The sequence below is a fragment of the Micromonospora sp. NPDC047812 genome (genome assembly GCF_040704175.1).
Classification (GTDB): domain Bacteria; phylum Actinomycetota; class Actinomycetes; order Mycobacteriales; family Micromonosporaceae; genus Micromonospora.
This window is the reverse complement of the sequence record NZ_JBEYRY010000005.1, coordinates 344,196-401,866: the sequence shown is the minus strand read 5'-3', so window position 1 is coordinate 401,866 and position 57,671 is coordinate 344,196. Positions and strand designations below refer to the sequence as shown.

Below are 57,671 nucleotides of genomic sequence, written 5' to 3'. Positions count from 1 at the left end.
CAGCCGAGCGCCTCCGCCCAGAAACCGCCCAGCGCGGAGTCGTCCCGAGCCTTCATGTTGATCTGAACGAGCCGCGTTGCCACGCCGGCAATGCTAGAGCAGCACGGCCCGGCCGCAGGCCCTCAGGTGCTCACGGTCGGCGTCCTCGCACGCCCGCCTGCGCGGGAGGGCCGGGAGTGCTGACGCACACCCCCAAGGCATCCTAGGACACTGTTTTCACGAGGCCAGGAGTGCCGGACCGTGACCCGTGCCCGCCCGCGACCAGGAGGTCCGCTGAGCCGATGGACGTACGCCTCAGGGACGGCGGTGGGCGTTGAGCCGGGCGGCCTGGCGCGTCAGGTGGTCGCGTTCGGCGAGGTTGGGCGCCTTCCGGGCCGCCTCGGCGTACAACCGTGCCGCCGTCACCAGGTCGCCGCCGCGCTCGTGCAGGTACGCCGCCGCCGCCGCGTGGCGGGGCAGCGAGTCGTCCAGCGCCGCGAGCGCCGCCAGGCCGGCGCGCGGTCCGTCGGCCTCGCCGACGGCCACCGCGCGGTTGAGCCGGACGACCGGGCTGCCGGTCAGGCGCGCGAGTTCGTCGTACCATTCGACGATCTGCACCCAGTCGGTCTCCCCGGCGGTGGGCGCGTCGGCGTGGAGCGCCGCGATGGCGGCCTGGGCCTGGAACTCGCCCAGCCGGTCGCGGGCGAGGGCCGCCTGGAGGATCTCGACGCCCTCGGCGATCGACGTGGTGTCCCACCGGCCACGGTCCTGCTCGGCGAGCGGCACCAGACTGCCGTCGGGCGCGGTCCGGGCGGCGCGCCGGGCGTGGTGCAGCAGCATGAGGGCGAGCAGTCCCGCCACCTCGGGGTGGTCGATCGCGGCCGCGAGCTGCCGGGTGAGCCGGATGGCCTCGGCGGCGAGGTCGACATCGCCGAAGTAGCCCTCGTTGAAGACCAGGTAGAGGACGCGCAGTACGGTCGCGACGTCGCCGGGCTGGTTGAACCGCACGCCGGAGACGGTGCGCTTGGCCCGGCTGATGCGTTGCGCCATGGTCGCCTCGGGCACCAGGTAGGCCTGGGCGATCTGGCGGGTGGTCAGCCCGCCGACGGCACGCAGCGTCAGCGCGACCGCCGACGACGGCGTCAGCGACGGGTGGGCGCACAGGAAGTAGAGCTGGAGCGTGTCGTCCACCGCGGGCGCGGGCCCGGGCGCCGGTTCCTCGTCGACGAGGTCCTCGCGCCGACGGCGGGCGGCGTCCGCCCGGGTCGCGTCGAGGAACCGGCGCCAGGCCACGGTGACCAGCCAGCCCTTCGGGTCCCGCGGCGGGTCGGCCGGCCAGGTGCGGACCGCCTCGACCAGCGCGTCCTGTACGGCGTCCTCGGCCGCCGCGAAGTCGGCTCCGCGGCGGCCGAGGACCCCGAGCACGCGGGGTGTGAGGCTCCGGAGCAGGGCCTCGTCCATCAGGTCACTCCGTGATGGTGGGCGGCGCGGTCAGGAACGGGCGCAGCTCCAGCCACTCGTGGATCGGCTTCCCGCCCGCCCCGGGGGCGGCCGACAGCTCCCCGGCCAACTCGACGGCGCGCTCGTAGCTGTCGACGTCGATCACCATCCAGCCGGCGATGAGGTCCTTGGTCTCGGCGAACGGGCCGTCGGTGACGGGCGGGCGCCCCTCACCGTCGTACCGGACGAACGTCCCCTCGGGGGCGAGCGCCTGACCGTCGACGAACTCGCCGGTCCTCTCGAGCCGGGTCGCGAAGTCCTGCATGTACTGCATGTGCGCCGAGATCTCCTCCGGCGTCCACTGCTCCATGGGTACGTCGTTGACCGCGGCCGGGGCGCCCCGGTAGTGCTTGAGCAGCAGGTACTTGGCCATCGTGTGTCCTCTCGGTGCTGGTGCGAACCCATTCTGGTCGCGTTCACCACGGGGACGGAGCCGGTCGCGGATTCTCGACATCGCCGACCGAGTCTTCCCGGTCTCGTACCCGAGCTGGGTGAGCGCCGCTGGCACCGGCCATGCCGCCGGGGCAACCGGGGCAGGCCGTGAACAATTCGCACATTATCGCGAGCCAGCGCACTGCGATCTGGTATCCGCTATGACGGGCGTCAACGGCTGATGCGCCTCCGATGAGGCGGTCGACGTCGACAGACATTGACGTCGATATGGTGAATGTCACAGCGTGTTCCGGGTCTCGTCGTCCCTGGGCTAGATTCCGGGGAATTCGCAGCCCCGCACTGCGAGAACTGCTCGACGCGCCACGGGGAGGTGTCGCCGGTGCGCCGTGTCCCGACTCGGGATCGCCCAGGTACGCACTCTCACGGGTGCGCGACCAAGACGCCGGCCGACCAGCGCGAACCGCATTCCCGTCGGTGCCCCCGCCGCCCGTACCGCGCCGGCAGCGTGATTTCCTGCGCCCCGCTTTCCGACCTGCGGGTCGGTGCTCGACCCGGCGGACCGGCCCGGGCGTCGATCCTGTTCACCCGTGGGCAGGCGGCGGTCGAGCCGGAAGACGCGGAATCACCCTGGAGAGGTACCGACCGACATGGCTGGAACCGAGAGCCCGCACCGGACCGACGTGGCGATCATCGGCATGGCCTGCCGATTTCCCGGCGCCGCCGACATAGCGGAGTTCGCCCGGCTCGCCTTCGCGGGCGAGATCGCGACCACCACGCTCGACACGGCGGGCCAGGCCGAACGCGGTGTCGCCGAGTCACTGCGTAGGCATCCCGAGTACGTGCCGACCGCCGGTCTGCTGGACGGGATCGATCAGTTCGACGCCGCGTACTTCGGCATCGCCCCCGCCGACGCGGCGTCCATGGATCCGCAACACCGGGTGTTCCTGCAAGAGGCGGTACGGGCGTTGGACGATGCCGGGTGGTCCGGCGCCGACACCCGGTCCGTCGGGGTCTTCGCCGGGGCGGGCGAGAACCGCTACGCCGCCCGACGCCCCGTCGGCGCCGCCGAGCCCCGACTGCCCTGGGACGTGCCCGCCGCGCTGCCCCTGCTCGTCTCCTACCACCTCGACCTGCGCGGCCCCAGCGTCTACGTCAGCTCCATGTGCTCCACCTCGCTGGCCTCGGTGCACGTGGCCCGGCGCGCCCTGCAAGCCGGCGACTGCGACCTGGCCGTCGCCGGCGCCGTCTCCATCGCCTTACCGGACAGCCACGGCTACCTCCGTCGCAACGGGGGTGTCATGTCCTCCTCCGGGCGGTGCCGGCCCTTCGACGCGGCCGCCGACGGCACGGTGCCCGGCAGCGGGGCCGGCGTGGTCGTCCTCAAGCGCCTCGCCGACGCCCGGCGTGACGGCGACAGGGTCTACGCCGTGGTCCGCGGTTCAGCGCTCAACAACGACGGTGGCGACCGGCTCAGCTTCGCCGCGCCCAGCGTGCGGGGGCAGCGTGACGTCATCCTCGCCGCGCTGGCTGACGCGGCGGTCGACGCCGCGTCGGTCTCCTACGTGGAGGCCCACGGCACCGGCACCCCGCTGGGCGATCCGGTCGAGATGGCTGCGCTGGCCGAGGCGCGGGCCAGCCTCGGCGCAACGGGTCCGTGCGCTGTCGGAGGCGTGAAGTCGGCCATCGGGCACCTCGACGAGGCGGCCGGCGCCGCCGGGCTCATCCGGGCCGTCCTCGCGGTGCGCGACGGGGTCGTCCCCCCGACTCCCGGCCACCGCGACCTCAACCCGGCCATCCGGCTCGAAGACACCGGGCTGTACGTGAGTGGCACCGCCCATCCCTGGCCAGCGGTGCCCGGCCCGCGCCGGGCGGCGGTCACCTCGCTCGGCGTCGGCGGCACCAACGCACATGTCGTCATCGAGGAGGCAGCGGAGTTCGGCGAACAGACCCGCGTCGACGAGGACGGTGTCTGGGTACTGCCCGTGTCGGCGCACACCGAGGCCGCCTTCACCGCGCTCCGGACCGCCGTCGCCACGTCGGATGCCACCCCAGCGGCGTTGGCGGCCACCCTCGCCCGCCGCAGGACGTTCCCGCAGTTCCGGCAAGCGGCCGTGCTGGCCACCAAGGACGAGGTCGCGACCGCCTTCGGTGCGGTTCGGCCCGCGCCGCCCGCCAAGGGCATCGTGTTCGCCCTGCCCGACACGCTGGACCCGGCCGACACGGTGCTCGAGCGTCTCGGGGCCGCCCCGTCGGCTGCCCCCGCCGTACTGCGGCTGATCGAGGCGCTCGCGCGCCTCGGTGTGCGGGCGGACGCCCTGACCGGGGCCGGGGCGGGAGCGTTCCACGCCCTCGCCGCGGCCGGCTCGGTGTCCCCGGCGGTAGCGGCCGAGTGCGCCCGCCTGCACGTCGACGGCATGCGCGTGGTCGCCGAGGGCGGCGACCTCACCCGCTGCGACGACATCGCCGAGGCGATCGCGGCAGCTCTCGCCGCCGCCGCTCCGGCGCCGCTGCGCTGCGACGTCGTGCTGCGTCACAGCGGGATCGTGCTCCATGCGGGGAGCACGCCGTCACCCGACGACCTGGCCGAGGAGGCCCGCTGCGGGTTCATGGGGCTGCTCGATGAGCCCGACGGTCCGGCGGCGCTGCCGCTGGCCGACGCGCTTGCCAGCTGGGAGTGCCTGCTGCGGATGCTCGCGTCCTGTTGGGAGGCCGGCGCCGACGTCGACTGGGCCGCACTGCGGCCGCTGCCGGCGGGGACGCGTGCCCACCTGCCGGTGGCGTTCGACCCGCGCAGGCACTGGCTGCTCGACCGGAGCGCCCCGGCGCCGGCGGAGCCCGTGCCCGGGACGACCGGCGCGGCGCAGGTGGACATGGCCGGTGTCGACGTCGCCGCCGAACTGGCGGAGATCTGGTGCGAGGTGCTCGGCGTCGACCGGGTCTCGCCCGATGACCGGTTCTTCGAGCTCGGCGGCCACTCGATCCTCGCCGCCCGGATGCTCGCCCGCATCCTCGACCGCCTCCATGTCCGGTGCACCCTCGTGGATCTGCTCGAGCCCGAGACCCTGGCCGAGGTGACCGAGCGGGTGGCCGCCCGGGTGCGGCTGTCGTCGCTGTACAGCCAGATGCGCTCCGACAACGCCCAGGACGACGCCGAGACGGTCGAGCTGTGACCGCGGACCACGCCGACCTCCCGACCGACGAGGAGGACCTGTCGGCGGTCGCTGTGGTCGGCATGGCCTGCCGCGTACCCGGTGCCGACTCGGTCGAGGAGTTCTGGCGTCTTCTGTGCGACGGTGCCGACCCGGTCGAGGACGTCCCCACCGACGAGGTCGTGGACGGTGGTCCCGGCCACGTGGCGCGTCGCAAGCGGTTCGCCGATCCGGCGCTGTTCGACGGCGAGTACTTCGGGATGACACCGGCCGAGTGCGCGGCCACCGACCCGCAGCAGCGCTTCCTGCTGGAGACCTCGGTACGCGCGCTCGAGGATGCCGCGATCGACCCCGCACGCTTCAGGGGCGACATCGGCGTCTTCGTCGGCATGAACCACTCCGACTACCTGCTGCACCACGTGTCGCCGGAGGGGTCTTCCGTACGGCGTCTGGGTTGGCACCGGGTCCTCATGGGCAACGACCGGGGGTTCGCCGCGACGCAGGTGTCCTACCGACTGGGCCTGACCGGGCCGAGCATCGCCGTCGACTGCGCGTGCTCGTCCGGCCTGGCGGCCATCCATCAGGCATGCCGGGCGCTGGTCGACTACGAGGCGGACGCCGCGATCGCGGGCGGGGTGAGCATCAGGCCCACGGACTCCGGCTACACGTACGTCGAGGGCGGCATCGCTTCGCCCGACGGGGTGTGCCGGCCGTTCTCCGCCGACGCGAACGGCACCGTCTTCGGCAGCGGCATCGTGCTGTTCGTGCTCAGGCGGCTCGAGGATGCCCTGTCGGAGGGCGACCGGGTGCTCGCCGTGATCCGCGGCAGTGGGATCAACAACGACGGTGGCGCCAAGACCGGTTACACCGCGCCCAGCGTCGCCGGGCAGGCGGCACTGATCCGCCGGGTGCACTCCCTCGCCGGGATCGACGCGGGCGAGATCGGTTACGTGGAGGCGCACGGCACCGGGACGGCCCTGGGCGACCCGATCGAGATCGCCGGCCTGACCGAGGCGTTCCGCGGCAGCACCGCCGGCACCGGGACCTGCCTGGTCGGTTCGGTGAAGTCGAACATCGGCCACCTCGACTCCGCCTCGGGGGCGGCCGGCCTGGCCAAGGCGCTCCTGGCCGTCCGTCACGGGTTCATCCCGGCATCGCTGCACGCGGAGCGGACCAACCCGCACATCGACTTCGCCACCACCCCGTTCCGCGTCTGCGCGGTCGGCACCCCGTGGCCCGCCGCGCGCCGCATCGCGGCGGTGAGCTCGTTCGGGGTCGGAGGCACCAACGTCCACCTGCTGGTGGAGTCCCCACCGGCCCAGGCCGCGGTGCCACCGGCCACCGCCGCGCCGATCGTGCTGCCCTTCACCGCGCGCCGGAGCGAGGATCTGGACACGGTCGAGGCGCAGCTGCGTGCCACGCTCGCCGGGGCCGACGCCGAGGCGGCTCGCGACATCGCCCACACACTGCGTCGCGGCCACCTGCGGCACGGTCTGCGCCGCGTGCTCGTCCGGCACCCGGGCGGCGAGCTGGAGTCCTTCGGCGCCGCGACGGGGACGCGCGGAGCGGCGGCGCGGGTGCGCAGCGCTCACGCGGACGGTGCGGCGTTGGACGCCCTGCTCGAGCGGCTGTCCGTGGCGGCACAGGTGCGTGACCTGGCCGCGCTCGGCACGCCCGCCGCAGTCGCCCTGGCGTTCGCGCACGTCTGGCGGCAGCACGACCTCGCGATCAGCGCCGTCGTGTCCGACCGGGACACCACGGCGGCTGCGGCGGTGCTGGCCGGGGCGCTGACGTACCCGGACGGCATCGAGGTCGTCAGCCGTCTGGCCCGCGGTGCCACACCTGCCGCCGCCGCAGCGGGCCTGACCGTCCGCCCCTGCGCCGTCGCCTGGTACGACGCCGACGGCAACCAGTTCCACGCCGAGGGCCAGACCCCCGACCTCGTCGCACTGCTGGCCGGTGCCCCGCCGGCCCCCGGGCGTCGCACCCTGCCGCCGCGGGTGGACGCGGTGGTCGATCTCGTGCCCGGCCCCGGTGCCGACCCGCTACCGGAAGCGCTCTTCCCGTACGCCGCGTCCGTGAGCGCGGCCGAGCCGGGTCCCGACGGCCTGCGGGTCGCCATGGCCGCCGCCTGGGTGGCCGGTGTCCTCGACGAACCCGGCCCGGCCGAGCCCGGCGCGGTCGTCACCGTGCCCGGGCATCCGTTCCGCCGCGAGCGGCACTGGATCCCGGCGCCCGGAGCCGACGGCGCAGTGCCCCCGGCCGCGGCGCCGACGCCCGACACCGGTGGCCCGGTCCACCCGGCGGCAGCCACGGACCCACTCGACATCGCCCTGACGGTCTTCGCCGACGTGCTCGGCCGGCCCGGCACCGGGGCCGACGACTCCCTGTTCGCCATCGGCGGTGACTCCCTCGCCGCGCTGCGGGTGGTCGCGCGCACCCGGTCGCTCGCGGGCGTGGACGTCCGCGTCGGCTCGTTCATGGCCGCCCCCACCCCCCGTACGCTGGCAGCGCTCGTCGACACCGCCGCCTCCGTGTCCGAGGCGGCCGAGGCGGACACGCCCGCCGCCCCGGGGCCGGTTCCGCTGACCGCCCTGCAGCGGCGGTTCCACTTCCTGTCCCAGCTGCCCGGCGCCGCCGAGGCCTACCACGTGCCGATCCTGGCCGACCTGCGCGGTCCACTGGACATCGAGGCCCTGCGCGCCGCCGTCGGCGACGTGGTGCGCCGGCACGAGAGCCTGCGCCTGTCCGTGACGGACACTCCGGACGGGCCCGTGCAGCAGGTGGTGCCCGCCGGCCCGGTGCCGGTGCCGGTCGTCGACTGCGGCAGCGAGCAGGAGTTGCAGGCCGAGATCACGGCGCTGCTCGACGCGCCCATCGCGCTGGACGGGTCGCCCCTGACCGCCCGCGTCCTGCGGATGGACCCGCAGCGGCACGTACTGGCCGTGGCCGTGCACCACATGTTCGCCGACGCCCGCTCCACCGGCATCTTCCTGCACGACCTGTACGCGTACTACCAGCAACGCACCGGTGGCGCGCCGGCCGGTCTGGCGCCGATCGACGGGGTCTTCCTCGAGTACGTGCGGGCCGAGAACCGCTGGCTCGACTCGGCCGAGGCCGCCCGCCAGCTCGCCTACTGGACCCGGGAGCTGCGCGGCGCGCCCGAGGCGCTGGAGTTGCCCGCGGACCGCCCTCGCAGCGCCGAACCGTCGTTCCGGGGCGGCCGGCGCGGGTTCGCGCTCGCCGGTGCCGACGACGGACTGCGCCGGCTGGCCGGCGAGGAGGGCGCCACCCCCTTCGCGGTCATGTTGGCCGCGTTCGGGTTGTTCCTCAGCCGGGTCGGCGCGGTGCGCGAGGTCGTGGTGGGGGTGCCCGTCTCGGGCCGGCACCGGCCACGCACCGAGCACCTCATCGGCAACTTCGTCAACACCCTGCCGCTGCGGCTGCGAGTGGAGCCGGACGACGACTTCCGCTCGCTGGTACGTCGCACGGCCCGTGCCCAGCGCGACGGCCTGGACAACCAGGACATCCCGTTCGAGGTGCTGGTCAGGTCGGTGCGGGGCGCCCGCGAGATGTCCGCCGCGCCGTTGTGCCAGGTGCTGTTCAACATGCTCGACACCGCCTCGTCGCGGCCCGACGGTCCCGCCGGGCTCACCGTGGAGGCGGTGCCGTTCGACACCGGCGGCAGCCCGATGGAGCTCCAGCTGGACTGGTGGCTGACGGACGACGGCGTCAACGCCCGCCTGCTGCACTCCGACATCTTCGCGGAGCAGACCGTCGCCCGCTGGGTGCAGATGCTGCGCACCATCGTCCGGGAGGCACTGGCCAAGCCCGACACCCGGTTGCGCGACCTGCCCGTCGAGCCGCCGTCCGCGCGCGCCTGGTCGGCCGCGGCCCTCACCGGGCCCCGCACCGAGGTGCCCGCGGGGCCCGTCCACGCGTGGTTCCTCGACGCCGCGGCGCGACACCCCGACAGCCTGGCGGTGACCGACGGGACGAGGTCGTTGACATATCGCGACCTGGCCGAGATCTCCGGCGGCATCGCCCAGGAGCTGCACCGGCGCGGGGTCGACCGGGGCGACGTGGTCGCGATCGCGATGCGCCGCGAGGTGCCGGCGGTCTGCGCACTGCTCGGCGTGCTGCGCGCGGGTGCGACCCCGGCCCCGGTCGACCTCAACCACCCGCCCCGGCGGACCTCGGCGATCCTGGCCGACTGCGGTGCGAGCGTGGTGTGCGTCGACTCCGGGGACACCCTCGACATCACGGCGGGCCTGAACCGGTACGACCTGTGCGAACCGGCCGCGGTCGGGCGCTGGGCCGGACGGCTGCCCGGTGACGACGTGTCGGGCGACGTCGGCGCCTACCTGACCTACACGAGCGGCACCACCGGACGGCCGAAGGGAATCCACTTCCCGCACGTGGCGCTGGCCAACCTGGTCAACTGGGAGACCGGCGGCCTGACCCGGCCCGTGCGTTTCCTCCAACTGGCGTCCTTCGGTTTCGACGCGGCGTTCCACGAGACCTTCGCCGCGCTCTGCGCCGGAGGTTCCCTGCACATCGCGACCGACGAGGTCAAGCACGACCATGACCTGCTGCTGCGCTTCATCGCCGAACAGCGGGTGAGCAAGGCGATCCTGCCGGTGTCGCTGCTGCACGCGCTGGCGGCCCGCCCCGCGGCCGACCGGGCCCTGCTGGCGTCACTGCGCGAGATCGCCTCGACCGGGGAGCAGTTGCGCGTCGGCGAGTCCCTCGTCGCGTTCTTCACGGGGCTGCCCGACTGCGCGCTGATCAACAACTACGGTCCGGCCGAGACCCACGTGGTCACGTCGTACCGTTTCGGCGCGACGCCCGAGGACTGGCCGCGGTACGCGCCGATCGGCCGCCCGATCGACAACGTGGTGCTGCGCGTCGTCGACGAGAACGGCGTGGACGTGCCGCGCGGCAGCGTCGGCGACCTGGTCATCGCCGGGCCGTGTGTGGCTACCGGCTACACCGGCGACGCCGGCCCGGCCGGGCACCGGTTCGGCCACGAGGGGCCGGGCGGGGCACGCAGCTACCGCAGCGGCGACCGGTCCCGACTACTTGCCTCCGGAGACCTGCTGTTCCTGGGCCGGGCCGACCAGCAGGTCAAGATCCGCGGTTTCCGGGTGGAGCCGGGTGAGCTGGAGGTGGTGCTCCGGCGGTCGCCGGAGGTGGCGGACGTCGCCATCGTCGCGCACGGCGACGAGGGCGACCGTGCGCTGCACGCGTACCTGGTCCTCGACGGGCCGCCCGAACCGACTGTCTCCCGCCTGCGCGAGCGGCTCCGCGAGGAACTGCCGTCGTACATGGTCCCGGCGTCTTTCACGGTCGTGCCCGCGCTGCCGGTCAACGCCAACGGCAAGGTGGACGTGGCCCGGCTGCCCCGACCGGCGGCACGGGTCGGCGTGCCGGCCGATCCCCCTGGCACCGGTCCCGGGCAGCGCGTCCTCGCGCTGTTCCGCGAGGCCCTGGAACGGCCGGGGCTCGGCGCCGACGAGGACTTCTTCGAGGCCGGCGGCCATTCGCTGCTGGCGACCACGCTGGTCCACCGCGTGCGCACGGAGTTCCGCATCGCGCTGAGCGTGCCGGAGTTCTTCCGCGCCAGCACCCCGGCCGCCGTCGCGAAGCTGGTCGAGGCGCGCAGCGGGGGCGAGCGGACCCCGCCGACCGGCGTCGAGCTGCCCGCCCCCGTACTGCCGCAGGCGCCCCCGCCCGGACTGGCGTGGCTGCTGACGACGCCGCACCCGACGCACCAGAAGACCTTCGTCTACCAGGCGGACGGCCCGGTGGACCCGGTACGCCTGCGGCGGGCGCTGGACGCCGTGGTGCGCCGGCAGACGGCGCTGCGATTGCGCCGGGTGGGTCAGCGGCTCGTGCTCGCCACCGATCCGGTCGAACTGCGCCAGGTGGACGGTCCCGACGACCCTCGGGCCCTCCACGACCTGCTCCAGGCCGACCCGCTGGACCTGAGCAGCAGCCACCCGGTCCGGCTGGTGCTGGCGCGGGCGTCGCAGGGGCGCAGCCTGCTCGGGCTCACCCTGCACAAGGCCGTGCTGGATGGGCGTGGCCTGGGCGTGTTCCTGGACGAGCTGGTCATGGCGTACGACGCGCCGACCGCGCTGGGCCCCGAGGACGACGGTTTCCTGCGTCATCTGACCTGGCGCAACGGGCCGCACGCGCCGGTCGCCCGGGCCCGGGAGGTGCTGGTCCGGGGCGGCTGGACGTCGCCGCCGGGCGGATCGCTCCCGGCAGCCGCGACGGCGGCGGTCACGCGGTCCCGATGGGCGCCCAGCGCGGCGTTGCAGTCGGCGATCCGCCATGTCTGCGGCGAGCTGCGGATCACGCCGTTCACCGTCCACCTGGCCGCGTTCGCCGCCGCGCAGGCCCGCCTGGACGGCGGCGAGGCCGCGCTCGCCGTGCCCATGGACGGCAGGACGGGTCCTGAACTCGACGCCACCGTCGGTGGCTTCGCCAGCATCGTGCCGCTGCGCGTCGCGCCGCAGTCGCAGGTGCCCGCCGGCGAGCTGTTGGCCGACGTCCGCACCCGCGTCGAGGAGTTGTTCGAACTGCGGGCGCTGCCGTTGGCCGACGCGGCCGACGCCACGACGCCGGGCGGCCACCTCGGACCGCCGGTGGTGTTCAACTACGCCCGCGCCGGGCGTGGTCCTGCCCGCCTCGGCGCGGCCACCCTGGTCCCGGTCGGTCCGGACCTGCTCGACCCCGAACTGCGCCTGCACTTCGCGGTGTACGACTCGGCGGAGTCGTTCCAGGTCGTCGCCCGGCAGGCCGGCGGCCCCGCCGTGCTCGACGCCTACCGCGAGGCGCTGTACGCGATCGTGTTCGACCCCCGCACCCCACTGCCGCAAGGAACCCGCTCATGAAGTTCAGCCTCTTCTTCTTCGCCAGCGGTGACGACGCCGCCGAGCAGCTCCGTCTGCTGCTGGAGGCGGCGAGGTTCGCCGACTCGCACGGATTCGAGGCGGTCTGGACGCCGGAGCGGCACTTCCACGAGTTCGGCGCGCCGTTCGCCAACCCGGCGGTCACCGGCGCCGCCGTCGCCGCGGCCACCCGGTCCGTTCACGTTCGCGCGGGCAGCGTGGTCCTGCCGCTGCACGACCCGCTCCGGGTCGCCGAGGAATGGTCCATGGTGGACCAGCTCTCCGGGGGTCGGGCCGGGCTCGCGTTCGCGTCCGGTTGGAACCCGCGCGACTTCGTGCTCGCGCCGCAGCGCTTCGCGGACCGCCGGGAGAACATGCGCGCCGCCATCGCCGAGTTCACCCGGCTGTGGGCCGGCGGGTCGGTCCCGCGTACCGACCCGGCCGGGCAGGTCGTCGAGGTCCGCAGCTACCCGCGGCCGGTGCAGCCGCTGCCGCCGTTGTGGCTGACCGCCGCCGGATCGCCGTCGACCTTCTCGCTCGCCGGCGAGTTCGGCGTCGGCGTGCTGACCCACCTGCTGGGCCAGTCGTTCGACCGCCTGGAGGCCAACCTCGCCGAGTACGGCGACGCCATGGAGCAGCACGGCCACGACGCCGGCAACGAGCGGGTGGCGCTCATGGTGCACACCTTCCTCGCGCCATCGGTCGAGGAGGCGGTCGCCGTGTCACGGTCGCCCATGACGGCGTACATGCGCACCTCGATGGACCTGTTCGCGGTCAACCGGCCGGGGTCGCCCGCCGTCGACGAGTTGTCCCCGGCCGAGCTGGACGAACTGCTGGAGCACGCCTTTCAGCAGTTCGTCGGCGAGCGCTGCCTGATCGGCTCGGTCGACAGCTGCGTGCCGCTGGTCGAGCGAGCCGCCGACCTGGGTGTGGACGAGCTCGCGTGCCTCATCGACTTCGGCGTCGGCGCGGACGAGGTGCTGCGAGCTCTGCACCACCTGGCCGAGCTCAAGAACCGCTGCGCCGAGCTGTGACCGGTCGGCTAGGCCGGGGCGCGGAGGTGGACCGCCGCCGCGTCGAGCTGCGCGCTGGTGCCCGCGGGCACCGTAGGGATGCCCGGGGCGATCGCGCGGCCGAGGTTGGTCAGTACGCGGCCTGCGCCGACCTCGACGAACGTGCTGACCTCCTGCTCGGCGAGCGCGCGGACGACCTCGTGCCAGCGCACGGGCGCGCAGAGCTGACGTCGCAGTGCCGCGGCGGCCGCCGGCCCGTCCATCAACGGCTGTGCGGTGACCGTGGAGACGACCGGGATCCTCGGCGTGGCGAAGGCGACCTCGGCCAGGGCCGACGCGAACTCCTGCTCGATGTCACGCATGAGGCTGCAGTGGAACGGCGCCGAGACCTTGAGCGCGACCACGTCGGCACCGAGTTCACGGGCGGCGGCGCTCGCCGCCGCGACCCCGGTCGTGGTGCCGGAGACGACCGTCTGGCGTTCGGAGTTGTAGTTGGCCACCTCGACGGTGCCGTCGCCCGTGCGCGCCACCCGGGCGCAGATCTCCTCGACGCGGGCGGCATCGATGCCGAGCACCGCGGCCATCCCGCCGGGGGCCGCCTGCCCGACCCTGGACATCATCTGCCCACGGCGGTGCACCAGCCGCAGCGCGTCGGTCCATTCCAGCACTCCCGCGGCGACCAGCGCGGTGAACTCGCCGAGGCTGTGTCCAGCCGCGACGGACGGCTCCAGGCCACGCTCGCGCAGCAGTTCGAGGGCGATCAGGCTGGTGAGCAGGATGGCCGGCTGGGCCACCGCCGTGTCGCGCAACTCGTCGGCCGAACCCTGCAGGCACAGTCGGCGCAGCGGCATGCCCAGCAGATCGTCGGCGATGTCGAGGTAGGGCGTGCGCGATCGAGCGTCATCAGCGGCGAGTTGGGCGGCCATCGCGGGCCTCTGCGAACCCTGACCAGGAAATAGCGCGGCGAACCGATATGCGAGCATGTCTCCAGCTTGGGTCGCCGGCCGGACTGTAGTCAATTGATCAGCGACAATAGCCGAAGACCGGAGGACTCCGTGACCGAGCATGAACCGGCAGACCAGCGCGGCGACGCGAGAAAGATCGTCGCAGTGGCCGCGCCGCTGTACCTTTCGATGATCGCGGCGTCCGTCAGCGCGCTGGTGAACACGGCCGCACTGGGCCGGTTCGGCACGGTGGCCCTCGCGGCGTTCGCGCTGACCGGCGCCGTCTACTTCCCGGCGACCGCCGCGGTCACCGGAGCGGTGCGCGGCGTCATGCCGTTCGTGTCGGCGTCGGCCGACGACCGTGACAGCGTGATCAGGGTGGTCCGCGACGGCACCTGGCTCGCCGTCACGATCGGCCTGCTCGGCGCGGCCGCCGTGTCCGGGGCGGGCCTGCTGGCGCGTTCCAGTGGCGTACCGGACGAGACGATCGCCGAGTTGGGCTACTTCCCGCTGCTGATGGCCGGGTCCGTGCTGCTGGGCTCGATCGCCGCCATGGCCTCCTCGAGCCTCGTCGGCCTGGGACACAGCAAGATCGTGATGCGGGCCGGTCTGGTCGCGGCCGCGTGCACGGCCGTGCTGTCGTTGCTGCTGGTCAACGGGATCGGGCCGCTGCCGGCTCTCGGACTGGTGGGTTCGGGCCTGGCCATGCTGGTGGCGAACCTGGCCACCTGTGTGATGACCATGCTCGGCCTGCGCGCCAAGCTCGACATCCCGTTGTCGGGCCTCGCCGTGGCCAGGCTGCACCCTGGCCGGGTGCTCGAGTTGGCCAAGGTCGGCATCCCCATGGCCGGCACCGTGCTGGTCAAGTTCGGCGTCCTCGGCGTGCTCGCGTTCGCCGCCGCCCGGATCAGCACGACCGCCGCCGCCGCGCACAGCATCGCCACGGCGCTGGTCGGTCTGACCTTCACCGCTGCCGTCGCGGTCGGTCAGGCGGGCATCCCGCTCGTCAGCAGCCGGGCCGCGACCGCCGACATCCCGGGGGTTCGCCGCAGCGTGCGGGCCGGACTGCTGGTCGCCGCCACCGTGGTCGGGACACTGTGCGCGCTGCTGGTCGTCCTGCGTCCCGTATTCCTCCCGCTGTTCACCGTGGACCCCGAAGTCCGCGAGGTGATGGTCGGTCTGCTGCCGGTCGTGGCCCTGGCCATCCTCGGCGACGGCCTCCAGGCCGTCCTCGGCTTCGGTCTCACCGGCCTCAAGCGCACCGTGCCGAGCTTCCTCGTGTTCTCCGTCCTCTACGGCGTGCTCGCCCTGATCGCCCTGCCGGTCGCCTCCGCCACGGGCATCATCGGGCTCTGGACCGCGCTCGTGGTGATCAACGTGCTGGTCGGGATCGGCCAGGGCACCGCGTTCCTGCGCGTCAGCGGCGGGCTGCGGAAGCCGGCGCCCGTGTGACGGGCCCGTCGCGCTCCACCGTGTCCGCAGCGGTCGCGCGAGCGGCCCGCTGCGGACACGGACGACGCACCCGATCGCCTCGGCGGACGGCGACGGGTGCGTCGTCCGCCGATCCGCGCGACGGCGGGCCAGGCATGCTGCCGGGCCCGCCAAGGCCCGGCGGCCCCGGGTCACGCCGCGGGAAGCCGGCCCGATCCGCCGGCGGCCGGCGACTTCAGGCGCTCGCCGCGACGAGGGTGAGGCGGTCGTCCGGGCCCGCGGTGATCGGCGTGGTGTCCCGCGCCACCAGGAACTCCGGCCGCGTCGGGGCTGCCGGCGCGTTGTCGACCCTGTTGTACGTGATGAGCAGCAACGCGCGTCGGTCGGGCGAGTCGTTGTTGGACGACGAGTGCAGGATGCTGGGGTGGAACGCGTTGATCGTCCCGGCCGGACCGGTCATGCGCAGGCCGCCCTTGGTCGCCATCAGCTCGGCCGCGCGCTCGTCGCTCACCGTGTAGGTCAGCGTCGTCGACACGTGCTCACGCCAGTGCTTGCCCCGTTGCGCCTCCGCCCGGGGCAGCTCGTAGATGCCCTCGTTGTGCGACCCCGGCACGACCAGCAGCGGCCCGTTGCCGTCGTGCACGTCGTCCAGTGAGATGGCGATGTTCACGGCCGCGGGCCGGGGCATGCCGTCCTCGAGGTGCCAGAACGAGAAGTCCTGGTGCCACGGCCAGGCCGCCCCCTCCTCCGCCTGCTTGAGGTTGACCTTGAACTGGTAGACGTACACCTCGCCGCCGACCAGCGTCTCAGCCAGGCGCACCAGCTCCGGCGTCCGCACCAGAGCCGCGCACAGGTCGTCGAATGCGTGGCAGCCGTGGACCGCGCGCACCGTGGCGCCGTCGTCCTCGTGGACGACCTCGGGTCGCGCCGACGCGCACAGCTCGTCGATGCGTTGGCGGACAGCCGCGACGGAGGCGGCGCTCAGCCGCGCTGCCGGCGAGCACCAGCCATGCTCCTCGTAGCGGGAGCGCAGTGCGGCAAGGTCGGTCGGGGAGAACATCATCTCTTTGCGACTCCGCTGGACGTGGGGGACGGTCATCGGTGGGACGGGGAGGCCGGTCGACCGCCGTGCTCGCGCACGAGCGCCAGCCGGTCGACCTTCCCGCTCGGCGTACGGGGGAACTCCGCCGGGAGGTGGACGAACCGCGACGGCAGCATGTAGTCGGGCACCCGGGCCGTGATCGCCCGGCGGAGCGTGTCGAGGTGGAGCTGCTCACCCGAGGCGGTGCGGTAGAAGGCGGTGAGGCGGGTGTCGCCCACCCCGAGGGTCTCCGCGGTCACCACCGCCCCGACGACGCCGGGCACTTGGCGTACCACGGCTTCGACCTCGCCCAGCTCGACGCGGTAGCCGCGGATCTTCACCATGCCGTCGCGCCGGCCCAGGAACTCGATCCGCCCGTCGTGGAGGAACCGGGCGACGTCGCCGGTCCGGTACAGCCGCCCGATCCCGGGCAGCGGGCTGTCGACGAAGCGCTCCCGGGTCAGCTCGGGCTTGCGCCAGTAGCCGTCGGCCAGCGGCAGCCCGGAGACGCACAGCTCACCGGCGACACCGACCGGCTGGGGTCGCAGCCGGTCGTCGAGGATGGTGACGCGGGCGCTGTTGATCGGATAGCCGATCGCCGGCAGCAGTGGCCACGTGGCCGGATCGCCGTCGATCCGCAGCGACGTCACGCTGTGCGTCTCGCTCGGGCCGTACTGGTTGAACAGTGTCGCGTCGTCGAGTGCGGCGAAGAACTGCCGAATCGCCGGCGTGACGTGGATTTGCTCGCCCGCGCAAACGAACTCCCGAAGGGGCGGCGGCTCCAGCCCGAGTGCGGTCACGTACTGGGCGATGCTCTGCAACGCCGCGAACGGCAGGAACATCCGCCGTACGGTGTGCTTCCCGATCACCGCCAGCAGCAGGTCGTAGTCGGCCCGTTCCTCGGCGTCGACGAGCACCAGCGTGCCGCCCGTCGACCACGTGCTGAAGATCTCCAGGAACGACGCGTCGAAGCTGAGCGCCGAGTACTGCAGGGTCCGGTCGCCGGGGCCACAGGCGGAGTCACCGCACTGCCAGGCGACCAGTCCGGCCAGCGGGCCGTGCGGCATCGCCACGCCCTTGGGCAGGCCGGTGGAGCCGGAGGTGTAGATCAGGTAGGCGAGGTCGGCCTCGGTCGCGACGGGCAGCGCGGACCCGGCTCCGTCCGGCAGGTCGTACCATCGATCCGGTTCGAGGACGGTGACGCCGTCGGGCATCGGCACCGCGTCGACCAGCCACGGCTGGGCGAGCAGGCACGCCACGTCGCTGTCGCCCAACATGTACGCCAGGCGCTCGCCCGGATAGGTCGGGTCCAGCGGCACGTAGGCGGCGCCCGACTTGAGCACCGCCAGCACCGCGACGACCATGTCGACGGACCGCTCCAGGAGAATCCCGATCGGGCGCACCGGTCCCCCGTCGCGCTGCCGATGCAGCACCTGGGCCAGCCGGTCGGCGGCGTCACCCACCTCGGCGTAGGTGACCTGCCGGTCCCGCCAGATGGCCGCGATCGCGTCGGGGGTGCGCTGCCGCTGTGCCTCGAACGCCTCGTGTGCCAGCGGTGGCCGGGTGGTGGGCGCCGGGGCCTGCGCGAAGACCCGCGTGACGAGGTCCAACTCGTCAGGGGCCAGCAGGTCGAGGTCGCCGATCGACCGATCCGGCTCGGAGAGCGCGCTCGCCAGCAGCGTCCGGAACCGGTCGACCAGGCGCCGCGCGGTCGCCGGGTGGTAGAGGTCGGTGGAATAGTCGAGCATGCCCAGCACCGGGCCGTCGGATCCACTCAGCCGTAGCAGCAGGTCGAACTTGCTCGTGCCGGTGTGCACCTCCAACGGCTCGACCCGCAGACCGGGCAGCCGCAGCTGGGTCGACTCGCCGTCGTCGATCCCGATGACCGTCTGGAACAGTGGGAAGCGATCCGGTTCGCCGGCGGTGACGGTCTGGCGGACGATCGTCGAGAGCGGTACGCCGCGATGCCGCTGCGCCGCCAGGCTCTCCTGCTTGACCGCCGCCACCAGGTCGGCGAACGACATCTCCGGCGTCACCGTGAGCCGCAGCGGCAGCAGATCCGCCAGGCAGCCCACGACCCGGTCCAGTTCGGCGGCACCGCGGCGGGCCACCGGTGTGCCGACGACGAGGTCCTGCTGCCCGCCGTGGCGGTGCAGCAGGGCGGCGTACGCGGCTGTCAGCACGGTGAACGCGGTGGTGCGCCGGGCGCGCGCGACGGCCCGCACGGCCTGCGCGGTCGCGCCGTCGAGCACGAACTCGACCCGGTCCCCTGCGTGTCCGATCTCGGCCGGGCGCCGCCAGTCGGCCGGGACCGTCGTGAACTGTGGCGGCGACTGCAATCGGTCACGCCAGTAGGCCACGGCTGCGGCGTCGGCTTCCTGCGCCCGTTGCCGCCGTGCGTACTCCCCCATGGTCAGCGCGGGCGCCGGCGGCAGCGTCGGGTCGGCGTACCAGCGGGCGATGTCGTCGGCCATGACCTCGAGCGACCAACCGTCCATGGCGATGTGGTGCAGCAGGAGGGCGAGCACGTGGTCCTCGCCCCCGAGCCGGAGCAGGAAGGCCCGCATGGGGGTCTGGTCCAGGTCCAGATCGAGTTCGGCCAGCTCACGCAGCCGCCGCTCGACCGCCTCCGGCGGACAGTCTTCGCTCTCGAGCGCCGCTCCCGTGTCCTCGATGATCTGAGCGGGCTGCCCCTCGTGCAGCCCGTACCGGGTGCGCAACCCGGGGTGTGCGGCTGTCAGGCGGTCGACCGCCAGTGCGAGCGCGCCGGTGTCGAGCGGGCCGTGGATGCGGTGCGTCCACAGCACGGTGTAGCGGGACCTGCCCTCCGCGAAGGCGTCGCTGAGCCAGATCGCCTCCTGCTCGTGGGTCATGGGGTGGACGGTCAACGCGTGCTCCGGGTTCGGGTCGTCGGGGTACGGGCCGCGTTCGCCAGTGCATCGCGGTCGAGCTTGCCGTTGGGGGTCAGTGGGAACCGGTCCAGGGCCCGCACGATCGTCGGGACGAGCGACCGGGGCAGTCGGTTCAGCAGGTCGCGGCGCAACGCCGCGGGTCCGCCCGGATCGTCGCCGGGCACGTAGAACAGCGCCAGGGCCTGGTCGACGACGGTCACCGTGCAGTCCCGTACGCCAGGTGACTGTCGGGCCGCCGCCTCGACCTCCGCGGGTTCGATGCGATGACCGCCGACCTTCAACTGGCGGTCGCGCCGGCCCCGGAAGCGCAGGAGCCCGGCCGGATCGATCAGGCCGTAGTCGCCGGTGCGGTACGCCCGCACCGTCTCGCCGCCGATCTCCACCGGCACGAACGCGCGGGCGGTCAGCTCCGGCTCGCCCAGGTAGCAGGTGGCCAGGCCGTCGCCTGCGACACAGATCTCGCCGGTCTCCCCGGGCGGGCAGGGCCGGCCCTGCCCGTCGAGCACCAGTACGGTCGTCGCCGGCACGGGTGAGCCCAGCGGGATGTCCCCACCGTCGGCGCAGTCTTCGAGCCGCACCCGGTGGGTGGTGGTGTGCATGCAGCTCTCGGTCGGACCGTACCCGTTGAGCAGCTCGGTCCGTGGGTGGCGGCGCAGGAACCGGGCCGCGTGCGGCGCGGGCAGGCGCTCCCCGCCCACCAGCACCGTTCCCAGCCCGGCGAAGCTGTCGAGGTCCTCGTCGACGAAGAGCGCGAACAGCGAGGTCGTCAGGCGCAGCGTGGTCGCGCCGTGCCGCTCGACCATCCGGCGCAGTTCTCCGGGGGTGAGGTAGTCGCCGTCGACGAGCAGCGACGTGCCGCCGGTCATCAGCTGGCCGAACAGCTCGTAGCTGTACATGTCCCACCACGGCGGCGCCCCCTGGGGCATCGCGTGGCCGGGGCCGAAACCGGGCGGCGGGGTGGCACGGAACATCCGCGTCAACGCCCGGTGCGGCAGCACCACGCCCTTGGGCCGGCCGGTGGTGCCCGAGGTGAAGACGACCGTCGCCGCCGCCTCCCCGTCGATCGCCGCGGTGGGCGGGTGTGCCGTGCCGCCCGGTCCAGGGGCCGGGTCGGTCGCCGTCAGCGGCAGGACGGTGCGGCCGCCCCAGTCCTGACCCGGATCGGTGGTGAGCACCGGGGCGGACCCGACAAGATCGGTGATGGCGAGCCGGCGCGGCGTCGGCCACCGCGGGTCGATAGTCGTGTACGCCGCGCCGCACCACAGTACGCCGAGTTGGGCGGCGACCAGCTCCGGGCAGCGGTGTGCGCAGAGCGGGACGATCGCACCCGCTCCGATCCCGTGTGCGCCGAGGCGTGCGGCCACGGCGAGCGCGCGCCGGTGCAGCTCGGCGTACTCGACCGGCGACCCCTGGTGCACGAGGGCGGTGGCGTGCGGAAACCGCTCGGCCGCCCGGGCAACAGCCTGGTGGACCAGTGCCTGCCCCGCACCGTCAGCCGGCGTCACCGGCGGACCTCGCCGACACGAGGGCGATGAAGTCGCCGAACACGTCGTTGTCCAGCAGGTCGACCGGGGTCAGCGCGACTCCGGTCGCACTCTCGATCCGCGCGCAGATCCGCAGCGCCTGCAGCGACGTGCCGTCGTGGTCGTAGAAGCTGTCCGCGGGATCGACCTCGTCCAGGCCGAGGACGTCGGCGATGACGTCCGCGACGACCTGTGCGGTGGACCGCGTCACCGGGCGGCCTCCGCACTGATCGCCGCGGCGAGCGCGACGACCGTACGGTTGCGCAGGATCAGCCGCATCGGCAGGCGGTTGCCGACGCGGTCGGTGAGTTCGACCATCACCTGCACGGCGGTCAGCGAGTTGCCTCCGGCGATCTCGAAGAAGGGGTCCTCGTCGCCGAAGTCGGCGTGGCCCAGCACCTTCTCCCACACCCCACGCACCTCGTCGACGAGGTGCTGCGGCGGATTCTGGGTGGCATTGGACATCGTCACTCCGTTCTCCACAGGCCGGTGGTCAGTCGCGGCGGGCGGCGCGGTCGAGGCGCTCCGTCAGCGCGGCGGCGAGTGCCGCGACGGTCGGGTACTTGAACAGGTCGGTGACCGGCACCTCAACCGCGAATTCCCGTCGGATCTCGCGGTGCGCCTGGATGAGCGTCATCGAGCTGGCGCCCAGCGCGAACAGGGGCACGTCGCGCGGCAGGCGCTCTGGCGCGGCGCCGAGCGCTCGGGCCCAGAGGTCGGCGAGTTTCCGCTCGACCACGCCGCGCGGCTGTGCGTCGGCGGCGACCGGGAGACCCACCTCCGGCACGGGCAGGCGGCGGGGATCGGCCTTGCCGGTGTTCCCGGTCGGGATCCGGTCGATCGCGACCAGGTAGGCGGGGACCAGTTCGGCGGGCAGTTCCCCGGCGAGGTGCGCGCGCAGCCGCGCCGCATCGAGACCGTCGAGGGTGACGGCGTACGCCACGAGCGCGTCGGGACGTCGGGGATGGACCGCGACGAGGGCGTCGACGATCCCGGGAAAGCGCAGCACGACGCGCCGCACGCCCTCCAGCTCGACGCGCAGTCCGCGGACCTTGACCTGGCCGTCCTCACGGCCCAGGAAGGCGATGTCGCCGTCACCGCACAACCGGGCCAGGTCGCCCGTGCGGTACAGGCGGCCCCGGCCCTGGCGGCTGACGGTGTCGGGCACGAACACCTTCGCGGTCAGCTCGTCGCGGTTGACGTAGCCCAGCGCCAGTCCGACGCCCCCGATGTGGAGTTCGCCGGGGAATCCCGGCGGCAGCAGCTGTCCGCCCTGGCCGAGGACGTAGGCCCGCATCCCGGCCACGGGCCGACCGATGGGCGGGTCCGCGTCGGGCTCCGACGGCCCGTCGGCGAGGACATGGAATGTCGCGTCGATGGTGGTTTCGCTTGGCCCGTAGAGATTCACCACGCGGGCGCCGGTGGCGGCGGCCGCCGCAGCGGCCGTCTCACGGGTCAGCCGCTCCCCGCCGCAGAAGAGCCAGCGCAGGCGCGGACACTCCCAGTCGGAGCGTTCCGCGAGCATCGCGCCGAGCAGGGTCGGCACGAACTGCGCCACGCTCACGTCGTGGGTGCGCAGTTCGGTGTGCATCAGGGCCGGGTCGCGGTGGGCATGGGCGGGAGCGACGACGACAGCGGCGCCGATGACCAGCGGAGTCAGGTATTCCCAGACGGAGGCGTCGAACACCGGTGAGGTCTTGAAGTAGAACCGGTCGGTGCGGTCGAGGCCGAACTCGTGCTGCTTGAAACGCAGGTGGTTGAGGATGGCGCGGTGCGGGACGATCGCCGTCTTCGGCAGTCCCGTGGTGCCCGAGGTGGTGATCAGGTACGCCGGAGCGGCGGGGTCGGCGGCGACGTGGGTGAGCGGCGCCGCCGACCCGGCCGGCGGAGGCGCCTGCGCTGCGACGACCACCGGCAGCCCGGCCGGGGCGTCGGCGGTCGCCGTGACGACTGCGGCGCCGGCCGCGGCGTCACTCAGCAGGAAGGAGCGCCGGCCGGCCGGTTGTTCCATGTCCACGGGCAGGAAGGCGTGGCCGCACCGCAGGACCGCGAGCACGGCCGCGACGAACGCCGAGGAGCGCGCCATGCACAGCGCCACCACCGAGCCGGGCGGTAGGGACAGCGCGCCGATCTCCGCGGCCAGGAGGTTGGACCACCGGTCCAGCTCGGCGTAGCTCACGGTGCGATCGCCGGCGACGAGCGCGGGCGCGTCGGGCCGGTCGGCTGCGCACGCGCGGAACGCCTCGACGATGCCGGGACCGTCGTGGGCCGGCGGCCCCACGGACCAGTCGGTGAGGATGCGCTCCTCGGTCCCGGGGCCCGCCAGCCGCACCGTGAGCGGGGTGCCGGCGTCGGCGAGGAGCTGGGCCAGCACTGTCTCAAACCCGCGGGCGATGGCGTCGGCCTCGGTGGCCTGGAACAGGTTCGTGCAGTAGTCGAGCCGCCCGGTGAGCACTCCCCCGCGCAGGTTGATGGACAGCAACAGCTCGGCCTTGCTGCCCCGGGTGGCGAACTCGACCGGCTCGCTGACGACGCCGGGCAGGGTGAGGAGGGGGAAGGACGCGTCGTTGAAGGAGAGCACCGCCGGCAGCGGAGGACGGCCCGGCTGGATCATGCGTCCGCCCGGCCCCGCCGTGGCCAGTGCGACGCCCTGGTGCTCCACCCCGTCCATGACACGGTCCTGCACCAGGCGCGCGTACTCGGCGAGGCTGGGGGTGGCCAGGCTGGGCGCGCGAAGCCGAAGCATGTCGGAGAACAGGCCGACGACGTGCCGGTACCGTGGCCGTCGCCAGTCGACGCCGGGAAAGGCGACCACGACGTCATCGCTGCGGGTGTAGTGCTGCAACACCAGCGCGTACGCGGCCATGCAGGCAGAGAACGGCGTCACCTCGATGCGGGCGGCCCGGGCGTCCAGGTCGGCGGGCAGCCGCACCGCGATCGACGCGACGCGGGGCTCGACGGCGGCCGACCCGACGGTGCTCGGGGCGATGCCGCAGCCCGGGTCGACCCCGTCCAGGGACTCCTGCCAGAACCGCTGCGCGGCCAGGCCGGCCGGGGAGGCGGCGAAGTCCTGCTGCCACCGCACGTAGGAGAAGTAGTCGGGGCCGTCGGTCTCCGGCTCGGCGACGCCCGCATACGCACGCGACAACTGGTCCAGGAACACGGGCAACGACGGCGCGTCCACCGCGAGGTGGTCGAAGACGATCAGCAGCAGTGCCGCCGCCTCGTGCTGACGCAGCAGGTGGGCCCGCAGCCGTACGGAGTCCTCGGCCACGAACGGCACCGCGCACAGTGCCGTCAGGTGCGCGTCGAGGTCGTCCGCCACCACGTCCGTGGTCCGCAGCAGCGACGCGGGTGCCGGCTGGAGCACCTGGTAGGTGACGGACTGCTCCTCCTGGAGTTGGACGCGCAGTTGTGGCTGACGCCGGACCACCTCCGTGAGGGCCCGGTCCAGGCGCCCTTCGTCCAGGGCACCTGTCAGCCGGTACGCCACAGCGACGTTGTAACCCGCGCCGTCCGAGCCGAACTGCTGTGCGACATGCACGGCGCGCTGCTGGACGCTGAGCGGCACGCGGGCGTGGTCCGGCCGCGATGGCTTCACATGCTCCCCCCGTCATGAGCGGCTCGGATGCGCCCCTCGCCAGCGGTCGTCCGGCCCTACCGTCCCATCCATGCCGAAGTGAGTGGCCCGCCCGAGCGGCGGCCGTGCGAATTATTGGGCGATTGAAGCGCGTCTTTCAATACAGTGTGAGTTGTTTCACACCGGTTGATCGTCCGCGATTCCACCTATAGCTTGACCGGAAGCGATTCACGTCAAAGTCACATGCCGAATGACGGAATCGTCGACTGCCCGGCGCGGCAAATCCGCAGCGGCATCGCGCTCTGCCGGAGGGCGTGCGTCGAATTTTGCGAAGTCAATTAAATAGCATGCGTATTACCGGTGACGCCTGCGCTACCACGGCCGGTCTTGTTGCGCGCACAACAGGCAAAGGAGACCGAACCTGATGGCACTGATCGACCTGCTGTCCGAACTCGCGGGCCTGGGCGTGCGCCTTTCCGCGCAGGGTGACAAGCTGCGGATAACCGGCCCGCGCGAGCGGCTCACCGAGCCGCTGCGAGCCCGCCTCGCCGCGCACCGCGACGAGGTGCTGCAGTTCGTTCGCGAGCAGGAGCACGAAGAGCGGCGCCGCAGCGTGCGCATCGTCCCGGTCGACCGCACCCGACCGCTGCCGGCCTCCTACGCGCAGCGGCGCCTCTGGCTGATCGAGCAACTCGCGACCGACGTGCCGATCTACAACATGTACATGGCGCGCACCATCACCGGTCCGCTCGACACCGACGCGATGCGCTCTGCCGTCGAGACCATCACGGCCCGGCACGAGATCCTGCGCAGCGCGCTCGTGGAGGACGGCGACGACCTGTTCCAGGTGCCGGACCCGGCGGGACGTCCCGCGTACACCGAGCACGACCTGCGGGAAGCCGCCGACGAGGCGGTCCGGCAACTGCTGTACGACATCGTCGCGACCCGCTTCGACCTGTCGCGGGCCCCGCTCATCCGCTTCGACCTCATCCGCACCGGCGCCACGGACTGGATCCTCGTCATCACCCAGCACCACGTCATCTCCGACGGCTGGTCGGCGGGCATCATCCGCAAGGAGATCTCGGAGCTGTACTCCGCCGCCGTCGAGGGCCGCGAGCCGGACCTGCCCGACCTGCCGGTGCAGTACGCCGACTTCGCCGCGTGGGAGCGGCAGTGGATCACCGGCGAAGTGGCCGAACAGCAGCGCGAGTTCTGGCGCGGCCAGTTGGCGCAGTTGCCCCCGGCGCTGGAGCTGATGCCCGGCCGGCCCCGGGCCGCGGTGCAGAGCTACCGCGGTGACGCGCTGGTGTTCACCTACGACGCGGAGCTGATGAAGCGGCTGCGGGAGCTGTGCGCCGAGTGCGGCACCACCCTCTACGGCGCCCTGGTCGCGGCGTACGGCCTGCTGCTGTCACGGATGACCCGCGCTGACGACCTCGCGGTCGGGAGCCCGCTGGCCAGTCGGCCCTACCCGGTGCTGGAGAACACCCTCGGCCTGTTCTTCAACTCGATCACGGTACGGATGCGGCCCGATCCACAGCAGACGGTCCGCGAGTTCCTCGCCGCGGTCCGCCGCAGCGTCTTCGACGCCTTCGCCCACCAGGATCTCCCTTTCGACCAGGTGGTCCAGGCGGTCGCGCCGGATCGCAGCGTCTCGCACTCGCCGCTGTTCCAGGCCATCTTCATCCTGCAGAGCTACCCCGAGACCGGGCTGTCGCTGACGGGCCTGGAGACCGGGCAGGCCGTCGCGCCGGTCTACGCGACGCAGTACGACATCATGTTCAAGTTGCGCGAGGACGGCGATCTGGGCCGGGGCTTCCTCGTCTACAACAGCGAGATGTTCGCCAAGTCCGACATGTCGCGCCTGGTCGACTGGTTCGCGCGGGTGGTCCGGCTGATGGCGGCCGACCCCGACGCCAGGCTCGGCGACCTGGTGCTGGCCGGTGCCGAAGACCTCGCCCACGTGGCCCGATGGAACGCCGCCACCGCTCGGGAGCTGCCCGCCCTGCCGGTGCACCGGCGGATCCTGGCCCAGCTGCACGCCGACCCCACCGCACCCGCGGTGACCTTTCGCGGCCGCACCCTCACCGGTGCCGCACTGGCCGAGCGGGCCCAGGCCATCGCGGCCGGTCTCGTCGCGGCGGGGCTACGCCCCGGCGACCGCGTCGGCGTCCTGGTCCCCCGATCCACCGATCTCGTCGCGACCCTGCTCGGCGTGCTCAGCGCCGGCATGGCGTACGTGCCTCTCGACGGCGCGGCACCGCAGCAGCGGTCGGCGGCCAGCCTGGCCATCGCCGGATGCGCCGCGCTGATCGTCGAACACGCCGCCGTGCCGTCACCGCCGTTCGACGGCCGGGTCCTGCCGCTGACCGAACTCACGGGTCACCCGCCGCTGAGCACCCTTCCCGAGGTCCCGGCGGACAGCACCGCATACGTCATCTTCACCTCGGGCTCGACCGGGGTGCCGAAGGGCGTCCGCGTCGCACAGCGCAACCTGACCAACTTCTTCGCGGCGATGGACGAAACGGTCCCGCTTCCACCACGGCCGGTATGGCTCGCGGTCACCAACGTCACCTTCGACATCGCGGTACTCGAACTGCTGTGGACCCTCAGCCGCGGTGTCCACGTCGTCCTCGGCGAGAGCATGGAGACGCTGCACCGGTTGGCGGAAGCCGACACCGAGCCGGTCAAGGTCCCCGACCTGATCGAGACCGCCGGGGTCACCGCGCTGCAGGCGACACCCACGTTCGTCCGTACGGTGCTGCGGATGCCCGGCGGGCCCCGGGCGCTCGCCCGGCTGCACACCCTGCTGGTCGGCGGTGAGCCGCTGGACCCGGCGCTTGCCACCACGCTGCGCGAACTCGGCATCCCCAAGGTGCTCAACATGTACGGTCCGACCGAGACCACGGTGTGGTCCACCGCCTGGCAGCTCGACTCCGGGCCGCCGATGGTGGGCAGGCCGCTCGCCAACACCACGGTGCACATCGTCGATGCCTTCCTGCGTCCGGTGCCCGTCGGCATGTTCGGCGAGCTCGTCATCGGCGGCGCGGGGGTCAGCCAGGGCTACGTCGGGGACCCGGAACTGACCGCGCGACGCTTCGTCTCGGCGCCGCACCTCGACGACGGAGCCACCGTCTACCGCACCGGCGACCTCGCGCGGATCACGCCCGACGGCACGATCGAACTGGTCGGTCGCTTCGACAACCAGGTCAAGCTCAACGGCCACCGGATCGAGCTGGAGGAGATCGAGCGGGCGGTCGCCGCCCTGCCCGGTCTACAGGACTGCGCCGTGGTCGTGCAGACCGACGGCGACCGGAGCCGCCTCGCCGCCCACTGCGTCACCGCCGACGGCGCAGCGGTGGACGAGGAATGGCTGCGGGTCGAGTTGGCGCGCACGCTGCCGCCCCAGATGATCCCCGGCCTGGTCGCCACCATCCCCGCGCTGCCGGTCTCTCCCAACGGAAAACTCGACCGCAAGGCGCTTCCCAGGATCGAGGCACGCGCCGTCGGGTCCGAGCCGGTCACGGCGGATGGCGACCTCGAAGAGGCACTGCTGGCGGCCTGGCGCCGGGTGTTGGGCGACGAGCGCATCGGGGTGACCGACGACTTCTTCCGCTCCGGCGGCAACTCCCTGCTGGTGGTCCGCCTGCTCAGTGAGGTGCGTGCGCAGGCCGCGCCCCAGGCGCGCATCGTCGACCTGTTCCGCTTTCCGACGGTACGGACGTTCGCGGCGCACCTGACCGGTGGGGCCACCGACGAGCCCGGCGTGGCAGCGGACCACGACGAGGCACAGCGCGCCCGCCTGCGCCGGCAGCAGCAGGTGCGCCGCAAACGGCAGGCGCGCACCGGAGGCTAGCGACACGCCGCACGATCAGCGGTAGACGACGTCCAAGCGCTCGTTCAGCTCGGCCAGAGACGCCAGGATCGCCTCGTGCGTCGTCGCCGTACCGTGCACCAGACCGATGCTGTTGGCGGTGCCGTCGCGCCAGTCCAGCGCCCGGCCCGGCTTCGAGCGCATCTCGATGCTGCGGATACCGCCGACGTCGCGGGGGCGCACGTCGTTCCAGGACACCAGGGTCTTCGCTTCGACCGGCGGTGCCAGCAAATAGGCGAACTCCATGCGCTTCCACACCAGGGTGGGCACCGTCACCGGCTCGCCCGTCGCGAGCCGCAGCACGGTCCGCACGAGGTCGAAGCCGGCCGCTCGGCGTAGCAGCACCGGAACGTAGCCGCCCATCCGGCCGTTCACTTCGATCACGCTAGGGCCGGCCGGGGTCAGCTTGACCTCGGTGTGCGTCACGCCGTGCCGGACCCCCAGTGCCCGCAGTGCGGCACTGGCGACCTCGGCCGCGGCTGCCTGGTCGCGCTCCGAAAGCGTGCAGGGAAGCACGTGCCCCGTCTCGCGGAACGGCGGCGCGAGCGGGAGCTTGGAGGTCACGCAGACGGTCTGGACGTCCTCGCCCTGCACCACGGATTCGACCGAGACGTAGTCACCCCAGCATTCTCCGGCCACCGACGGGTCTCCGGTCAGCAGCTCCTCCAGGACGAAGTCGCCGGTGCCACGTGCCACGAACTCGGCCACGTAGCTGCGGCACCGCTCCAGCGACTCGATGCGGGCGGTGTCCACACTGCCGGCACCGTTGCGCGGCTTCAGCACCGCCGGCAGTCCGATCTCGGCGAGGGCGGCCACCGCGTCGTCGACCGTACTCACCAGCCGCGCCTGCGGTGAGGGCACCGCCGCCGCGTTCAGCAGCGTGCGCTGCAGGAACTTGTCGGTCAGGGCGGGCACGGTCGCCGGGCTGTGGAACGGCAGCCCGCAGCGCTGGGCGATGCGGGCAGCCAGGTGCAGCCAGTTGTCGTTGAACGCCGCCACCCCGTCCGGGCTCAGGCTCGCGGCGAGGTCGCAGATCTCGTCCTCGGACAGTCCGACAGCGTCGACGACGCGAACGTTCTCGGGGATCACCCACATGTCCGAAGCTGCCGCGTCCTCGTGCCTCATCCGCAGGAACACGACATCACAGACGTCGCGCGCGGCCGACAGGACGGTCACCGCACTGGCCGAGCCTCTGTCGTAGACGACGAGGCACGTCGGAAGACTCATCTGGCCGGCTCCTCCAACCTTCGGCCCCGGTTTCGACGGCCGCCCCTACCGCAGGCGGGGACGGACGCGACGTCGCCTGAACGGCCCGACCTCGACGTTCCGCGCCACCGCCACCCGGTCGCAGGAGGCGCAACGCCCGCTACGCCAAGCCCGGACGGACCGACCACGTACCCGGCCGTCCGCGCTGGGCACGGTGAGCGAGACAGCCCGATGGTAGCGGTAATCGCGGGGCGGCAGGGGTCCCGAGGCGCCCCGGCGGAAAGGGCGTCGACGGCTACCCCGGCAGGGGCGATCCGGCGAGCGGTCCGCGTCGGCCCCGCAGACCTGGCCGGCCAGCCGTCGCCCTCGGTCAGCAGCCTGCGGTGCCGGATTCCCGACGAATCCGGTTGGCGACAGCCGACATCCCTTCACCACCGCTGGCGGCTCTGACACTGTGCAGTCGGTAGGCAACCCTTCGGATTGGGTGGGTCGGGAGCGATGGCGAAGCGTTGGTTGATCACGGGGTGTTCGAGCGGACTCGGTCTGGCCCTCGCGGCCCGGCTCGCCGCCGAGGGGGAACAGGTGGTGGCGACGGCCCGCCGGCCGGAGACCCTCGGCGCGCTCGTGGCCCGGCATCCGGGCAACGTGGTGGCCGCCGCGCTGGACGTACGGGATCCGGCGCAGTGCGTGGCGGCGGTCGAGCGGGCGGTGGACGCCTTCGGCGGTGTCGACGTCCTGGTCAACAACGCCGCCTACGGCCAGTTCGGCACCTTCGAGGAGGTCACCGACGAGGAACTCGCCGCGCAGTTCGACACCAACGTCTTCGGGCCGTGGCGGCTCACCCGGGCCGTGCTGCCGGTGTGGCGGGCGCAGCGCTGCGGGCACGCGGTCTTCGTCAGCTCGGTCACCGGTGTGGTCCCCATGCCCGGGCTGGCCGCGTACACGGCGAGCAAGTTCGCGATGGAGGGAGCGGCCGAGTCGCTGGCCGCCGAGGCCGGGCACCTCGGGGTGAAGGTCACCATCCTGCAGCCGGGCGGCTTCGCCACCGGGTACAGCGCCAACCTGGTCATGCCGGAACACCGGATCGCGGACTACACGCCGGTCAGCGACGGCATGCTCGGCGCGCTGCGCAGCATGAACACCTGGATCGAGGTGAACTCCCCCGAACTCTTCGCGGACGTGGTCTGGCGGCTCAGCCGGATGGAGTCGCCGCCGCTACGGCTGCCGGTGGGACCGGACTCGGCGACGTTCCTGGAGGCCGCCTACGACGCCCGGCGCAATGAGTACGACCAGGTCGTCAAGGCGGGCCACCACACTCTGGCGTGACCCGTCCGGAACCGGCCGCGTTCAGAAATGCCGCACGGCCAGCAGGCCGAGGGCGGCCACGAGCACGACGCCCGCCGTGACGGTGATCGTGCGGATCCGTACCCGCAGGTCGGCGTCCCACCTGTCGCCGGTGCCGGCGGCGCGGCGGGCCAGCGGGGTCATCGCGCGTCCGACACCGAATCCGATCCCGGCGAGCATCGCGACGTGCAGGCGCTGACCGCCGAGGAGCAGGGCGACCGCCAGCACGTACGGAGCGCTCGCCGAGACGTAGGTGCGGACCCCGGTGCCCATCTCGAAGCCGAACTGCAGCGCCCCGCGCCGCAGGCTGCGCTGAAGCACGTCCTGCGGCACCTGCCGGGCGTTCTGCGGCAGCCGGATCGGCACCAGGCCCACCTCGCGGAGCAGCCCCAGCACCGCCACCGCCACGATGCCCGCGTAGCGCCACGGGACGGGCAGGGGCGTGGACAGGCCGGAGAGCAGCCCCAGCACCAACCCGCTGAGCAGGCCACCGGCGATCAGCCCTACGACGAACAGGCTGAGGACGACGCCCTGCCGATCTCGATCCCGCCACCCGGGCGAGGCCAGCGCGTGCGCGCTGTTGTGCGTTCAAACGGAGCCGGAGAGCGTGTAACCGGCGAGCCCTCCGATCATCGCCCAGGTGAGCACGTGTCCGTACGCGGCGGCGGCGAGCGCACCGACGGCGAGCAGCACGAGGGGTACGAGGGGGTCGCCGACCCGGCGCAGTGCCGCCCGGGCGTGCCCCGGCAGCGTCCGGGTCATACGGCGGCGCCGGTCAGCGTCCGCCAGGAGTTGACCCCGATCACCCCGTCGACCGTCAGCCCGTTCTGCCGCTGGAAGTCGCGCGCCGCGCTGTCCGTCGCCGGGCCGAAGGACCCGTCGACCACCAGCGCGTAGCCGCGCCTGTTCAGCTGGCGCTGCGCGGCGCTGACGGCGTGGCCGCTGTTCCCGGAGCGGACCGTGGTCACGAGCTTCGGCCAGGTGGTCGCGTTGACGACACCGGTGGCCCCGAGGCCGGCCGCCGTCTGGAAGCTCTTCACCTTCGCCTCGGTGTCGGCACCGAAGATGCCGTCGATCTCGGTCGCGTGCCCGCGGGCGGTCAGCAGGTGCTGCACGGTGTAGACGTTCACCCCGGTGTTGCCCCGCTGCGTGGTGGGCCAGCTGGCCGCGCCCAGGCATCCGCACTTGGTGTTCCAGCGGCAGATCGACTTCACCCAGCCCGAGCTGGTCTTCTTGTATCCGTCGTGGCACCGGCGTTCGACCGAGCAGGCGCAGGCGCCGCACGCCCCGTTGTAGGCCCACAGCCAGCCGTCGTAGGTGCCGCCGTAGCACTGGTTCGGCCGCAGGATCCAGGTGACGCCGTCGTTCTTGTGGAATCCGGTGTACGTCCCGCTGGTGTTGCAGGAGTCGGCGAAGATCGTGCTCGGGCCGCATCCCGGTGAGCAGTTGTGGTCGCTGGCGTACGTCGGGCACCCGGCATAGATGGTGTAGCCATCGGCGTACGCGCGGCGGGCCGCCGGGAACACACTGAGCGCGGCCATCCCCACCGCGGTGCCCGCCCGGAGCAGGGTGCGTCGCGACAGTGCCCACCCGGCGCGCCTTCGGCCGCCCGGCTGCACCGGCACCCGCCGGACGGCGGGCCCGGTCCCCGGGTCGTCTCCGCGCAGCCAGGGCACGGTGTCGATACCGGTCATGCCCGATCTCCCTGATTCGTGGCGACCGCCGGTGCGGGGTCGCCGGGTGGGCTGTCGACTTCGTCGAGCAGGCGGTGCAGTGCCGCGCGGGAGCCGAGCGGCTCGGCGCGCAGCACCCGCCCGGCCCGGTCAACGACGGTGGCGAACGGGGTGGCGAGGGCGTCGTACCGCTCGAACAGTTCCGCCTGTCCGCCGAGCACGGTGATCGGCAGCTCCGCCGCCCGCGCCGGAGGGTCCTCCCGGTAGAAGACCCGGAACTCCAGGCCGGGGCGGACGTGTTCGCTCGCCTCGGCCAGCACCTCGGTGCACGTCCCGCAGTCGGGTTCCAGGAAGAGCAGCACCAGCGGAACCGCCGGTGCCGCCGGTGCCAGCCGGGCGAATTCGGGGGCTGGTGCGCCCGGCCGCAGACCGACCGACTCGGGACGGCGCTGGACCGCCCCGCTCGACAGCGCGTGCACCTGGCGTACCAGGCCCGAGACCGTGAACGCCAGCAGGAGAATCGCGATCCAGCTCAGGATCAGTGCGCTGGTCTGGAAGCTCATCCGGGCAGGCCTCCCTCTGTCGTGCCGATGGACCGGCGGGTCGTGGGCCGCCGGGCTGTCGCCGACGCCGGCTCGTACATCGCGGCGGGCAGGTGCCACAGCAGCGCGGTGAACGTGGCGGCGGCCAGCAGCACGACGGCCAGTGAGGCGTCGGCGCGATCCGCCGGGATGATCGAGCCGGACAGGAGCAGCGCGACCAGTGCCAGCCCGGCGAGGACCGCCGCCCGCGCCACCACCCAGCCGGTCATCGGCAGTTCCACCCGGGAGCATCCGCACGAGCCGGCGCGCCCGGTCGACCTCACGTACAGGCCGTAGCCGGCGTACAGCGCGAGTAGCGCGACGCTGCCGACGAGGACGGCGGCGAGCAGGCCCTCGCCGGCGGGGTGGAGCAGCGCCACGATCCCGGCGCCGGCGAGCAGTCCCTCGCCGGCGATGGCGATGGCGGCGACCGCGCCCGGAGCCGGAAGCACCCGGTGCGCGGCCAGGGCCTCGGCGAGCGCCGCCGGCCGTGACAGGTGCTCGGCGGTGCTGACGAGAAGGGTGAACAGGACGGTGTACGTGGCCACGCCGGCCAGCAGTCCGGACATCCCGACCTACCGGGCGGTCTGGACGCGGAGCCGGTCGACCAGAGTGGGCACCTGCTCCATGTCCGTGTCGGCGAACGGCACCAGGCTGAGCCAGGCGTCCGCCGCAGCCAGTACGAAGTAGGGCTGCCCGTCGGGCAGGACGTCCCGGAAGAGTTCGCCCGCCCGCGTCTGGAGGCCACGCCAGGTGGGCAGTTGCCCGGCACGCTGCTTGGTCAGCGGTGCGATCTCCAGCAGACCGAGCCCGGGAACCTCCTTGAGCACGGTGGCCGGTTCGACGAACTCGGCCCCGGTCTTCGAGGTCGGGCGCAGGGCCAGCCCGTCGTCGTGCTCCTCGATGCGCAGCGTCCGCAACGCGCCGAGCAGGTCGGTGGTCGCCGCGCCGTACATCTCGGTGAAGAAGCAGTGCCGCCGCCCCCGCCAGACCGCCACGAGCCGTTCCTCGGCCAGCTGGATCTGCGGGTCGTACGACCGGAGGCGCGCGGTCAGCAGCGTTCCGCCCTGGTAGGTGAGTTCCTCGTCGAACGTCTCGACGCCGAGCGTCCGGGCCACGTCGTCCGCGAGCCCGATCGCGCCGGCCGTGAACTCGTGCAGCCGACCGCCGATCGTCACGTCGGCCACGGATGTGAACGGTGCGCTGAGGTCGAGTGAACCATCGAGCGAGAATCGGCCGTGGTCGATTGCCCGATGCGTCACCGGCGCGCCTCTGGCTGCCATGCGACCGCCCTTCGTCCGGGTCCGGAACTTACCAACGGCACGGTATATGGATCTGTAAATATCTGACAAGGTCGATTGCTGTCACGGTACTGTGACAGCCCCGGCCCGGCGCTGGCGCTGCGGGTGCGCGACGTCCGGCCCGAGTGGCACGGGCCGTGGATGACGCCGACCGGCCGGTAGGGTTTCCGCGTGGACCTGGCCGACACCGCCGCCCGGCTCGGCGTACCCGTCGAGGACGTCGACCGCGTGCACCGGCTCGCCGGCGACCGGCCGTCGGCTCCGCTGCCCGCCAGGGCCGACGCGCCCGCGATCCTCGACCGGCTCGCGGTGCGCCCGGACGACGCCGCCGAGATCCTGGCGGGCTGGCCCGAGCCCGGCTCTCCGCTGTGGACTCCGGAGCTGCGCTGGCTGCTCGACCGCTCGATCGCCCTGGTCCGCGCCGATCTCGGGGGCCACGGCTGGCTGCCGCCCGGTCCGGCGCTGCCGCGCGAGCGGGGCCCCGCCTGGCGGCATCTCTACGTGTACGCGTACCTGGCCCTGGTCGACGTCGTCACGGCGTACCACCGCGACCACGGCATCGCCGACGCCGTGTCGTGGGTGACCCTCGCGGACCTGGGCCGCAACCTCGCGATCGACCGGCGGATGCACCGCGAGGGCTGGCCGGTCATGCAGAGCTGGCTCACGCTGCACGTGCGCGGCGGCATCTACGAGTTGGGCCGGCTGCAGCACCAGCGCGGCGACACCGCCATCCACCTGCACGTCCCCGAGTCGGGGCCGATGAGCCCGGAGGCGGTCGAGGCGTCGCTCGACGAGGCCCGCGCGTTCTTTCCGCGGCACTTCCCCGACGAGCGCCACACGGCGTTCTCCTGCGGCTCGTGGCTGCTCGACCCGCAGCTGCGGGAGTACCTGCCGGCGGACTCCAACATCGTCCGGTTCCAGCGGAGATTCGCGCTGGAACCCCACGAGGAGCCGGAAGGGCTGGACGCCGACGTCGAGGTGCTGCGGTTCGTGTTCCGCACCCTGACCACGCCGCTCGACCGACTGCCGCGCCGTACCCTCCTCCAGCGCGCGGTCGTCGACCACCTGCGGGCCGGCCGCCACTGGCAGTGGCGCCGCGGCACCTTCCCGGTCTAGCCACACCCCCGGCTCCGCACCGGTCAGCCGGATCGGCGGCACGGACGCGGACGTGAGGGCGGGGCCGCCGGTGTCCGGCGGCCCCGCTGGTGTGCCGTCGCTCAGACGATCTCCACCCCGTAGACGCTCAGCGCCTCGGTGACCGGCTGGAAGTAGGTGGTCCCGCCGGAGGAACAGTTGCCGCTGCCACCCGAGGTCAGGCCCAGGGCGGTACTTCCGCTGAAGAGCGCGCCGCCGCTGTCGCCCGGCTCGGCGCAGACCGTGGTGCGGATCAGGCCGCTGACGCTGCCCTCGGCGTAGTTCACCGTGGCGTCGGTCGCCTCGACCGTGCCGCCATGCAGGCCGGTGGTGCTGCCGGAGCGCTGCACCGACTGCCCGACGAAGGCGTCGGCCGCGCCGGTGATGTCGCGGGTGGTGCCGTCGTACAGGTAGACGCTGCCGTCGGCGGCGGCCGGGTTGGTGTGCTGCACGATGCCGTAGTCGTCGCCGGGGAAGCTGCCGGTGCCGCCGGTGCCGAGCAGGTTGCCCTGCCCGGAGTCGGCGTACCAGTTGGCGGTGATGTCGGTGCAGTGCCCGGCGGTGAGGAAGTATTGGGTGTCGCCGCTGCGGACGTTGAAGCCCAGCGAGCAGCGGCCGCCACCCTCGGCGTAGATGGCCTCGCCGCCGGCGGCCCGGGTGCTGAGCGTGCCGGCCTCCCGCTGGATGCGGACGGTGCCGCCGAGCCGCTCCGCGACGGCCTCGACGCGTTCCAGCTTCGCGCCGGTCACCGTGCTGTCGACGGAGACCACGACCTGGTTGGTCGCCGGATCGGTCCACCACGCGGTTCCTGGCACCCGCGCGGCGCTGTTCAGCGTGCTGGTGGCGCGGGCGAGGTCGTCGGCACCGCGGGCGACGAGCTTCGGGGTCGCGCCGGCCGCGCGGACCTTGCGGGCAGCGGCGTCGTCGGTCACGGTGACGACCATGGCGCCGTCGGCACCGGCGTACGCCCCGCCGGAGCGGTCGCCGAGTGCGGCGGCGAGCGCGGAGGCCTGATCGGGGGAAGCGGGCGTAGCGGGCGCTGCCTGAGCGGGACTGCTGGTCAACGTGCCGACGACCAACGCGCCCGCCACCGACAGTGCGGTGACGTGGCGCAGCGGAGACCCGGAGAGTCGCATGTGGTACCTCCATGGAGCTGAGCACGGGCTGCCTTTCAGGTAGCCCCGGGCACCCGATCGGTTGGTGAGGCTCACCCGACCGGAGGCGTCGATCTATTCATAGATCTCGTATTGATTGCAAGAGTGACGGTTGGCCTGACTCGGCCGCTTCTCATACCTTGGGTCCGGACAGCCCGACGAGTGGCGCGTGCGGCGATTAGTGGCTATTCGCCGCGACTTGGCAGGTCAGCGAGCCCGGCCTGCGACCCGCCGGACGGCTCCCGCCACTCACCCCGACCGGATGGCGGGACGAGGTCGCAACATCGAAAAATCCGACGGCGGCCGACGGCCGTCGGGCCCGCACCCGGCACGTCGACGCCTCCCCCGCCGGCGTGGACCGGGGCGGACTCGGCCGTGCGCCGAGCCCGCCCCTCCAGTTCCATCCGGTCCCGATCGTGAGCCCCGACAACGGCTGCCGTTCGACCCACCTCGTCGCCGCGGACGTCAGGAGCACCCGGGCCGGATTGGTGTCACGCCGTCAGCGCTGCAGTGTCAGCAGACCCGGCCGGTAGGGCAGTCGGCCGTAGTCTCCGCCGGAGTCGGGGGCACGGCCCTGGTAGAGCAGCCGCAGGTTGCAGGGATCGACGGTCATGGTCTGATCGGCGTTGCTGCGAATCAGTTCGCCGTGGCTGATGTCGTTGGTCCAGGTGGCGCCGCTGTTGGCCTTGCCGGCGAAGGGGTTACTCTCGGTCGCGGCCTGCGGCGTCCACGTGCCGCCCAGACTGGTGGCCGTGAACGAGCGGAAGTAGCGACCCTGCGAGCCGATCGCCTCGACGAGCATGAGGTACCGGTCCTGGCCCTGGAGCTTGTAGACCTGAACGGCTTCGAACAGGTTGTTCGTCGTGTCGCTCATGATCACCGTCGAGGTCGAGCCGAAGCTGCCCGGGAAGTTGCCGATCGGCATGCTGGCCCGGTAGATCCTGCCGTTGTCCCCGGCGAAGAACAGGTACATGTTGGTGCCGTCCCCGATGACAGCCTGGTCGATGGGGCCGGTGCCGGAGTCGGAGATGCTCCCGGAGAAGAGCGTCTGCGGCGCCGACCAGCTGTTCACATTGGTCGGGTCACTCGACGTCCGGTAGGAGAAGGCGGGTCCGCCCCACTGGTAGGCGAGCACCCAGATGTTCCTGGGGGCGAAGTAGAACAGTGAGGGCGCGACGGCGGAGAAGGGCATCTGGTTCTGGCTGGCCGAGGCCATGTCGGACCAGTTCGTGAAGAGGCCGAAGTTCATCGAGCCCCACGTCGTTCCCGTGTCGTGCGTGGTCGCGTAGACGAGTTGCCGGCCGTTGTAGGGGGCGTGGGTGAAGTCCTTGAGTGACACCCACCCCGCCCTCGGTTGCGCCAGCGGCCCCGTCGACGACCACCGGTACGTCGACGGCAGGGCGCACGTGCCGGGCGGCGGCGTGGTGGGGTTGCCCCCGCCGTCGACGCGGACGAGTTGCCACTGCTGGTTGTTGCCGTTCCAGTCGTCGTACTGCACGATGTTCCCGCCGTCGGCGGTCGAGGCGCCCTGCACCTCCACCACCTTGCCGCTGTTCCGGTTGATCAGGCGGACGTAGCCACCGGCGGAGTCGGCCAACCGGAACTGCTGGTTGGTCGAGTTGCCGTCGGTCCACTGCACGATGCCGGCACCGTTTGCGGTCGAGAAGTTGTAGACGTCGAGCACCTTGCCGGACAGCCGCGACCGCAACCGGTAGTAGCCCCCGCCGGAGTCCACGAACTGCCACTGCTGCTGGTTGCCGTTGTTCCGCGCCCACTGCACGATCCGTGCGCCGTCGTTCGTGGCCAGGTTGTACACGTCCAGGGCCTTGCCGCTGTTGCGGTTGACCAGCACGTACCACGCGCTCGTGTCGACCGTCGCCGCGGCGGCGGGCGCCGACGACACCACCGCCGCGACGGCGCCACCGAGCAACACGGCCATGCCAGCGGCGACGACCCGTAGCCACCAGCCACGCCCCCGCGACGGCGGCGCGACCGGTGGAGCTCCACCTGAAGCAGACATGATTCTCCTTGGTTGAGAAGTACCAACGGGAGGCCCGAGACGGGCGCACCGCGATGCGTGACCGGGCGCGAGGGCACGAAAGTTAGCGCTAACACACCTGGTGCGCCCTGACGCACGCCTGGTCCACGCCGACGAGCCCGGCTTGCCCGGTAAGCCACGCTGTCGCTGCCCTTAGCCATCGACTGTGAGCGATAACATGCCGTTCGTCAAGCGGCAACCGTTCGGGCCCATCGGCCGGGCGCGGCGCAGCGCGCGGCCGGTGGCCGCCGGAGGCGCGGCGACGGCTGGAGTCGCAGTCGCGCCCCGCTGCATCAGTTGAACGGCATCTATCCCCAGACATCGATGTAGTGCTATTAATCGTTCACCAACCGGCGGACGATGGAGGGGTACATGACCAGAACCCGGATGCTGACCCTGCTCGCAGGCGTTCTCTCCGCGACACTCGCGCTACTCGGGCTGGCCAACCCGGCACAGGCCGCCGGCCACCACTACGTGGCGCTCGGCGACTCGTACGCCTCAGGTGTCGGCGCCGGCAGCTACACCTCGGAGAGCGGCAGCTGCAAACGCAGCACCAACGCGTTCTCCGCCCGCTGGGCGGCGGCCAACGCGCCGGCCTCCTACAGATCGGTGGCCTGTGCGGGCGCGACGACGACCGACGTGATCAACTCGCAGGTCGCCGCGCTCAGCTCGCAGACCACCCTCGTCAGCATCACCATCGGCGGCAACGACGCCGGCTTCGGCAACATCATGTCCACCTGCGCCCTCCGCGGCTCCAGCGCCTGCATCGCCGCGGTCGACGCGGCCCAGGCACAGGCCCGGGCGAACCTTCCCGGCCTGCTCGACCGCGCGTACGCCGCGATCCGCGGCAAGGCCCCGAACGCCAGGGTCGTGGTGCTGAGCTACCCGGTCTTCTACCAGCTGGGCACGACCTGCATCGGCATCGGCGAGGCCGCCCGCGCCAAGGTCAACGAGGGCATCAACCTGGTCGACAGCCTGATCTCCGCCGCCGCGGCCCGCGCCGGGTTCACCTTCGCCGACGTCCGCAGCATCTTCGTGGGACACCAGATCTGCAGCGGCAACAAGTGGATCCACGCCGTCGACATCCTGAACCTGTCGAACTCGTACCACCCGATGGTGACCGGGCAGACCAACGGCTACCTGCCGGTGTTCACCCAGGCAGTCGGCCAGTCCGCCACGGCCAAGAAGGCCGGCGCGAAGGTGTAGCCCGCGGGGCCTCGGCCCCGGCGGTGGAGGTCAATGGCGGCCACCGCCGGTTGTCGGTGCGGCCGGGTCCAGCCGTCAGGCAGCCGGCGCCGGAAGCGGAGCCCGGCCGGCGGCGTCTCGCTCTCCACGTACTGCGGGGATCTGTTCCCTGGAACAGATCCCCGCATCAGCCGGTTACTGGTCCCGCCACGACGGCCTGTAGACGAGGCCCATCCGCCCACGCTCAGCCAATTCACCAGGTGGGCCATCATGTAGCAATGCCGCATCGTCTGTCCTATGCCGACGCCGTCAGGATCTTGGGTGGCTCTGGGCCTCTCGCCAAGGCCGTCGACAACCTGCTCGGCGGCGCGCTCACCGTAGCGACCGCGGGCGGCAGCGATCTCGCGATCAGCCTCTTCGACGCCAAGACCGAGGTGGTCCGGCTCGGCGGCCTACTCACAGCCAAGATCAGTGATTCCGTACGCGGTCTGGGGCGGCACGACCGCAGCGAACGGCTCCAGGCCGCGCACGCTGTCCTGGTGCTCACCGCGTTCTTCGAGGAGCTGGACGACTGCCTGACCGCGGCGGGCATCCGCGAGCCCGGCTTCACCCGGGAGGACCAGCTCCGGTTCGCCGCCAGCGGCGGAGATGAGGGGACGCTGGTCGACCGCTTTCTGCGCGCGCCAATCCCCTTGCCGGCGCCCGATCTCCCGTACGCGGGCCTCTTGGCCGCTCTTGAGGGCTGGTTCGCCGAACAGTCGGCACGAATGAGCCGCCATCTCACCGGGCTGGCCGTCTGGGACCGGGCCGACGAGCGCGAACGTCGACTGCTGGCCGACCTGCTCGACCGGCAGCTGCCCGCTGCGGCCGTCGCCCGCTACGACGAGATCCACCGCCGCCTCGCCGAGGAGATCCCCGAGTTCGCGCTCTGGACCGATCGTCTCGAGGCGCGCGCCACCGCCCGGGGCCTGGAACGTCTCGAGACGCTGCTGCTGCGGGCCGGATCGGGCCGCGACCCGGGCCTCCACCGGGCCGCGCTGTCCCTCTCCTATCGCGCCGAGCTCGACCGTCCCATCCTCGGCGGCGACGCGGGGGAACTGCTCCTGCCGACGCTCGGAGCCGCGTACCTCGATCCGCACTTTCGGGTCCGCGCGGCCGACCCGGGCGCCCGTCCCGCAGACGACCAGTGGTGGGCAGTCGCAAGCGTGCGCAACGACTTCGACACATTCCTCGCCACCCACCTGACCACTACCCAGGCAACCGAGGCTCCGATGCTGCTGCTCGGCCAGCCGGGCGCCGGGAAGTCCTCGCTGACCCGGATCCTCGCCGCCCGCCTGCCCGCCGGTGACTTCTTCGTCTGCCGGGTCCCGCTGCGCGAGGTGCCCGCCGAGGCCGAGATCCAGGACCAGGTCGAACGGGCCTTGCGCCTCGCGATCGGCGAGACAGTGTCCTGGGCAGAGCTCTCCCGCGACGCCGACGGTGCCCTGCCGGTCATCCTGCTCGACGGCTTCGACGAGCTTTTGCAGGCCACCGGCCTGCACCAGTCCGACTACCTGCACCGGGTCGCCAAGTTCCAGCAGCGGGAGGCAGCGTTGGGCCGGCCGGTCGCGGTCATGGTCACCACCCGGATCGCCGTCGCGGACCGCGCCCGTCTGCCCGTCGGTGCCCTCGCCGTGCGCCTCGAGCCGTTCGACGAGGCTCAGATCGAGCGCTGGCTGACCGCCTGGAACGAACACAGTCGGCTCGTCAGACCCCTGACGCCGGATGTGGTCCTCCGCTTCCGCGACCTCGCTGAACAGCCGTTGCTGCTGCTCATGCTCGCCCTCTACGACGCCACTGGCAACGGTTTGCGGGGCGACGCCGCGACCCTCGACGACGGCCAGCTCTACGAGCGGTTGCTGGCCTCCTTCGCCGAGCGTGAGGTACGCCGGGTACATGTGGGACAGCCCAACTCGGCCGTGCCGGGGCTGGTCGAGCAGGAACTCCTACGCCTGTCGGTGGTCGCCTTCGCGATGTTCCATCGCCTGCGACTGTGGGTCACCGAACGCGAGCTGGACGACGACCTCACCAGCCTCGGCCTCACCCCGTCGCACCCGGGCCGCACCGAGGCGTTCCGCAGCCCGCTCACCGTCGGCCAGGAGATGGTCGGGCGCTTCTTCTTCATCCAGCGCGCCCAAGCCGTGCAGGAGGACCAAACCCGGCAGACGTACGAGTTCCTGCACGCGACCTTCGGCGAATACCTCGTGTCCCGGCTCGTCGTGCAGGCCGTCCGCGACACCGAGGCGCGCGAGTCGGCGAGCACGTTGGCCCTGCGCTTGGGCCCGTCGAACGACGACGACCTGCTGCGATCCCTCCTCGGCCTCACGCCGCTGACCGCCCGCGCCACGGTTCTGCCGTTCATCGCCGGCCTGCTCGACGGCCCGGACCGCGACCGCATCCGCACGTGGCTGACCGGCCGCACCTCCCAGGCCATGACCCGCCCGCAGTACACCGAAAGCCGCTACCGCCCGGTCGACAAGCGCATCGACCACTGGATGGCCACCTACTCGTTCAATCTCTTCCTGCTGACCCTGGCCTGCGGCGGCGCACTGCGTGCGTCGGAACTGTTCACCCGGACCAACGACCCGGCGGCCTGGCTGCGCAACTCAGCCCTGCAGTGGCAGGCCGCCGTGCCGGGTGGCATGTGGATGGACTCCATGGAGGTTCTCACGGTCACCCGCACCTGGCACCACGGCCGCCGCGACATCGTTCTCAAGTACGCAGGCGGCTGGACGCCCGACCTCCCGGATCCGACAGACGTCTACTGGGCCAACGCACTGCCACCCGGCGAAAGCCGCGACAAGGTTCTCAAGGCCGCCTTCGAGATACCTCCCGCGCTCAGGTCCATGCACCTGAGCAACCGCTTGAGCGACGACATGCTGCTGCACGCCCTGGAACCGTTGATCCGCCGGATACCTGCGGCGTTGAACCAGTTCGCGGAGGGAGAGGAAGGCAGCGACATCTCGGTCGCGCACGCTCTCATCCGGATGTGGCTGGCGGTCTCGCTGGGCACCCCCTCGGAGGACCTGGTCGCCGCCTGCCGGGATGCTTCCGCCGCCGTGACGGACCTGGCCCCGTTCGACGGAAGGGACGCGCCGGCGATCGGGGACGCCACGGAGATGGTGCTGGGCACCATGCGGGCCGAAGCGCACCGTCTGCCGCCGGAGAAGGTGTGCGAGATGGTCCATGAGCTGATCGACGAAGGGAACGTCACTCCACGCACGGCCGTCAGCGCGATTCAGTGCCTGGTTGCTTCGGGGGCCACGGAAGACCGGTACGGGGCCTCGCTCACCTCGAACCTGATCGACGCGCACGCGCACAGCATCGACGGCCGCGTGCTCGTCGCGGCGTTGCGTGCGATCGTCGCTGGCAAGGAAGTCGGACCTGCGGAGCTCCCTCGCCTGGCCGCAGCCCTGACCGAGGCCGGACGCCGACCGGAACTCGAACGCGAGGCCCCAGACCTCACCGACGCCTTGTTCGCCCGCCCATGAGACAACGCCCGACCGCAGGCGGATCCGGCGAGTCGGTCAGCCGAGCGGCATCAGGGCATGTGGCGGCGAGGCGACGATCGACAGGGGTGAAGCTCCACGTCGGACGGCAGCGGAGTCCTGCGCGGCTCGGCCACCGGCGGCGTCACCGACCGGTGCGGCTCAGCGGGTCCGGTAGCGCGCGTAGATCAGTCCGCTGTCGAAGGCCCGCTCCTCGACCAGCTCGAGATCGAGGCGCACACCGTCGGGGAAGAACCGCTTGCCGCCGCCGACCACGCTCGTGGTGACGAACAGATGGTACTCGTCCACCAGGCCGGCCGCGATCGCCTGGGCCGCGAGGTTCGGGCCGTCGACGGTGAGGTCGTGATCAGCCTCGGCCTTGAGCTTGCGCACCGCGGCCGGGTCGAAGGTCCGCTCGATCCTGGTCTTCGCGCTGGACACCGACTCCAGCGTCGTGGAGTACACGATCTTCTCCGCGGCCTGCCAGTCGCGGGCGTACTGGAGGATGTGCGGCGGCTGGTCGGGCTCGGTGTGCGCGGTCTCCCAGTAGACCATCGTCTCGTACATCCGTCGGCCGTAGAGGTACGTGCCGACGGGCCGGAAGAGGTCGTTGATGAAGGTGTGCACCTCCTGGTCGTCGGCCCCGGTGCCGAGGCCGCCCTCCGCCGCCTCGGCGTAGCCGTCGAGCGAGGTGACCATCGAGTAGATGAGCTTCGCCATGCGTCTCCTTCGGTACGAGCGGGTCAGCCTGCCAGCGGTCCCGCAGGCTGTGACCTCCGCACGACGCGGAACCCATCGACCGGCTGCCCGTCCAGCTCCACCGACCGGGTCCGGCGAGGGCGCCTCACCCTACCCGCGTCTGGTCCGGGCGTTACCCACTCTGCCCGGCCGGGGCTGGCGCGACTCACCGCCGGGCCCCGTGCAGGGCCGCCGCCCTGGTGACGGCGGCGGCCCGTCACAAGGTCAGCAGGGGCCGAGGTCGCGCCACTGCGCGGTGAGCCCCGGCTCGGAGCCGAGCGTCCACCAGTTCGCCTGCCAGAGCCGGCCGTTGTGCCGCACCCGCTGGCCGCCGAGGTACACCGTGCCCCGGTCCCAGTTCGGCGCGTCGGCACAGTTCGCCGGCGGCGGCGACGAGGGGGGCGGGGACGACGGCGGCGGCGAGGAGGGCGGCGGGGTCGACGGCGGCGGTGAGCTGGGCGGCGGCGTGGGGCAGGCGCCGCCCGCGCCGACCGTGTCGGTGTGGGTGGTGCCGGCGGACCGCTGGGCGGCCACCCGCGCCGCCACCTCGGCCGGCGTCAGCACCTGCCGGTCGGCGAAGTACAGCCAGTCGACCTGCTGCTGGTAGGTGCTGCGCCCGCCGGTGTGGGCGACGAGGTCGATGAACCACAGGTTGAAGTTGATCGACATCGGTGTCTCCGGGTAGTACCGGTCGCCGTGGTCGGCCACCTGCTGACCGTCGACGTAGTACTTCACCCGCCCCTGCGCAACGGTGAACAGCAGGTCGTGCCAGCCGTCGAAGCTGCGGCGCTGCGCGGTGTGGGTGTTGTCGGCCACCCAGGGCTCGTTCTGGTACGTCTCCCAGGTGGTCTGGTAGAAGATCGGGCCCTGTTCGCCCCACCCGCCGTTGGGTAGGTACTCGAAGTCGATCTCGCCGTAGTTCGGGTCCATCGGACGGTCGAGCGGGGTGATCGTGAAGAACGTCTCGACGAGACGGTCGCCGTCGTTGCCGGCCACCGGCGCGTCGGCGAAGCGCACCCGGGCCGCGTACGTGCCCTCGAAGAACGCCCGGCGCTGGAACAGTTCGGCATGGCTGGTGCCGGCGGCTGTTCCGTCCGTGGAGGCGGCGAGCTGGAGCACCTTCTGCCCGCCGGAGGTCGGGAACGAGATGTTGGACGCCGGCCACGAGGCGCCCGGCACCCCGGGGCCGCCGGCGTTCGTGCGTACCGTCCAGTTGCGGGCGGGCAGCGCGGGGTCGGCCGACGACGCGTACGCGAAGTCGTCGAACAGCACGCCGCAGGTTTCGGCCGCGGCGGCGGCGCTGCCGCCGGGGCCGAATGCGGCGAACGCGGCGACGGCGGTGAGTGCCGCCGACGCGGCGGCGAAGGCCGCGCGGGATCTCCGTGACATGGGGGTCTCCTCACGGTGGGAGGGAAAAGGGGTACGCGCGGGCGGGCGACGACGACCGCCCGCGCGGTGGAGCCGGACGGAAGGGCCTACCTGATCGCCCCCGCGGTGAGGCCCGTGCGGATCTGCCGTTGGAAGAGCACGTACGCGGCGAGCACCGGCAGCATCGCGATGGTGAGGCCGGCGAAGAGGCCGCTCCAGTCGCTGCGGTAGCCCTGGCTGACCGACAGCGCGGCCAGGCCCTGCGCGAGCACGTACCGGTCGGGGTCGGGGTTGAGCACCAGCGGGAGCAGGTACTGGTTCCACAGCCCCAGGAAGTTGAAGATGGCGACGCTCACCAGGCCGGGGCGGGCCAGTGGCAGCATCACGCGGACGAGGACGCCCCAGTGCGAGCAGCCGTCGAGGAACGCCGCCTCGGCGAGCGCGGTCGGCAGCGAGCGGAAGAACGCGTGCAGGAAGAAGACCGTGAACGGCAGCGCGTACGCGGTGTAGACGAGGATCAGGCCCGGGTAGGTGCCGAGCAGGCCGAGCTGTTCGACCACGAAGAACAGCGGCACCAGGGCCAGGAACACGGGGAAGAGCAGCCCCGAGACGAACGTGTAGTAGACGATCCGGTTGCCACGGAACGGGTAGCGGGCCAGGGCGTAGGCGACGGTCGAGCCCAGCACCATGGTGAGGATGAGCGCCGCCCCGACGACGATCGCGCTGTTGCCGACGTACCGGCCGATGGCGGCCTGCTCCCAGGCCCGCGACCAGTTGTCGAACCGCGGCTGCGCCGGCGGCGTCCACGGGCTGGTGAGGATCTCGCGGTCGGTCTTGAGCGAGCTGACCACCGCCCAGAGCAGGGGCAACGTGACGATCGCGGCCCACGCCACGAGGAAGACGTGCGGGCCCCAGGTGCCGCCGCGGCGGCGCCGCGTCGGCGACGCGGGTCGCGCGTCGACGGGCCGTTCGATGATGGTCGTCATGTGTATTCCACCCGCTCCCGGCGTCCGGCCCGCAACGCCACGACGGCGACGGCGAGCGTGAGGAAGAACAGCGCGACGCCCATCGCCGCGGCGTAGCCGAACCGCCCGTACGTGAAGGCGTTGCGGTAGAGCCCGAGACCCATCACCTCGGTCGCTCCGTCCGGCCCGCCGGGGCCAACGGTCATGATCTGTACGACCGCGAATCCGTCCAGAGCTAGCACGCCAAGGTAGACGAACGCGACCTGGACGTTGTCCCAGAGCAGCGGCACGACGACGCGCCGCAGTACGGCGAGGCGCCCGGCGCCGTCCAGCACCGCCGCCTCCAGCACCTCGCGCGGGATCGACTCCATCGCGGCGCCGAAGAGCACCATGTAGAAGCCGACCGACGACCAGACCAGCACCGCCATGACCGCCCACAGGGCGACGGCCGGGTCGCCGAGCCAGCTGCGGGCCAGCGCGTCGAGCCCGACCCCGCGCAGTACGCCGTTGAGCAGCCCGTCGGTGGGGCCGTAGACGAACTGCCAGAGCACCGCGACGATCGGCAGCGAGAGCACCTGCGGCAGGAAGTACGCCACCTTGTACAGCTCGCCGCCCCGCACGGCGGACGGTCCGCCGGCCCCGCCGCGACCGCCGAACGAGACGAGCGCGGCCAGCAGCAGCCCGAGGGCGATGGTGACCGCCGGCACGACGAGGAGCATCAGCCCGTTGTTGCGCAGGGCGGCGCGGAACAGCGGATCCCCTGCCAGCCGGCGGAAGTTGTCCAGCCCCACGAAGCCCGCCTCACCGGAGACGCCGGTCCAGTCGGTGAGAGCCAGGTAGAACGCCTGCGCGTACGGCGATAGCACGAACACGGCGTACAGGGCGAGAGCCGGCAGGATCGCGCCGGCGAGGAACCGGTTCCGGCCGGATCGGACGGTCGTCATCGCTACCGCTCGTACTTGGTGACGGCGCTGTCGGCCGCGACGCGATCCGCCGCCCGCTGGATCCGGTCGGCCCACTGTGCCGGCGTGACGCGCCGGGTGGCCAGCTCGCCGGTGGCGTCGTCGACCGCCTTGGCCAGGGGCGCGTACCAGGTGCGGAAGCGGTACGCGAACGTGTGCGAGGCGGCCGCGTCGACGGCGGCCTTCACCGAGCCGAGCCCGCTGGAGAGGTTGAGGCCGTCGGTCGCGCCGGTCACCGTCGGCAGGGTGGAGTTCAGCTCGGCGAACCGTCGCGCGGCCGGCTTCGAGAACAGGACGCGCAGGAAGTCGAGACCGCCCCGCGGGTTCTTCGCCTTCGCCGGCACGATGAACGACTCGCTGCTGGCCGCCTGCAGCGCGCTCACCGGCATCCGGTCCCCGCCGCCGAGGGACGGCACCGGGGCCATCACCATGTCGAAGCCGTCGGGGGCGATGCCCTTCTGCTCGGCCTCCAGCCAGGACCCGCAGGGAATGATCGCGGCGCGGCCCTGGCACCAGGCGGCCTGCGCCTCGGTGTGCGACAACGCCTCCGAGCCCGGCAGGATGTAGCCGCGCCCGGCCAGCTCGGCGACGGCGGTGGCCGCGTCGAGCAGTGCCGGCTGCTTCCACGCGTGGGGTTCCAGGTTGTCGACCGCCTTGACGAGATCGGTCCCGCCGGCCTTGGCCGCCATGGCCAGCAAGGGGTCGTTGACGTACTCCGGGTACTTGCCCTGGTACGTCCATGGCGCGGCGCCGGTCTTCCTGATCTCGGCGCAGAGCGCCAGCATCGCGTCCCAGGTCGTCGGGAACGTCCAGCCGTTGCGCGCGAAGAGCGACCGGGAGTACCACAGCCCCCAGACGGTGTAGGTGAAGTTGAGCGTGCGCGGGACGCCGTCGAACGTGCCGTCGTCGACGACGCCCGGCAGCAGGGTGTCGCGCACCTTCGTGCCGCCGCCGTCGAGCGCCGGGGCGTCGAGCAGTTCGCTCAGGTCGGTGAGCTTGCCCGCGGCGACGAGCGTGGCGAGGTCCAGCCGTCCGGCGCCGGTGTTGTCGACGACGTCCGGCGGGGTGTCGGCGACGAACCTCGGTTGCAGCGCCTCGCCCACCTTCTGGATGCCCTTGTGGTCGACGGTCGCACCCGGGTGTCGCCCCTGGTAGAGCTTCTCGGCGTGGACGGCGTAGTCGTCGCCGTAACCGCCCTTGAAGATGACGACCTCGAGCGGTGTCGCGTCGGGCACGCCGAGCGGGTTCTCGGCGGTCTTCGCGCCCTCGGCCGCGGGGGCGCCGTCGGCACCGCCGCCGGCGGTCACGCATCCGGCCAGGGGCACGGCCGCGGCGACGGCCGCGCTCGCGCGCAGGACGGTGCGCCGGGTGGTGGGGTGGCGTCCGTGCGGAGAAGAGGGGTTCATGACTGGGCTCGCCTTCTCTAGGCGGCGCGCCGGATGCGCCCGGCGTACCGCGCCTCCAACTCCTGGTTGTGTCGGTCTCCGCCGGGAACGTTCGCCGACAGGTAGACCGGGGGCGTCTCCCCGGCGGCGACGAGCCGGGCCACCACCTCGCACACGACCTGCTGGGCCAGCAGCGCGCCGGTGACGGACGAGATCGCGCCGACCGCTCCCCCGCCCTCGATCGGCAGGGCGGCGTCCCCGAAGGGGGCGCCGTTGTCGAGCACCACGTCGGCGAGGTCGGCCAGCCGCAGGCCGCTCGGGTGCCGTGGCGGGACGCCGTTGGTGTGGGCGAGCGAGGTGACCGCGACCAGCCCGTGGCCGTGTTCGCGTACCAGGCGCGCCAGTTCCACCACCACGCCGTTGACGCCCGAGTTCGACGCGATCACGAACACGTCGTCCGGCTTGACGGGAGCCAGCTCGTAGAGGCGGTGGGCGACCGCCGGGTCGCGCTCGAGGAACGGGTCGTCGAGCGACGCCCGCTCGGCCCCGCCGTACAGGACGATGTCGCGCAGCGCGATGCGGTTGGTCGGCACGAGGCCGCCGGCCCGTCCGGCGATCTCCATGGCCAGGGCCTCCGAATGGCCGCTGCCGAACGCCTGCACCACGCCGCCCGCGCGCAACCCGGCCGTCAGCAGGTCGGCCGCGCGGCGCACGGCGTCCTGCTGGGTGGCGGCCACGTGCGCGATCGCGGCGTTGACCGCGGTGAGGTACTCCTGGGCGCCGATCATCGTTCCTCCGGTCGGTGACGCCGCCGGGGCCGGCGGCTCTCGTCGGGCAGGCGGTGGGCGGCGACCGCACGGGCGGTCACCTCGAAGGCCGCGGTGGTACGGCGGTACGTGCGCTGCGCGACCGCGACGTAGATCAGGTCGAGCACGAGCAACTGGGAGTGCAGCGCCGACAGCGCGGCGAGCCGGAACGTCGTCTCCTGCACCGCGGTCGTCATCACGACGTCGGCCACCTCGGCCAGCGGCGAGCGCGGGAACGAGGTGACGGCGACGGTCAGCGCGCCGTGGTCGGCCGCCTCGGAGAGCACCTCGATGACCTCGCGGGTGCGGCCGCTGTGCGACAGCCCGATCGCCACGTCGCCCGGTTCCAGCAGTGCGGCGTTGGTGAGCGCGGTGTGCGGGTCGGGGCGATGCCAGCACGGCACCCGGATCCGTTCGAGGCGGAACGCCATCTCGCGGGCCGCGTTGCCGGAACTGCCCAGCCCGAACAGCTCGACCCGGCGCGCCTGGGCCACGGCCGCGGCCACCCGGTCGACGGCGGCGAGGTCGACCTGGCCGGCCGTGTCCTGGATCGCCCGCCCGTCGGCCGACGCGACGACGTCCAGCAGATGGCCGAGCGGGTCGTCGGGGCCGATCTCGCGGTCGATGTCGGTGTCCCAGCGGGCCTGCGCCGCCCGACCGGTCTCCGTGGCGACGGCGACCCGCAGCTCGGCGTAGCCCCGGTAGCCGAAGGTGCGGCAGAAACGGGTGACCGTGGCCGTCGAGGTGCCGGCCCGTTCGGCGAGGTCGACGATCGTGGACCGCGCGGTCTCCTCCGGGTCGCCGAGGAGCCGCTCGCCGACCCGCTGGAGAGCCTCGGGCAGGGTCGGCAGCTCGGTGCGGACACGGCCCAACAACCCGGTCCCGGCCATCGGCATTCCTTTCACTTCACTCTTGTGATGAGCAAAATTATGATTGAACGTTGATGCATGTCAATACTTTGCACATCGACAATCCTCGTTCTCGGTGCCGACTGTGGCGGCTCGGCGACCAGGGCGCTCGTGTCGACGCCCGACGGGCGGGTCGTCGGCCGCGGCCGGGCCGGCGCCGGCAACCCGGCCACCCAGCCGCCGACCGAAGCAGCCTCCGCCCTGGTCGCGGCGGCGCGGGAGGCCCTCGCCGGGCACGATCCGGCGCGGGTGGCGGGCGCCGTGGTGGGACTGGCCGGACGGTCGGCCCTGGACCGACCGGCGGTGGCGGCGATCTACCTGGACGCCTGGCGGGCCACCGGGCTGACGTGTCCGCTCCGGACGGTGGGCGACGCGGTGGTGGCGTTCGCGGCCGGAACGCCGGCGCCGTCGGGCACGGTGCTGATCGCCGGGACCGGGGCCGTCGCGGTGCAGATCGTCGAGCGGTCGGTGGGCCGCACCGTCGACGGACTGGGCTGGCTGCTGGGCGACGAGGGCGGCGGCTTCTGGATCGGCCTCGAAGCGGCGCGGCTGACCGCCCGGACGCTGACCGCCGGCCGCCGCGCGGGCGGGCCACTGGTCGACGCCGTTTCTGACGCCGTGCTCCGCGCCGCCACCCCGCCCGTCCACACCGGCCCCACACCTGCTTCCCCCGGGGAGTTCGTCGAGCCACTCGCCGGATCGACGGGTACGGCGCCTCCCACGGCGGTCGACAGCTTCGTCGCCGCCTTCTACGCCTTGCCCCGCGATCGGGTGGCGGGGCTGGCCCCGCTCGTGCTCGACGCCGCCCGCGTCGGCGACCGGGACGCGCGGCGCCTGATCGAGGCAGCCGCCGACCGGCTCGCCGCCACCGTGCGTGCCGTCTCGCCCGGTCCCGGACCGCTCGTCCTGGCCGGCGGCCTGCTCACCGGCCCGTCGGAGCTTCGTGCCGCGCTGTCGGCCCACCTCGGACGACGGCCGGTGTCGGTCGCCGGAGACCCCGCCGCCGCGGCGGCCTGGCTCGCCGCCCGCGAACTCGTGCCCACCGGCACCGAGCACGGCGCATTCGTCACCCCGTCCGAGTGATGGCGGGCCCGGCGACCGGACCGCCGGCACCGCGAGCACCACCGGACGACATGGCCCGTCGACCCGCAGCCGTTGACGAACCGGCGACCGATCTGAAACATTGACGGACGTCACGCGAAAGAAGTTGGCATAGCAACGCAAGAAGACGATTGCATCGCCGGAATTTTCCGACACCCTTGCCCGCCACCGGCCGCCGCGGTCCGCGCCGCAGGTTCCAACACCGATCACACAGAACAGGGACGCCATGAAACGAAGGAAACTCGGCCGAGGGCTGCTCAGCGGTCTCCTCTCGGCCGGCCTGATCGGCCTGACGGCCGTCTCGCCCACCCCGGCGCTCGCGGCCGGGGGCCCCAACCTGTCGTCCGGCAAGGCGGTCTCGGCCAGCGGATCCAACGGCGGCTACGGCGCGGCCAACGTCAACGACGGCAACCAGCAGACGTACTGGGAGAGCCCGTCGAACGCCTTCCCGCAGTGGGTGCAGATCGACCTCGGCAGCAGCGTCACCGTCGACCAGGTGAAGCTGAAGCTGCCCCCCTCGACCGACTGGGGCACCCGTACCCAGACCATCGCCGTGCAGGGCAGCACCAACGGGAGCACCTTCAGCACGCTCTCCGGAGCGGCCGGGCGGGTGTTCAACCCGGTGACGGCCAACACCGTCACCATCGACTTCGCCGCCACGGCGGTCCGCCACGTACGGCTGACCATCACCGGCAACACCGGCTGGCCCGCCGCCCAGATCGCCGAGTTCGAGGTCTACGGCGTGGACGGCCCGGGCGGTGGCGACCCCGGCGTCCCGGGAGGCACGAACCTGGCCGGTGGCAGACCGATCGAGGCGTCCTCCTCGGTCTTCACCTTCGTCGCGGCCAACGCCAACGACAGCAGCCCCAGCTCCTACTGGGAGTCGGCCGGATTCCCGTCCACCCTGACGGTGAAGCTCGGCGCCGACGCCGACGTCACGGCGGTCGTGGTCAAGCTCAACCCGGACCCGGTCTGGGGCGCCCGCACGCAGCAGATCGAGATCCTGGGCCGCGCGCAGACGGCCACCGGCTTCACCTCGTTGAAGGCCGCGGCGAGCTACGCCTTCGACCCGGCGGGCAACCAGAACTCCGTGACGATTCCGGTCACGAGCCGGGTCGCGGACGTACAGCTGAGGTTCCTCGGCAACACCGGCGCGCCCGGCGGGCAGGTCGCCGACCTCCAGGTGCGGGGATCCTGGGCCCCGAACCCGGACCTGGTCGTGACGACGACGAGCTGGAGCCCCGCGACGCCGAGCGAGGCCAACCCGATCACCCTGTCGGCCACGGTCAGGAACACGGGGACCGCGGCCGCCGGCGCGACCAGGGTGGACTTCAAGCTCGGCGGCACCGTGGTGGGCGGCGCCTCCGTCGCCGCGCTCGCCGCCGGCGCCTCGACCACCGTCTCGGCGAACATCGGCACGCAGTCGACGGGCAGCCACACCGTCTCCACGGTGGTGGACCCCGACAACACGGTCGCCGAGCAGAACAACGACAACAACAGCTTCACCTCGGCCACGCCGCTGGTCATCACCCAGGCTCCCGGCCCGGACCTCCAGGTCGTCGGCGTCACCCCCAACCCGGCCAACCCGGCCGTCGGAGCGGCGGTCACGTTCACCGTCGCGGTCAGGAACCGCGGCATCACCGGCGCCCCCGCCGCCTCTGTGACCCGGGTGGCGGTGGGCGGCACCACGCTGAACGCCAGCACCCCCACGGTGGCCGCCGGCGCGACGGTCAACGTGGCCGTCGGCGGGAGCTGGACCGCCACCGCCGGCGGCGCGACCATCACCGCCACCGCCGACGCCACCAACGTCGTCGCCGAGACCAACGAGACCAACAACTCGTTCTCCCAGGCCATCGTGGTGGGCCGTGGCGCGGCCACGCCGTGGGTCGAGTACGAGGCCGAGGCCGCCCGCTACCAGGGCACCCTGCTGGAAGCCGACCCCCTGCGCACGTTCGGGCACACCAACTTCGCCACCGAGTCCTCCGGGCGCAAATCGGTGCGGTTGAACAGCACCGGGCAGTTCGTCGAGTTCACCTCGACCAACCCGTCGAACTCGATCGTGGTGCGCAACTCCATCCCCGACGCTCCGGGCGGCGGCGGCATCGACGCCAGCATCAGCCTCTACATCAACGACGTGTTCGCCCAGAAACTGACGCTCTCGTCGCGGAACAGCTGGCTGTACGGCACCACCGACGACACCGAGTCGCTGTCCAACACCCCGCAGGCCGACGCCCGACGGCTGTTCGACGAGTCGCACGCCCTGCTGTCGCGGTCCTGGCCGGCCGGGACCAGGTTCAAGTTGCAGCGGGACGCGACCGACACCGCGTCGTTCTACATCATCGACCTGATCGACCTGGAGCAGGTGGCGCCCCCGGCCACCAAGCCGGCCGAGTGCACCTCGATCACGGCCTACGGCGCGATCCCGAACGACGGGCTCGACGACACCGCCGCCATCCAGCGGGCGGTGACCGACGACCAGAACGGCGTGATCAGCTGCGTCTGGATCCCCGCCGGGCAGTGGCGGCAGGAACAGAAGATCCTCTCGCCGGACCCGAACCGCGGGCAGTACAACCAGCGGGGCATCCGGAACGTCACGGTCCGCGGAGCGGGCATGTGGCACGCACAGCTCTACACCCGGACCGAGCCGCAGAACGTGGTGGGCAACATCAACCACCCGCACGAGGGCAACGTCGGTTTCGACATCGACGACAACACCAGGATCTCCGACATCGCCATCTTCGGCATGACGACCAACCGCGCGAACCGGGGACACGGGCTGAACGGGCGGTTCGGCAGGAACACGAAGATCAGCAACGTGTGGATCGAGCACGTCAACGTCGGCGCCTGGGTCGGGCGGGACTACTCCGACACGCCCGCCTACTGGAACCCCGGCGACGGGCTGGAGTTCACCGGCATGCGGATCCGCGACACGTACGCCGACGGCATCAACTTCTCCAACGGCACGCGTAACTCCCGGGTGTTCAATTCCTCGTTCCGTACCACCGGCGACGACTCCCTGGCCGTCTGGGCCAATCCGCGGGTGAAGGACGCCAGCGTGGACGTCGCGCACGACAACCGCTTCCTGAACAACACCATCCAACTGCCCTGGCGGGCGAACGGCATCGCGATCTACGGCGGCCACGGCAACACGATCGAGAACAACCTGATCCACGACACGATGAACTACCCCGGCATCATGCTGGCGACCGACCACAGTCCACTGCCCTTCACCGGCACCACGCTGATCGCCAACAACGCCCTCTTCCGGTGCGGTGGCGTCTTCTGGAACGAGGACCAGGAGTTCGGAGCGATCACGTTGTTCCCGGCGACGACGGACATCACCGGCGTCACCATCCGTGACACTGACATCCACGACTCGACCTACGACGGCATCCAGTTCAAGAACGGCGGAGGCAACATGCCGAACGTCGCGATCACCAACGTGAAGATCGACAAGTCGAACAACGGCGCCGGCATCCTGGCCATGAGCGGCGCTCGCGGCAACGCCGTCCTGACCAACGTCACCATCACCAATTCGGCCGACGGCGACATCGTGAAGGAACCCGGTTCCACCTTCTCCATCACCGGCGGCTGACACCCGCCCGACAACGGTGACGCGAGGTGTCTCCGGCCGCGGCCGGGGACACCTCGCGTCGAGGCGACCGCGCGGGCGCCAGCGGCCGGGTGACAGCAACGCCAGACAGACCCGTGCCGGGGGTCCGTGCGCCCAGTGGCGTCGAGCCGCCTACGGTCCCGCCGCCAGACCCGGGCGGGGTTCGGTCGCCGAGCGGACATCCTGCCGGGGTGGGACGTGCGGCCAGGCGGATCGACGCGGTCGCCGCGCCCTCGCGAGCGCCTCTACGATCGGGGATATCGAATCCATGATCGTGGAGGTTCGCGGGATGACGGTCGGGTTCGGTCTGCTGGGACCCGTGAACCTGTGTGTCGACGGCCGTCGCGTCGCGCTGCCGACCGGCCGGCCGCAGCTCCTGCTGGCCGCGCTGCTCATGGGTCGCGGGCGGCGGGTGTCCGCCGACCGGCTCAGGGGCAGCCTCTGGGCGGAGCCACCACCGTCGGCGCAGGTCAACATGAGGGCCTACGTGGCGCGGTTGCGGGTCGCCCTGGGCCCCTACCGCGACCGGCTGACCTGGGTGAACTCCGGCTATGCGCTGAGGGTGGAGCCGGGCGAGCTGGACCTCGACCGGTTCGAGACCGACGTACGCGACGCCTCCGACGCGGGTCGTCAGGGATGCCCGGAGCAGGCCGCGGACCTGCTCGCCACCGGGCTGCGCCGGTGGTACGGCGAGGCAGCCGAGGGTCTGCCCCGCTACGGTGCGCTGGGCCACGGCCTCGACGCGCTCGACGAGAGCCGCGCGGTGGCGGTCGAGCAGTACGCCGCCGCGTGCGTCGAGGCCGGCCGGACCGATGCCGCAGTCGGCGCGCTGCGATCACTGCTCGCCGACCGGCCAGAGCGCGAGTCCGCCTGGGAAGGGCTGGTCCAGGCCCTGGTCCGCTCGGGCGACCGGGCCGAGGCCATGGCGGCCCTGGCCACGGCGAACGCCGCGCTGCTCGCCACGTCCGGCCGGGGCGCCGGATGGGTCCTCCAAGACATCGAGCGCAAGCTGCTCCATGAGACGTCAGGCCCTGCGCACCGCCCGATGCCGACGCCCGGTGCGGCGTCGCCGGACGGGCCGCCGTCCACCCTTCCGCCGCCGGTGGCCCTCGTCGGCCGGCAGCGCCTGCTGGCCCGGATCGAGGCCGAGCTCGGCATCGCCAGGATGATGGTGCTGCACGGCCCGGCCGGGGTGGGCAAGTCCGCGTTGGCCGGCAGCGTCGCCGCCCGGCTCGCCCCGTCGCACCCGGGCGGACAGCTCTACCTCGACCTGTGCGGCAGCAGCCCCGGTCTGACCCCGATGACCGTCGAGGAGGCGATCGGCAGCCTCCTTCGCGCGCTCGGTGGGGACCGGTCGGGCGGCACCCCCGGCGCGGAGGCAGCCGAGCTGGGGGTGCGGGTCAGCGGCCGGCGGGTGCTCGTCGTCCTGGACAACGTCGTCGACGCCGGCCAGGTACGACGGCTGTTGTCGGTGCTCGGCAGCGCCACGGTGATCGTGACGAGCCGGACCACGTTGCCCGCGCTGGACGTGGCCCACCTCGCAGTCGACGAACTCGGCGCCGCAGAGTCGATCATGCTGCTCGCCCGGCACGCGGGCACGCACCGGTTCACCGGCTCGCCGCGGGAGGCCGAGGAACTGGCCGCGATGTGCGGGCACCTTCCACTCGCGCTACGGATCGTGGGTGCCCGACTGGTCGGCCATCCGGAGTGGACGCTCGCCGACATGGTCGTCCGGCTCTCCGACGAGCAGTACCGGCTCGACGAGCTGAGCTGCGACGACCTGGCCGTGCGGGCGAGCCTGGCGGTGACGTGCGACGTTCTCGCCGAGCGAGCGGGCGGGCCGGAAGCGTTGGACCTGTTCGACCGCTGGGGAATGATCTGCACCCCGACGCTCGACCTCGATCTGGCCCGGGTGCTGACCGGGGCCACCGCGCGCGAGGTACGCACCGCGCTGGACCGCATCGCGGACGCGGGGCTCATCGACCCGTGCGGGACGGGCCGCTATCGCCTGCACGACCTCGTGCGGATCTACGCCGTCGAACGCGGCCGTCGTGACCCGGTGGCCCGGGCGGCTGCGTTACACGCGGCGCGCTGCTACTTCCTCGACACCGCGCGGCGCGCCCGGGACCAGCTCCGGCCCGACCCCCGTCGGCTGCCCGACGTGTTCGTCGAGGCCGTCCCCACCGTCACCTTCACCCATCAGCGGGAGGCCCTGGGGTGGCTCGAGGCGGAGCGCGACAACCTCCTCGCCGTGGCGCGCGTGGCGGCGCGGGACGGCACGGCCGAGGGCGACCTGTTCGCGGTCGGGATGTGCACGGCGCTCTACCCCTTCCTGCCGATGCGGGGCCACTACCGGGAACTGCGTGAGCTGGCCGAGAACGCGCTGCGTTGCGCCCGGCGGCTG

38 protein-coding genes (2 of these 38 cut by a window edge) are annotated in these 57,671 nt (G+C 72.4%); 12 read left to right on the top strand and 26 right to left on the bottom strand.

All coding sequences use genetic code 11. The features are described from left to right. The 3 genes from AB0883_RS21560 to AB0883_RS21550 all read right to left on the bottom strand — a co-directional run. Positions 1–83 carry the 5' portion of a VOC family protein gene (locus AB0883_RS21560; protein ID WP_366642940.1) on the bottom strand. It extends 652 nt beyond the left edge of the window, so only the first 83 of its 735 coding nucleotides appear in the window; it begins with the start codon at positions 81–83; its stop codon lies off the left edge, out of view. Positions 84–294: 211 nt separating this feature from the next. Continuing rightward, complete coding sequence (locus tag AB0883_RS21555; protein ID WP_366642939.1) at positions 295–1,440, bottom strand: DUF6596 domain-containing protein; 1,146 nt, start codon at positions 1,438–1,440, stop codon at positions 295–297. A 4-nt stretch (positions 1,441–1,444) separates the two neighbouring features. After that, complete coding sequence (locus AB0883_RS21550) at positions 1,445–1,852, bottom strand: YciI family protein (RefSeq protein WP_366642938.1); 408 nt, start codon at positions 1,850–1,852, stop codon at positions 1,445–1,447. A gap of 667 nt (positions 1,853–2,519) precedes the next feature. On the opposite strand from AB0883_RS21550, the gene AB0883_RS21545 reads away from it, so the two are divergent. The 3 genes from AB0883_RS21545 to AB0883_RS21535 are packed head-to-tail and all read left to right on the top strand — an operon-like array spanning position 2,520 to position 12,954. Then, on the top strand, positions 2,520–5,042 hold the full coding sequence (locus AB0883_RS21545; RefSeq protein WP_366642937.1) for a beta-ketoacyl synthase N-terminal-like domain-containing protein: 2,523 nt from the start codon (positions 2,520–2,522) through the stop codon (positions 5,040–5,042). Further along, a complete protein-coding gene (locus AB0883_RS21540; protein ID WP_366642936.1) occupies positions 5,039–11,923 on the top strand; it encodes a condensation domain-containing protein in 6,885 nt (2,294 codons plus the stop codon). Before AB0883_RS21545 ends, AB0883_RS21540 begins: the two co-directional genes overlap by 4 nt. Continuing rightward, on the top strand, positions 11,920–12,954 hold the full coding sequence (locus AB0883_RS21535; protein WP_121401209.1) for a MupA/Atu3671 family FMN-dependent luciferase-like monooxygenase: 1,035 nt from the start codon (positions 11,920–11,922) through the stop codon (positions 12,952–12,954). The genes AB0883_RS21540 and AB0883_RS21535 overlap by 4 nt, the downstream gene beginning before the upstream one ends. A gap of 8 nt (positions 12,955–12,962) precedes the next feature. Here AB0883_RS21535 and fabD read toward each other — a convergent pair whose 3' ends face one another. Further along, positions 12,963–13,916: an ACP S-malonyltransferase gene (fabD, locus tag AB0883_RS21530; protein WP_366642935.1), complete on the bottom strand. Its 954-nt coding sequence runs from the start codon at positions 13,914–13,916 to the stop codon at positions 12,963–12,965. 9 nt (positions 13,917–13,925) lie between these two features. Between fabD and AB0883_RS21525 the strand changes: the two genes are divergently transcribed. After that, the gene (locus tag AB0883_RS21525; protein WP_366642934.1) at positions 13,926–15,329 is read left to right on the top strand and encodes an MATE family efflux transporter; all 1,404 of its coding nucleotides are present in this window, start codon (positions 13,926–13,928) and stop codon (positions 15,327–15,329) included. A 214-nt stretch (positions 15,330–15,543) separates the two neighbouring features. On the opposite strand, the gene AB0883_RS21520 is transcribed toward AB0883_RS21525, so the two are convergent. Genes AB0883_RS21520 through AB0883_RS21495 form a run of 6 tightly spaced genes read right to left on the bottom strand, consistent with a single transcriptional unit; the run spans position 15,544 to position 24,395 of the window. Next, entirely contained in the window at positions 15,544–16,371 is an 828-nt protein-coding gene (locus tag AB0883_RS21520; RefSeq protein WP_366642933.1) for a phytanoyl-CoA dioxygenase family protein, read from the bottom strand. Positions 16,372–16,403: 32 nt separating this feature from the next. Continuing rightward, the gene (locus tag AB0883_RS21515) at positions 16,404–19,262 is read right to left on the bottom strand and encodes an amino acid adenylation domain-containing protein (protein WP_366642932.1); all 2,859 of its coding nucleotides are present in this window, start codon (positions 19,260–19,262) and stop codon (positions 16,404–16,406) included. A gap of 11 nt (positions 19,263–19,273) precedes the next feature. Next, a complete protein-coding gene (locus AB0883_RS21510; RefSeq protein WP_366642931.1) occupies positions 19,274–20,806 on the bottom strand; it encodes an amino acid adenylation domain-containing protein in 1,533 nt (510 codons plus the stop codon). After that, on the bottom strand, positions 20,793–21,035 hold the full coding sequence (locus AB0883_RS21505) for a phosphopantetheine-binding protein (protein WP_121401203.1): 243 nt from the start codon (positions 21,033–21,035) through the stop codon (positions 20,793–20,795). The genes AB0883_RS21510 and AB0883_RS21505 overlap by 14 nt, the downstream gene beginning before the upstream one ends. Continuing rightward, positions 21,032–21,289: an acyl carrier protein gene (locus AB0883_RS21500; protein ID WP_366642930.1), complete on the bottom strand. Its 258-nt coding sequence runs from the start codon at positions 21,287–21,289 to the stop codon at positions 21,032–21,034. Before AB0883_RS21500 ends, AB0883_RS21505 begins: the two co-directional genes overlap by 4 nt. Before the next feature lie 28 nt (positions 21,290–21,317). Continuing rightward, positions 21,318–24,395, bottom strand: coding sequence for an amino acid adenylation domain-containing protein (locus AB0883_RS21495; protein WP_366642929.1), 3,078 nt, complete (start codon positions 24,393–24,395; stop codon positions 21,318–21,320). A 433-nt stretch (positions 24,396–24,828) separates the two neighbouring features. On the opposite strand from AB0883_RS21495, the gene AB0883_RS21490 reads away from it, so the two are divergent. Further along, positions 24,829–28,260: an amino acid adenylation domain-containing protein gene (locus tag AB0883_RS21490; protein ID WP_366642928.1), complete on the top strand. Its 3,432-nt coding sequence runs from the start codon at positions 24,829–24,831 to the stop codon at positions 28,258–28,260. A 15-nt stretch (positions 28,261–28,275) separates the two neighbouring features. On the opposite strand, the gene AB0883_RS21485 is transcribed toward AB0883_RS21490, so the two are convergent. Further along, complete coding sequence (locus AB0883_RS21485) at positions 28,276–29,454, bottom strand: ATP-grasp domain-containing protein (protein ID WP_366642927.1); 1,179 nt, start codon at positions 29,452–29,454, stop codon at positions 28,276–28,278. 528 nt (positions 29,455–29,982) lie between these two features. Here AB0883_RS21485 and AB0883_RS21480 point away from each other — a divergent pair. Then, complete coding sequence (locus AB0883_RS21480) at positions 29,983–30,810, top strand: SDR family oxidoreductase (protein ID WP_366642926.1); 828 nt, start codon at positions 29,983–29,985, stop codon at positions 30,808–30,810. Between the two features lie 21 nt (positions 30,811–30,831). Here the strand turns inward: AB0883_RS21480 and AB0883_RS21475 are convergent, their stop codons facing one another. From AB0883_RS21475 to AB0883_RS21450, 6 genes are all read right to left on the bottom strand, one after another. Continuing rightward, positions 30,832–31,302 (bottom strand): hypothetical protein, encoded by a 471-nt coding sequence (locus tag AB0883_RS21475; RefSeq protein ID WP_366642925.1) that lies wholly within the window; start codon positions 31,300–31,302, stop codon positions 30,832–30,834. Between the two features lie 114 nt (positions 31,303–31,416). Beyond that, entirely contained in the window at positions 31,417–31,590 is a 174-nt protein-coding gene (locus tag AB0883_RS21470) for a hypothetical protein (RefSeq protein ID WP_199729625.1), read from the bottom strand. Next, positions 31,587–32,522: a peptidoglycan-binding protein gene (locus AB0883_RS21465; RefSeq protein WP_366642924.1), complete on the bottom strand. Its 936-nt coding sequence runs from the start codon at positions 32,520–32,522 to the stop codon at positions 31,587–31,589. The genes AB0883_RS21470 and AB0883_RS21465 overlap by 4 nt, the downstream gene beginning before the upstream one ends. Continuing rightward, the gene (locus tag AB0883_RS21460) at positions 32,519–33,064 is read right to left on the bottom strand and encodes a hypothetical protein (protein WP_366642923.1); all 546 of its coding nucleotides are present in this window, start codon (positions 33,062–33,064) and stop codon (positions 32,519–32,521) included. Before AB0883_RS21460 ends, AB0883_RS21465 begins: the two co-directional genes overlap by 4 nt. Then, positions 33,061–33,651 (bottom strand): MauE/DoxX family redox-associated membrane protein, encoded by a 591-nt coding sequence (locus AB0883_RS21455; RefSeq protein ID WP_366642922.1) that lies wholly within the window; start codon positions 33,649–33,651, stop codon positions 33,061–33,063. The genes AB0883_RS21460 and AB0883_RS21455 overlap by 4 nt, the downstream gene beginning before the upstream one ends. A 6-nt stretch (positions 33,652–33,657) precedes the next feature. Beyond that, positions 33,658–34,269, bottom strand: a complete 612-nt coding sequence (locus AB0883_RS21450; RefSeq protein WP_366642921.1) for a hypothetical protein — start codon at positions 34,267–34,269, stop codon at positions 33,658–33,660. 285 nt (positions 34,270–34,554) lie between these two features. Here AB0883_RS21450 and AB0883_RS21445 point away from each other — a divergent pair, with 285 nt between their 5' ends. After that, the gene (locus AB0883_RS21445; protein ID WP_366642920.1) at positions 34,555–35,499 is read left to right on the top strand and encodes an acyltransferase domain-containing protein; all 945 of its coding nucleotides are present in this window, start codon (positions 34,555–34,557) and stop codon (positions 35,497–35,499) included. A gap of 101 nt (positions 35,500–35,600) precedes the next feature. Here AB0883_RS21445 and AB0883_RS21440 read toward each other — a convergent pair whose 3' ends face one another. Together AB0883_RS21440 and AB0883_RS21435 are read right to left on the bottom strand one after the other, a co-directional pair. Then, positions 35,601–36,653, bottom strand: a complete 1,053-nt coding sequence (locus AB0883_RS21440; protein WP_366642919.1) for a S1 family peptidase — start codon at positions 36,651–36,653, stop codon at positions 35,601–35,603. Positions 36,654–37,170: 517 nt separating this feature from the next. After that, entirely contained in the window at positions 37,171–38,691 is a 1,521-nt protein-coding gene (locus tag AB0883_RS21435; protein WP_366642918.1) for a non-reducing end alpha-L-arabinofuranosidase family hydrolase, read from the bottom strand. 390 nt (positions 38,692–39,081) lie between these two features. Here AB0883_RS21435 and AB0883_RS21430 point away from each other — a divergent pair, with 390 nt between their 5' ends. Together AB0883_RS21430 and AB0883_RS21425 are read left to right on the top strand one after the other, a co-directional pair. After that, positions 39,082–39,915 carry an SGNH/GDSL hydrolase family protein gene (locus AB0883_RS21430; protein ID WP_366642917.1) on the top strand — a complete coding sequence of 278 codons (834 nt, stop codon included), beginning with the start codon at positions 39,082–39,084 and terminating at the stop codon, positions 39,913–39,915. Positions 39,916–40,172: 257 nt separating this feature from the next. Beyond that, positions 40,173–43,424 (top strand): hypothetical protein, encoded by a 3,252-nt coding sequence (locus AB0883_RS21425; protein ID WP_366642916.1) that lies wholly within the window; start codon positions 40,173–40,175, stop codon positions 43,422–43,424. A gap of 159 nt (positions 43,425–43,583) precedes the next feature. Here the strand turns inward: AB0883_RS21425 and AB0883_RS21420 are convergent, their stop codons facing one another. From AB0883_RS21420 to AB0883_RS21390, 7 genes are all read right to left on the bottom strand, one after another. Beyond that, entirely contained in the window at positions 43,584–44,141 is a 558-nt protein-coding gene (locus tag AB0883_RS21420) for a dihydrofolate reductase family protein (protein WP_366642915.1), read from the bottom strand. Between the two features lie 243 nt (positions 44,142–44,384). After that, complete coding sequence (locus AB0883_RS21415) at positions 44,385–45,548, bottom strand: carbohydrate-binding protein (protein ID WP_366642914.1); 1,164 nt, start codon at positions 45,546–45,548, stop codon at positions 44,385–44,387. Positions 45,549–45,634: 86 nt separating this feature from the next. After that, the gene (locus AB0883_RS21410; protein ID WP_366642913.1) at positions 45,635–46,513 is read right to left on the bottom strand and encodes a carbohydrate ABC transporter permease; all 879 of its coding nucleotides are present in this window, start codon (positions 46,511–46,513) and stop codon (positions 45,635–45,637) included. Continuing rightward, positions 46,510–47,436: a sugar ABC transporter permease gene (locus AB0883_RS21405; RefSeq protein ID WP_366642912.1), complete on the bottom strand. Its 927-nt coding sequence runs from the start codon at positions 47,434–47,436 to the stop codon at positions 46,510–46,512. Before AB0883_RS21405 ends, AB0883_RS21410 begins: the two co-directional genes overlap by 4 nt. A gap of 2 nt (positions 47,437–47,438) precedes the next feature. Further along, on the bottom strand, positions 47,439–48,860 hold the full coding sequence (gene ngcE / locus AB0883_RS21400; protein WP_366642911.1) for an N-acetylglucosamine/diacetylchitobiose ABC transporter substrate-binding protein: 1,422 nt from the start codon (positions 48,858–48,860) through the stop codon (positions 47,439–47,441). 17 nt (positions 48,861–48,877) lie between these two features. Further along, a complete protein-coding gene (locus tag AB0883_RS21395; RefSeq protein ID WP_366642910.1) occupies positions 48,878–49,627 on the bottom strand; it encodes an SIS domain-containing protein in 750 nt (249 codons plus the stop codon). Then, positions 49,624–50,535 (bottom strand): MurR/RpiR family transcriptional regulator, encoded by a 912-nt coding sequence (locus tag AB0883_RS21390; protein ID WP_366642909.1) that lies wholly within the window; start codon positions 50,533–50,535, stop codon positions 49,624–49,626. Before AB0883_RS21390 ends, AB0883_RS21395 begins: the two co-directional genes overlap by 4 nt. Before the next feature lie 57 nt (positions 50,536–50,592). Between AB0883_RS21390 and AB0883_RS21385 the strand changes: the two genes are divergently transcribed. The 3 genes from AB0883_RS21385 to AB0883_RS21375 all read left to right on the top strand — a co-directional run. After that, entirely contained in the window at positions 50,593–51,636 is a 1,044-nt protein-coding gene (locus AB0883_RS21385; RefSeq protein ID WP_366642908.1) for a BadF/BadG/BcrA/BcrD ATPase family protein, read from the top strand. 244 nt (positions 51,637–51,880) lie between these two features. Continuing rightward, a complete protein-coding gene (locus AB0883_RS21380) occupies positions 51,881–55,249 on the top strand; it encodes a CARDB domain-containing protein (RefSeq protein WP_366642907.1) in 3,369 nt (1,122 codons plus the stop codon). A 307-nt stretch (positions 55,250–55,556) separates the two neighbouring features. Beyond that, a protein-coding gene (locus AB0883_RS21375) for a tetratricopeptide repeat protein (RefSeq protein WP_366642906.1) crosses the window boundary here: on the top strand, positions 55,557–57,671 show its 5' portion. Its footprint extends 690 nt past the window's final position; only the first 2,115 of its 2,805 coding nucleotides appear in the window; the start codon lies at positions 55,557–55,559; its stop codon lies off the right edge, out of view.

Bases quoted from the DNA above. Each gene is read 5' to 3' on its own strand.
- AB0883_RS21535 (WP_121401209.1), top strand. From the start codon at position 11,920: ATGAAGTTCAGCCTCTTCTTCTTCGCCAGCGGTGACGACGCCGCCGAG.
- AB0883_RS21520 (WP_366642933.1), bottom strand. From the start codon at position 16,371: ATGATGTTCTCCCCGACCGACCTTGCCGCACTGCGCTCCCGCTACGAG.
- AB0883_RS21545 (WP_366642937.1), top strand. From the start codon at position 2,520: ATGGCTGGAACCGAGAGCCCGCACCGGACCGACGTGGCGATCATCGGC.
- AB0883_RS21410 (WP_366642913.1), bottom strand. From the start codon at position 46,513: ATGACGACCATCATCGAACGGCCCGTCGACGCGCGACCCGCGTCGCCG.
- AB0883_RS21430 (WP_366642917.1), top strand. From the start codon at position 39,082: ATGACCAGAACCCGGATGCTGACCCTGCTCGCAGGCGTTCTCTCCGCG.
- AB0883_RS21405 (WP_366642912.1), bottom strand. From the start codon at position 47,436: ATGACGACCGTCCGATCCGGCCGGAACCGGTTCCTCGCCGGCGCGATC.
- AB0883_RS21440 (WP_366642919.1), bottom strand. From the start codon at position 36,653: ATGCGACTCTCCGGGTCTCCGCTGCGCCACGTCACCGCACTGTCGGTG.
- AB0883_RS21425 (WP_366642916.1), top strand. From the start codon at position 40,173: ATGCCGCATCGTCTGTCCTATGCCGACGCCGTCAGGATCTTGGGTGGC.
- AB0883_RS21550 (WP_366642938.1), bottom strand. From the start codon at position 1,852: ATGGCCAAGTACCTGCTGCTCAAGCACTACCGGGGCGCCCCGGCCGCG.
- AB0883_RS21500 (WP_366642930.1), bottom strand. From the start codon at position 21,289: ATGTCCAATGCCACCCAGAATCCGCCGCAGCACCTCGTCGACGAGGTG.
- AB0883_RS21435 (WP_366642918.1), bottom strand. From the start codon at position 38,691: ATGTCTGCTTCAGGTGGAGCTCCACCGGTCGCGCCGCCGTCGCGGGGG.
- fabD (WP_366642935.1), bottom strand. From the start codon at position 13,916: ATGCTCGCATATCGGTTCGCCGCGCTATTTCCTGGTCAGGGTTCGCAG.
- AB0883_RS21480 (WP_366642926.1), top strand. From the start codon at position 29,983: ATGGCGAAGCGTTGGTTGATCACGGGGTGTTCGAGCGGACTCGGTCTG.
- AB0883_RS21420 (WP_366642915.1), bottom strand. From the start codon at position 44,141: ATGGCGAAGCTCATCTACTCGATGGTCACCTCGCTCGACGGCTACGCC.
- AB0883_RS21380 (WP_366642907.1), top strand. From the start codon at position 51,881: ATGAAACGAAGGAAACTCGGCCGAGGGCTGCTCAGCGGTCTCCTCTCG.
- AB0883_RS21490 (WP_366642928.1), top strand. From the start codon at position 24,829: ATGGCACTGATCGACCTGCTGTCCGAACTCGCGGGCCTGGGCGTGCGC.
- AB0883_RS21465 (WP_366642924.1), bottom strand. From the start codon at position 32,522: ATGACCGGTATCGACACCGTGCCCTGGCTGCGCGGAGACGACCCGGGG.
- AB0883_RS21415 (WP_366642914.1), bottom strand. From the start codon at position 45,548: ATGTCACGGAGATCCCGCGCGGCCTTCGCCGCCGCGTCGGCGGCACTC.
- AB0883_RS21555 (WP_366642939.1), bottom strand. From the start codon at position 1,440: ATGGACGAGGCCCTGCTCCGGAGCCTCACACCCCGCGTGCTCGGGGTC.
- AB0883_RS21460 (WP_366642923.1), bottom strand. From the start codon at position 33,064: ATGAGCTTCCAGACCAGCGCACTGATCCTGAGCTGGATCGCGATTCTC.
- AB0883_RS21390 (WP_366642909.1), bottom strand. From the start codon at position 50,535: ATGGCCGGGACCGGGTTGTTGGGCCGTGTCCGCACCGAGCTGCCGACC.
- AB0883_RS21470 (WP_199729625.1), bottom strand. From the start codon at position 31,590: ATGACCCGGACGCTGCCGGGGCACGCCCGGGCGGCACTGCGCCGGGTC.
- AB0883_RS21385 (WP_366642908.1), top strand. From the start codon at position 50,593: ATGTCAATACTTTGCACATCGACAATCCTCGTTCTCGGTGCCGACTGT.
- AB0883_RS21395 (WP_366642910.1), bottom strand. From the start codon at position 49,627: ATGATCGGCGCCCAGGAGTACCTCACCGCGGTCAACGCCGCGATCGCG.
- ngcE (WP_366642911.1), bottom strand. From the start codon at position 48,860: ATGAACCCCTCTTCTCCGCACGGACGCCACCCCACCACCCGGCGCACC.
- AB0883_RS21455 (WP_366642922.1), bottom strand. From the start codon at position 33,651: ATGTCCGGACTGCTGGCCGGCGTGGCCACGTACACCGTCCTGTTCACC.
- AB0883_RS21515 (WP_366642932.1), bottom strand. From the start codon at position 19,262: ATGACCCACGAGCAGGAGGCGATCTGGCTCAGCGACGCCTTCGCGGAG.